General features: G+C 71.8%; 52 protein-coding genes, 4 tRNA genes and 3 pseudogenes (2 of these 59 only partly in view). 39 read left to right on the top strand and 20 right to left on the bottom strand.

What is annotated here, in order from left to right:
* Positions 1–792, top strand: the 3' portion of a protein-coding gene (locus BM051_RS25120; protein WP_092535725.1) for a polyprenyl synthetase family protein. Its footprint begins 207 nt before the window's first position; the window shows 792 of its 999 coding nt (coding positions 208–999); its start codon lies off the left edge, out of view; its stop codon occupies positions 790–792.
* 54 nt (positions 793–846) lie between these two features.
* A complete protein-coding gene (locus BM051_RS25115) occupies positions 847–1,965 on the top strand; it encodes a sunset domain-containing protein (protein ID WP_092535463.1) in 1,119 nt (372 codons plus the stop codon).
* On the opposite strand, the gene BM051_RS25110 is transcribed toward BM051_RS25115, so the two are convergent.
* The 4 genes from BM051_RS25110 to BM051_RS25095 all read right to left on the bottom strand — a co-directional run bounded on the left by BM051_RS25110 (position 1,958) and on the right by BM051_RS25095 (position 6,882).
* Positions 1,958–2,788: a nitroreductase/quinone reductase family protein gene (locus tag BM051_RS25110; protein ID WP_092535460.1), complete on the bottom strand. Its 831-nt coding sequence runs from the start codon at positions 2,786–2,788 to the stop codon at positions 1,958–1,960. The two genes, BM051_RS25115 and BM051_RS25110, sit on opposite strands and share 8 nt — an antisense overlap.
* 368 nt (positions 2,789–3,156) lie before the next feature.
* The gene (locus tag BM051_RS25105) at positions 3,157–4,221 is read right to left on the bottom strand and encodes a 2-oxoacid:ferredoxin oxidoreductase subunit beta (RefSeq protein WP_092535456.1); all 1,065 of its coding nucleotides are present in this window, start codon (positions 4,219–4,221) and stop codon (positions 3,157–3,159) included.
* Complete coding sequence (locus BM051_RS25100) at positions 4,218–6,155, bottom strand: 2-oxoacid:acceptor oxidoreductase subunit alpha (protein WP_092535453.1); 1,938 nt, start codon at positions 6,153–6,155, stop codon at positions 4,218–4,220. The genes BM051_RS25105 and BM051_RS25100 overlap by 4 nt, the downstream gene beginning before the upstream one ends.
* Before the next feature lie 277 nt (positions 6,156–6,432).
* Positions 6,433–6,882: an Lrp/AsnC family transcriptional regulator gene (locus BM051_RS25095; protein WP_092535450.1), complete on the bottom strand. Its 450-nt coding sequence runs from the start codon at positions 6,880–6,882 to the stop codon at positions 6,433–6,435.
* Positions 6,883–6,956: 74 nt separating this feature from the next.
* On the opposite strand from BM051_RS25095, the gene ddaH reads away from it, so the two are divergent.
* From ddaH to BM051_RS25070, 5 genes are all read left to right on the top strand, one after another.
* Positions 6,957–7,805, top strand: coding sequence for a dimethylargininase (ddaH, locus tag BM051_RS25090; RefSeq protein ID WP_341770837.1), 849 nt, complete (start codon positions 6,957–6,959; stop codon positions 7,803–7,805).
* A 124-nt stretch (positions 7,806–7,929) separates the two neighbouring features.
* Positions 7,930–8,922, top strand: a complete 993-nt coding sequence (locus BM051_RS25085; RefSeq protein ID WP_092535444.1) for a metal ABC transporter solute-binding protein, Zn/Mn family — start codon at positions 7,930–7,932, stop codon at positions 8,920–8,922.
* A gap of 13 nt (positions 8,923–8,935) precedes the next feature.
* Entirely contained in the window at positions 8,936–9,691 is a 756-nt protein-coding gene (locus BM051_RS25080) for a metal ABC transporter ATP-binding protein (RefSeq protein WP_243859815.1), read from the top strand.
* Entirely contained in the window at positions 9,691–10,575 is an 885-nt protein-coding gene (locus BM051_RS25075) for a metal ABC transporter permease (protein ID WP_424923313.1), read from the top strand. The genes BM051_RS25080 and BM051_RS25075 overlap by 1 nt, the downstream gene beginning before the upstream one ends.
* A gap of 259 nt (positions 10,576–10,834) precedes the next feature.
* Entirely contained in the window at positions 10,835–11,683 is an 849-nt protein-coding gene (locus BM051_RS25070; RefSeq protein ID WP_092535434.1) for a metal ABC transporter permease, read from the top strand.
* Between the two features lie 65 nt (positions 11,684–11,748).
* Here the strand turns inward: BM051_RS25070 and BM051_RS25065 are convergent, their stop codons facing one another.
* The 4 genes from BM051_RS25065 to BM051_RS25050 all read right to left on the bottom strand — a co-directional run bounded on the left by BM051_RS25065 (position 11,749) and on the right by BM051_RS25050 (position 16,079).
* Positions 11,749–12,792 carry an XRE family transcriptional regulator gene (locus tag BM051_RS25065; protein ID WP_092535430.1) on the bottom strand — a complete coding sequence of 348 codons (1,044 nt, stop codon included), beginning with the start codon at positions 12,790–12,792 and terminating at the stop codon, positions 11,749–11,751.
* Positions 12,789–13,394, bottom strand: a complete 606-nt coding sequence (locus BM051_RS25060; protein WP_092535427.1) for a hypothetical protein — start codon at positions 13,392–13,394, stop codon at positions 12,789–12,791. Before BM051_RS25060 ends, BM051_RS25065 begins: the two co-directional genes overlap by 4 nt.
* A 92-nt stretch (positions 13,395–13,486) precedes the next feature.
* Positions 13,487–14,908 (bottom strand): amidohydrolase family protein, encoded by a 1,422-nt coding sequence (locus BM051_RS25055; RefSeq protein WP_092535423.1) that lies wholly within the window; start codon positions 14,906–14,908, stop codon positions 13,487–13,489.
* A gap of 28 nt (positions 14,909–14,936) precedes the next feature.
* Positions 14,937–16,079, bottom strand: a complete 1,143-nt coding sequence (locus tag BM051_RS25050) for a BtrH N-terminal domain-containing protein (RefSeq protein ID WP_092535420.1) — start codon at positions 16,077–16,079, stop codon at positions 14,937–14,939.
* Between the two features lie 726 nt (positions 16,080–16,805).
* Between BM051_RS25050 and htpX the strand changes: the two genes are divergently transcribed.
* Positions 16,806–17,669: a zinc metalloprotease HtpX gene (htpX, locus tag BM051_RS25045; protein ID WP_092535417.1), complete on the top strand. Its 864-nt coding sequence runs from the start codon at positions 16,806–16,808 to the stop codon at positions 17,667–17,669.
* Positions 17,670–17,697: 28 nt separating this feature from the next.
* On the opposite strand, the gene rfbA is transcribed toward htpX, so the two are convergent.
* Both rfbA and BM051_RS25035 read right to left on the bottom strand, forming a co-directional pair.
* Positions 17,698–18,579, bottom strand: coding sequence for a glucose-1-phosphate thymidylyltransferase RfbA (gene rfbA / locus BM051_RS25040; protein WP_092535414.1), 882 nt, complete (start codon positions 18,577–18,579; stop codon positions 17,698–17,700).
* 390 nt (positions 18,580–18,969) lie between these two features.
* Positions 18,970–19,461, bottom strand: coding sequence for a YajQ family cyclic di-GMP-binding protein (locus tag BM051_RS25035; RefSeq protein ID WP_166677846.1), 492 nt, complete (start codon positions 19,459–19,461; stop codon positions 18,970–18,972).
* Positions 19,462–19,582: 121 nt separating this feature from the next.
* On the opposite strand from BM051_RS25035, the gene BM051_RS25030 reads away from it, so the two are divergent.
* A tRNA-Tyr gene (locus tag BM051_RS25030) sits at positions 19,583–19,664 on the top strand.
* A gap of 68 nt (positions 19,665–19,732) precedes the next feature.
* Here BM051_RS25030 and BM051_RS25025 read toward each other — a convergent pair.
* The gene (locus BM051_RS25025; RefSeq protein WP_208326024.1) at positions 19,733–20,302 is read right to left on the bottom strand and encodes a hypothetical protein; all 570 of its coding nucleotides are present in this window, start codon (positions 20,300–20,302) and stop codon (positions 19,733–19,735) included.
* Between the two features lie 25 nt (positions 20,303–20,327).
* Positions 20,328–20,486 (bottom strand): hypothetical protein, encoded by a 159-nt coding sequence (locus tag BM051_RS29455; RefSeq protein ID WP_208326025.1) that lies wholly within the window; start codon positions 20,484–20,486, stop codon positions 20,328–20,330.
* Here BM051_RS29455 and BM051_RS30810 point away from each other — a divergent pair.
* Positions 20,416–20,616: pseudogene (locus BM051_RS30810) on the top strand (WYL domain-containing protein); the annotation flags it as partial. The gene BM051_RS29455 and the pseudogene BM051_RS30810 sit on opposite strands and share 71 nt — an antisense overlap.
* A 37-nt stretch (positions 20,617–20,653) precedes the next feature.
* Positions 20,654–20,827 (top strand): annotated as a pseudogene (locus BM051_RS30805) (WCX domain-containing protein); the annotation flags it as partial.
* Between the two features lie 99 nt (positions 20,828–20,926).
* Here the strand turns inward: BM051_RS30805 and BM051_RS25020 are convergent.
* The gene (locus tag BM051_RS25020; protein ID WP_092535408.1) at positions 20,927–21,328 is read right to left on the bottom strand and encodes a hypothetical protein; all 402 of its coding nucleotides are present in this window, start codon (positions 21,326–21,328) and stop codon (positions 20,927–20,929) included.
* Between the two features lie 143 nt (positions 21,329–21,471).
* Here BM051_RS25020 and BM051_RS25015 point away from each other — a divergent pair, with 143 nt between their 5' ends.
* Complete coding sequence (locus BM051_RS25015) at positions 21,472–21,729, top strand: DUF6480 family protein (protein ID WP_092535405.1); 258 nt, start codon at positions 21,472–21,474, stop codon at positions 21,727–21,729.
* Positions 21,730–21,820: 91 nt separating this feature from the next.
* Positions 21,821–22,939, top strand: a complete 1,119-nt coding sequence (locus tag BM051_RS25010) for an MBL fold metallo-hydrolase (RefSeq protein ID WP_092535403.1) — start codon at positions 21,821–21,823, stop codon at positions 22,937–22,939.
* A 17-nt stretch (positions 22,940–22,956) separates the two neighbouring features.
* Here BM051_RS25010 and BM051_RS25005 read toward each other — a convergent pair.
* Together BM051_RS25005 and BM051_RS25000 are read right to left on the bottom strand one after the other, a co-directional pair.
* Positions 22,957–23,600 (bottom strand): annotated as a pseudogene (locus BM051_RS25005) (response regulator).
* 22 nt (positions 23,601–23,622) lie between these two features.
* Positions 23,623–24,816, bottom strand: coding sequence for a sensor histidine kinase (locus tag BM051_RS25000; protein ID WP_243859818.1), 1,194 nt, complete (start codon positions 24,814–24,816; stop codon positions 23,623–23,625).
* 135 nt (positions 24,817–24,951) lie between these two features.
* On the opposite strand from BM051_RS25000, the gene BM051_RS24995 reads away from it, so the two are divergent.
* Complete coding sequence (locus BM051_RS24995; protein ID WP_092535400.1) at positions 24,952–25,653, top strand: DedA family protein; 702 nt, start codon at positions 24,952–24,954, stop codon at positions 25,651–25,653.
* Here the strand turns inward: BM051_RS24995 and BM051_RS24990 are convergent.
* Positions 25,623–26,795: a PhoX family protein gene (locus BM051_RS24990; RefSeq protein ID WP_092535397.1), complete on the bottom strand. Its 1,173-nt coding sequence runs from the start codon at positions 26,793–26,795 to the stop codon at positions 25,623–25,625. The genes BM051_RS24995 and BM051_RS24990 overlap by 31 nt on opposite strands.
* Before the next feature lie 532 nt (positions 26,796–27,327).
* Here BM051_RS24990 and BM051_RS24985 point away from each other — a divergent pair.
* A complete protein-coding gene (locus BM051_RS24985; protein WP_092535394.1) occupies positions 27,328–28,038 on the top strand; it encodes a class I SAM-dependent methyltransferase in 711 nt (236 codons plus the stop codon).
* A 168-nt stretch (positions 28,039–28,206) separates the two neighbouring features.
* On the opposite strand, the gene lon is transcribed toward BM051_RS24985, so the two are convergent.
* Positions 28,207–30,666 carry an endopeptidase La gene (gene lon, locus BM051_RS24980; protein ID WP_092535391.1) on the bottom strand — a complete coding sequence of 820 codons (2,460 nt, stop codon included), beginning with the start codon at positions 30,664–30,666 and terminating at the stop codon, positions 28,207–28,209.
* Positions 30,667–30,963: 297 nt separating this feature from the next.
* Here lon and BM051_RS24975 point away from each other — a divergent pair, with 297 nt between their 5' ends.
* The 7 genes from BM051_RS24975 to BM051_RS24945 all read left to right on the top strand — a co-directional run bounded on the left by BM051_RS24975 (position 30,964) and on the right by BM051_RS24945 (position 36,806).
* Entirely contained in the window at positions 30,964–33,606 is a 2,643-nt protein-coding gene (locus tag BM051_RS24975) for a putative bifunctional diguanylate cyclase/phosphodiesterase (RefSeq protein ID WP_424923312.1), read from the top strand.
* 87 nt (positions 33,607–33,693) lie between these two features.
* Positions 33,694–33,766, top strand: a tRNA-Thr gene (locus BM051_RS24970).
* Positions 33,767–33,924: 158 nt separating this feature from the next.
* A tRNA-Met gene (locus BM051_RS24965) sits at positions 33,925–33,998 on the top strand.
* A 175-nt stretch (positions 33,999–34,173) separates the two neighbouring features.
* On the top strand, positions 34,174–34,338 hold the full coding sequence (gene rpmG / locus BM051_RS24960; RefSeq protein WP_092535388.1) for a 50S ribosomal protein L33: 165 nt from the start codon (positions 34,174–34,176) through the stop codon (positions 34,336–34,338).
* 387 nt (positions 34,339–34,725) lie between these two features.
* Positions 34,726–35,856 carry a S1 family peptidase gene (locus BM051_RS24955; protein WP_092535384.1) on the top strand — a complete coding sequence of 377 codons (1,131 nt, stop codon included), beginning with the start codon at positions 34,726–34,728 and terminating at the stop codon, positions 35,854–35,856.
* A 93-nt stretch (positions 35,857–35,949) separates the two neighbouring features.
* Entirely contained in the window at positions 35,950–36,399 is a 450-nt protein-coding gene (locus tag BM051_RS24950; protein ID WP_092535381.1) for an FAS1-like dehydratase domain-containing protein, read from the top strand.
* Positions 36,399–36,806, top strand: a complete 408-nt coding sequence (locus BM051_RS24945; protein WP_092535378.1) for a MaoC family dehydratase — start codon at positions 36,399–36,401, stop codon at positions 36,804–36,806. The genes BM051_RS24950 and BM051_RS24945 overlap by 1 nt, the downstream gene beginning before the upstream one ends.
* 68 nt (positions 36,807–36,874) lie before the next feature.
* Here BM051_RS24945 and BM051_RS24940 read toward each other — a convergent pair whose 3' ends face one another.
* Together BM051_RS24940 and BM051_RS24935 are read right to left on the bottom strand one after the other, a co-directional pair.
* Positions 36,875–37,771 carry an SGNH/GDSL hydrolase family protein gene (locus tag BM051_RS24940; RefSeq protein WP_092535375.1) on the bottom strand — a complete coding sequence of 299 codons (897 nt, stop codon included), beginning with the start codon at positions 37,769–37,771 and terminating at the stop codon, positions 36,875–36,877.
* 33 nt (positions 37,772–37,804) lie between these two features.
* Complete coding sequence (locus BM051_RS24935) at positions 37,805–39,055, bottom strand: pyridoxal phosphate-dependent aminotransferase (protein ID WP_092535372.1); 1,251 nt, start codon at positions 39,053–39,055, stop codon at positions 37,805–37,807.
* Between the two features lie 227 nt (positions 39,056–39,282).
* Here BM051_RS24935 and BM051_RS24930 point away from each other — a divergent pair.
* From BM051_RS24930 to BM051_RS24905, 6 genes are all read left to right on the top strand, one after another.
* Positions 39,283–39,355, top strand: a tRNA-Trp gene (locus tag BM051_RS24930).
* A gap of 58 nt (positions 39,356–39,413) precedes the next feature.
* Positions 39,414–39,866: a preprotein translocase subunit SecE gene (secE, locus tag BM051_RS24925; protein ID WP_092535369.1), complete on the top strand. Its 453-nt coding sequence runs from the start codon at positions 39,414–39,416 to the stop codon at positions 39,864–39,866.
* Positions 39,867–39,941: 75 nt separating this feature from the next.
* A complete protein-coding gene (gene nusG / locus BM051_RS24920) occupies positions 39,942–40,805 on the top strand; it encodes a transcription termination/antitermination protein NusG (RefSeq protein WP_092535366.1) in 864 nt (287 codons plus the stop codon).
* 75 nt (positions 40,806–40,880) lie between these two features.
* Positions 40,881–41,312 carry a 50S ribosomal protein L11 gene (gene rplK, locus BM051_RS24915; RefSeq protein ID WP_092535363.1) on the top strand — a complete coding sequence of 144 codons (432 nt, stop codon included), beginning with the start codon at positions 40,881–40,883 and terminating at the stop codon, positions 41,310–41,312.
* A 90-nt stretch (positions 41,313–41,402) separates the two neighbouring features.
* Entirely contained in the window at positions 41,403–42,119 is a 717-nt protein-coding gene (rplA, locus tag BM051_RS24910) for a 50S ribosomal protein L1 (RefSeq protein ID WP_092535360.1), read from the top strand.
* A 428-nt stretch (positions 42,120–42,547) separates the two neighbouring features.
* A complete protein-coding gene (locus BM051_RS24905; protein WP_134046368.1) occupies positions 42,548–44,164 on the top strand; it encodes a hypothetical protein in 1,617 nt (538 codons plus the stop codon).
* Between the two features lie 86 nt (positions 44,165–44,250).
* Here BM051_RS24905 and BM051_RS24900 read toward each other — a convergent pair whose 3' ends face one another.
* The gene (locus tag BM051_RS24900) at positions 44,251–44,982 is read right to left on the bottom strand and encodes a hypothetical protein (RefSeq protein WP_092535354.1); all 732 of its coding nucleotides are present in this window, start codon (positions 44,980–44,982) and stop codon (positions 44,251–44,253) included.
* Between the two features lie 769 nt (positions 44,983–45,751).
* Between BM051_RS24900 and rplJ the strand changes: the two genes are divergently transcribed.
* From rplJ to BM051_RS24845, 11 genes are all read left to right on the top strand, one after another.
* Positions 45,752–46,297, top strand: coding sequence for a 50S ribosomal protein L10 (gene rplJ / locus BM051_RS24895; protein WP_092535351.1), 546 nt, complete (start codon positions 45,752–45,754; stop codon positions 46,295–46,297).
* Between the two features lie 48 nt (positions 46,298–46,345).
* Positions 46,346–46,738, top strand: a complete 393-nt coding sequence (gene rplL / locus BM051_RS24890) for a 50S ribosomal protein L7/L12 (RefSeq protein ID WP_092535348.1) — start codon at positions 46,346–46,348, stop codon at positions 46,736–46,738.
* A 272-nt stretch (positions 46,739–47,010) separates the two neighbouring features.
* On the top strand, positions 47,011–48,219 hold the full coding sequence (locus BM051_RS24885) for an ABC transporter ATP-binding protein (RefSeq protein ID WP_092535345.1): 1,209 nt from the start codon (positions 47,011–47,013) through the stop codon (positions 48,217–48,219).
* A gap of 160 nt (positions 48,220–48,379) precedes the next feature.
* Positions 48,380–49,174: an MlaE family ABC transporter permease gene (locus BM051_RS24880; RefSeq protein WP_092535342.1), complete on the top strand. Its 795-nt coding sequence runs from the start codon at positions 48,380–48,382 to the stop codon at positions 49,172–49,174.
* Positions 49,175–49,245: 71 nt separating this feature from the next.
* The gene (locus BM051_RS24875) at positions 49,246–50,034 is read left to right on the top strand and encodes an MlaE family ABC transporter permease (RefSeq protein WP_092535716.1); all 789 of its coding nucleotides are present in this window, start codon (positions 49,246–49,248) and stop codon (positions 50,032–50,034) included.
* Positions 50,031–51,371 (top strand): MCE family protein, encoded by a 1,341-nt coding sequence (locus BM051_RS24870; protein ID WP_092535339.1) that lies wholly within the window; start codon positions 50,031–50,033, stop codon positions 51,369–51,371. The genes BM051_RS24875 and BM051_RS24870 overlap by 4 nt, the downstream gene beginning before the upstream one ends.
* Positions 51,368–52,399: an MCE family protein gene (locus BM051_RS24865; RefSeq protein WP_092535336.1), complete on the top strand. Its 1,032-nt coding sequence runs from the start codon at positions 51,368–51,370 to the stop codon at positions 52,397–52,399. Before BM051_RS24870 ends, BM051_RS24865 begins: the two co-directional genes overlap by 4 nt.
* Positions 52,396–53,382, top strand: coding sequence for an MCE family protein (locus BM051_RS24860; protein ID WP_092535334.1), 987 nt, complete (start codon positions 52,396–52,398; stop codon positions 53,380–53,382). The genes BM051_RS24865 and BM051_RS24860 overlap by 4 nt, the downstream gene beginning before the upstream one ends.
* Entirely contained in the window at positions 53,379–54,566 is a 1,188-nt protein-coding gene (locus tag BM051_RS24855; protein WP_092535331.1) for an MCE family protein, read from the top strand. Before BM051_RS24860 ends, BM051_RS24855 begins: the two co-directional genes overlap by 4 nt.
* A complete protein-coding gene (locus tag BM051_RS24850) occupies positions 54,563–55,804 on the top strand; it encodes an MCE family protein (protein WP_092535328.1) in 1,242 nt (413 codons plus the stop codon). The genes BM051_RS24855 and BM051_RS24850 overlap by 4 nt, the downstream gene beginning before the upstream one ends.
* Positions 55,804–56,139 carry the beginning of an MCE family protein gene (locus BM051_RS24845; protein ID WP_092535326.1) on the top strand. Its footprint extends 945 nt past the window's final position, so the window shows 336 of its 1,281 coding nt (coding positions 1–336); the start codon lies at positions 55,804–55,806; its stop codon lies off the right edge, out of view. The genes BM051_RS24850 and BM051_RS24845 overlap by 1 nt, the downstream gene beginning before the upstream one ends.

Genomic DNA, 56,139 nt, shown 5'->3' with positions numbered 1-56,139 from the left:
GGCACCGGGGGTCGGGACGCGGTGGTGACCGCCGCCGCGGCGGTCGAGCTGGTGCACCTGGCCACGCTCTACCACGACGACGTCATGGACGAGGCCACCATGCGGCGCGGCGCCCCGAGCGTCAACGCCCGGTGGGACAACACGGTGGCCATCCTCACCGGCGACTTCCTCTTCGCGCACGCCTCCCGGCTGGTGGCCGACCTCGGCACCGACGCGGCCCGGATCATCGCCGAGACGTTCGGCGAGCTGGTCACCGGGCAGATGCGGGAGACGGTCGGCCCCGGCGAGGGCGAGGACCCGGTGGCGCACTACCTCAGCGTGATCGCGCAGAAGACCGGCTCGCTGATCGCCACCGCCGGCCGGTTCGGCGGCATGTTCTCCGGCGCCCCCGCCGAGCACGTCACGGCGCTGACCCGCTTCGGTGAGATCATCGGCACCGCGTTCCAGATCTCCGACGACGTGATCGACATCGCCTCGCCCTCCACCGAGCTGGGCAAGTCGCAGGGCACCGACCTGCGGGAGGGGGTGCGGACCCTGCCGATGCTCTACGCGCTGGCGGACGACAACCGCGACTCCCGGCTGGTCGAGCTGCTGGCCGAGCCGCTGACCGACGACACACTGGTGGCGGAGGCGCTCGAGCTGTTGCGTCACTCGTCCGGGTTGGAGCGGGCGCGCACAACGCTCGCCGACTACGCTCAGCGAGCGAGAACGGAGCTGGCGACACTGCCCGACTCGCCGGCGCGGGCGGCATGTGAGTCGGTGGCCGACTATCTCGTGGCGCGCACGCGCTGAGCCGGCGCGGCGCTCCCCGCAATGGGGCGGGGCGGAAGGGAGACAGGCGCGAAGATGTCGCTGTTCGGTCAGGTTTGGCTGTGGAGTCTGGCGGCGTTCGTCCTGGGCGCGCTCCTCACCTGGGCGCTGCTGTTGAGACCGGCGCAGGCCCGCATCCTCGAGCTCGAGCGCCGGCTGGCCGCCGTGGAAGGGCGGACCCGGCCCCCGGAACCCGCGCCGACCCGGATCTCGCCCGCACCGGGGGAGCCCGACGAGTCGACTCGCCAGGCATCCGCCGCCCGGCCGGTGGACCAGGAACCGGCGGACGTGGAGCGCACCGAGATCGTGTCCCCCCAGCCGGGATGGCTGGAGCGCGACAGCCTCGCCGAGCACGGTCACGTCGACCGGGAGGAACGGGAGGCGTTGGCCGAGTACGACTGGGACGCCGACGCCCCGGTCGCGGATCTCGGCGGGGAGTACCGGCCACGGCACGCCACCGAGCCCGCCCTCGGCACCACCGGGTCGGACCGTGACACGGCCGGGTCGGAGCCGGTCGAGGAGCCGGTCGAGGAGCCCGAGCCCTTCTACCGGCCGGGCCTGCTCGACGGGGAGCCGCGGGAACCGGCCGCGGAGCGCTACCCGGCCGAGCATCCGGCCGGGTTGGGCCCCGACTTCCCCGCGGAGCCGGCCGGGTCGTCCGAGTCGTCCGAGGCGGTTGAGCCGGCCGAGCCGGAGCGGGCGGGGCCGGACAGCACCTCGGTGCTGCCCAAGCGGCAGCGCCGCGAGTCGCCACCCGGCGGGTTCGACGCGCCGCAGCCGATCCAGCCGTCGATGCGCACGGTGTCCCGTCGGGAGCCGGCCGGCGACTCCGGGGGCTCGCGCAGCGGGTCGCTGTTCGAGCCGGTGGTGCCGGCGAGTCAGGGTGGCGCGCCGGAGTACGTCGCGCCACCCCCGCCGCCGGCCCGCGCCCCCGAGTCCACCGGGCCGTCGGTGCCGTCCGGCCCGTTCGGGCCGGGGTCGGCGATGCCGCTGCCCGGTGGTGGCCGCCCGGCGCCGGACTTCACGGTGAAGGCCAGCGTCACCGCCCTGCGTTACTGCGCGGAGGGCTCACCCCAGTTCGACCGGATGGTGGCCGAGGTGTGGTTCCGCACCCCGGCCGACGCCGAGCGGGTCGGGTTCCGCCCGCTCAGCTGACCACCATCGCATCCATCACCGGAATCAGGTTCGCCTCCTCGTAGTCGAGGTGGGCCTCGACCTCGGCGGTGAGGCGTTCCACGCCGGCGAGCACCGTCGCCCGGTCGGCGGTGGTCGACGAGATGAGCTCCCGCAGCTGGTCGAGCAGGGTCTTGACCTTCTCGTGCTCCCGGCGCAGCCGAGCGAGGGGCTCGGCGAGCTCGGGGTAGCTCTCGTCGAGGGCGGGGAACAGGTGCCCGTCCTCCATCGTGTGGTGGTAGTGCAGGCCTTCGCAGAGGGTGAGGCAGTTGATCCGGAGCTGGGCGCCCAGCCCCGGGCCGGAGGTCGCGACCTCGGTGCGGATGAGCGCGAGTTCGCGGCGGAAGGCGTCGTGGATCAGCTTGAGTCCCTCGCCCGGCGAGCTGCCGTTCGGTGCCCCGCCGACCGGGTTGAGCGCGACCACCGGGATGACCCGCTCGGTTCTGGCCTGGTACTCGCCCCAGCCGGGGTCGGCCTCCACCGCGCGGGCGAAGATCCGGTCGCGTTCCTCGCCCTCGAGGACGACGGCGTCGGCCTCGACGGTGAACGGACCGGTCTCCACGGTGACCCGCGGGTTGGCGCGGATGTTGTGGTACCAGGCGGGGTGCTGCGGCGCGCCGGCCGCGGAGGCGATGACCAGCAGGCGCTCGCCCTCGTCGAGCAGGTAGCCGAGGGGGACGGTGTGCGGCTTGCCGGATCTGGCGCCGGTGGTGGTCAGCAGGAGCAGGCGGGCGTTGGCGAAGGGACCGCCGACCTGGCCCCGGTTGGCGCGGAACTCGTCGATGATCTGTTGGTTGAAGTCCATGCTGTGGTGCGTTCTCCAAGAAGTGCTGAGGCCGCGACGACGCGCGGGAAGGGTGTGAGGTGCCGACGAAATGCGGCAAGGCGCGCACGCGGAAGCGCCGCGTGCGAACAGCGTGGAAACCGTGGTGAATGGCCTACGGCGGAGATGGGCGGGCGGACCCCTGGGCCGCCCCGCGCTCACGCCGTGGCCGGGTACCTAACTCGCTCGTGGCTCGAAGCCGACCCGGCAGTCACGAGCCAACACTAGCACCACCACGGCGACGAACGTACCCGATTCGATCACCTGCCCCGAACGCCATGAAGGCCACCTTCATGGCGTTCAGGGCAATGAAGGTGGCCTTCATGGCATGGCCCGAGCGGTGTTCGGGCTCAGGTGACGGTCCAGGTGTCCTTGCCGCGGAGCAGGGCCTGCAGGTCCGGGGTCCGCGCGGCCCTGGCCTGGTCGACCTGGGCGCGGGCCAGGTCGTCGTAGGTGGGCCGGTCGACCTGGCGGAAGATGCCGAGCGGCGTGTGGTTCAGGTGCTGGTCGCCGAGCCGGGACAGCGCGAACGCGTAGCTGGTGTCGGCGATCGACGGGTCGTGGACGACCACGTCGTCCTCGCCGATCTCGCTGACCTTGGCGACCTCCAGCCCACCCCACGGGCCGCGGGTCACGCCGTACTCCTGCTCCGGCCCGAACCGGATCGGCTCGCCGGCCCGCAGCGGGATGAGCCGCTGCGCCGCCTCGTCGCTGTCCTTGAGCACGTCGAACGCGCCGTCGTTGAAGATCGGGCAGTTCTGGTAGATCTCCACGAACGCCGACCCGCGGTGTTGGGCCGCCGCGGTGAGCACCTCGGTGAGCCCCTTCTTGTCGCTGTCCAGCGCCCGCCCGACGAACGTGGCCTCGGCACCCAGCGCCAGCGACACCGGGTTGAACGGCGTGTCCAGCGACCCCATCGGGGTGGACTTGGTGACCATCCCCTGGTCGCTGGTCGGGGAGTACTGCCCCTTGGTCAGCCCGTAGATCCGGTTGTTGAACAGCAGGATCTTCAGGTTCACGTTGCGGCGCAGCGTGTGGATCAGGTGGTTGCCGCCGATGGACAGCGCGTCGCCGTCACCGGTGACGACCCACACCGACAGGTCCGGCCGGGTGGTCGCCAGCCCGGTCGCGATCGCCGGCGCGCGGCCGTGGATCGAGTGCATCCCGTAGGTGTTCATGTAGTACGGGAACCGGCTGGAGCAGCCGATCCCGGACACGAACACGATGTTCTCCCGCTTCAGCCCCAGCTGTGGGAGGAACGCCTGCACCGTGTTGAGCACGACGTAGTCGCCGCACCCCGGACACCAGCGGACCTCCTGGTCGGACTTGTAGTCCTTGGCCTTCTGCGGCTCGTCGGTGGTGGGCACACCCGCCAGTCCCCCGAGGGTGGGCAGCCCGAGATCGGTCGCCGTCACCGGCTGGCCTCCTTGGTCCGGTTGGTGATGATGTCGGTGAAGACGTGTTGTAGCTCCTCGGCCTTGAACGGCAGTCCAGCGACCTTGGTGTGCGAGTGGATGTCCACCAGGTACCGGGCCCGCAGCAGCATCGCCAGCTGCCCCAGGTTCATCTCCGGCACCACCACCGTGTCGTACCGGGCCAGCACGTCACCGAGGTTGGCCGGCAGCGGGTTGAGGTGCCGCAGGTGCGCCTGGGCGATCGCCATGCCCTGCTTGCGCACCCGCCGGCAGGCAGCGCCGATCGGGCCGTAGGTCGACCCCCAGCCCAGCGCGAGCACCCGCGCCTGCCCGCCGCTGGAGGTACCCGCAGCGCCAGCCGGGGGAGGATCGTCGACCTCGATGTCGGGCACGGTGATCCCGTCCACCTTCGCCTGGCGCAGCCGCACCATCCGGTCGTGGTTGTCCGGGTCGTAGGAGATGTTGCCCTTGCCGTCGGCCTTCTCCAGCCCGCCGATGCGGTGCTGCAGCCCCGGCGTTCCGGGCACCGCCCAGGCGCGGGCCAGCGTCTCCGGGTCGCGCACGTACGGCCAGAACTCGCCGGACCCGTCGGTGGCGTTCGGCTCCGCGGCGAACTCCACCCGCAGGTCGGGCAGGTCCTCGACGTCCGGGATCAGCCACGGCTCCGAGCCGTTGGCGATGGCGCCGTCGGACAGCAGCAGTACCGGCGTGCGATAGGTGATCGCGATCCGGGTGGCCTCCAGCGCGATGTCGAAGCAGTCGGCGGGGGTGGCCGGCGCGACCACCGGCACCGGCGACTCGCCGTTGCGGCCGAACATCGCCTGCAGCAGGTCGGCCTGTTCGGTCTTGGTCGGCAGGCCGGTGGACGGCCCGCCGCGCTGCACGTCGATGACCACCAGCGGCAGCTCGGTCATCACCCCGAGCCCGATGGTCTCGCTCTTCAGCGCCACCCCCGGCCCGGACGTGGAGGTCACGCCCAGCGCGCCGCCGTAGGACGCGCCCAGCGCGGCGCCGATCCCGGCGATCTCGTCCTCGGCCTGGAAGGTGAGCACGCCGAAGTTCTTGTGCTTGGACAGCTCGTGCAGGATGTCCGAGGCCGGGGTGATCGGGTAGGTGCCGAGCAGGATCGGCAGCCCGGCCCGCTGGCCGGCCGCCACCAGCCCGTAGGCCAGCGCGGCGTTGCCGGTGATCTGCCGGTAGGTGCCCGGCGCGAGCTTCGCCGGCGCCACCTCGAAGGTCGTGGCGAACGACTCGGTGGTCTCGCCGTAGTTCCAGCCGGCGCGGAAGGCCAGGATGTTCGCCTCGGCGATCTCCGGCCGCTTGGCGAACTTCTCCCGGAGGAACCGCTCGGTGCCCTCGGTGGGCCGGTGGTACATCCACGACAGCAGGCCGAGCGCGAACATGTTCTTGCAGCGCTCGGCGTCCTTCTTCCCCAGCCCGGTGTCGGCGAGCGCGCCCTGGGTCAGGGTCGACATGGCGACCCGGTGCACCTCGAACGCCGAGAGCGCGTCGTCGTCGAGCGGGTCGCCGGTGTAGCCCACCTTCGTCAGGTTGCGCTTGGTGAACTCGTCGGTGTTGACGATGACCGTGCCGCCGCGCGGCACGTCGGCGATGTTCGCCTTCAGCGCCGCGGGATTCATCGCCACCAGCACGTCCGGCCGGTCGCCCGGGGTCAGGATGTCGTAGTCGGCGAAGTGCACCTGGAACGACGACACGCCTGGGATGGTGCCCTGCGGGGCCCGGATCTCCGCCGGGAAGTTCGGCAGCGTGGCGAGGTCGTTGCCGAAGGCCGCGGCCTCGGAGGTGAACCGGTCGCCGGTCAACTGCATGCCGTCGCCCGAGTCGCCGGCGAACCGGATGACCACCCGGTCCAGCCGGTTCACCTCGGTGCGGCGACTCGCCGACAGCACCCCGTTGCCGTTGTTGTCACTCATGGGCAGGGGATACCTCTCTCCCGACTGACGGGCCAGTGGCGGGTGGTCGTGGGTTGGGACACTTCTCACACTGGCGCCTGTACTTCGAGATTACTTGTTGTTTCGTGCCCAAGTCGGGTCGTGTGACCCGACTTACCTGTGACTCATGGTAACAGTTAGCCGGACCGGGCGGCCGGGCACCCCGGCCGCCTGCCAACATAGAACATGTTCTCGTTTTCGGCCGTGTCGCGCACCACATCGGCACACCGGCCGGCGCCCCAGTCACCCCTCCATGGTGTCAGGTTCTGTCCGGGTTCGGCGGGCGTTCCAACAGTGTGGACAGCACGACCGTGGAGACCGTCCGGTCGACGATCTCCAGTCCGCGCACCCGCTCCAGCGCGGTCTCCAGGTGGTGGATGTCGGCGGCGCGCAGGTGCACGATCGCGTCCGCCGCGCCGGACACCGTGTAGGCCGCGACGACCTCGGGCAACGGCTCCAGTCTCGCCCGGATCCTGGCCGGCGCGACGTTGCCCCGGCAGTGCACCTCGACGAAGGCCTCGGTGCCCCAGCCCAGCGCCTCCGGGTCCACCACCGCGGTGAAGCCGCGCAGCACGCCCGTCTCGAGCAGCCGGTCCACCCGGCGCTTGACCGCCGGGGCGGACAGGCCCACCACCTTGCCGATCTCGGCGTAGCTGGAGCGCGCGTTGGCCACCAGGCACGAAATGATCCTCTGGTCGAGCGTGTTCATGCGCAATGTTTAGCACAGCAACGCGCAAGAAACAGCGATTGCTTGCGATGATCTCCGCTCTTACATTGCATTCCATGACGGCTGTTGCGACCTCCGCTGTTCGGCTGCCCACCGTTCGCCACTACCTGATGTGCCCGCCGCGGTACTTCGCGGTCGACTACGCCATCAACCCGTGGATGGACCCGAGTCGGCCGGTGGACCGCGACCGCGCCATGGCGCAGTGGGCCGAGCTGCGCGACACCTACCGCCGGTTCGGGCACACGGTCGACGAGATCGAGCCCCAGCCCGACCTTCCGGACATGGTGTTCGCCGCGAACTCCGGCACGGTCGTCGACGGCAGGGTGCTCGGCGCCCGGTTCCGCGCCCCGCAGCGCGCGGCCGAGGCCGAGCACTTCCGGCGCTGGTTCGTCGAGCACGGCTACCGCGACGTCACCATGCCCACCATGGTCAACGAGGCCGAGGGGGACTTCGCCTGGACGGGGCGACTGCTGCTGGCCGGCACCGGCTTCCGCACCGACCCCGCCGCGCACGCCGAGGCGCAGGAGGTGCTCGGGGTCCCGGTGGTGTCGCTCCAGCTCACCGACCCCCGGTACTACCACCTGGACACCGCGCTGTTCGTGCTCGCCGAGGAGACCGAGTCCGCGGCCGCGCAGGTCGCCTACTACCCGGACGCGTTCTCCCCGGGCTCGCGGCGCGTGCTCCGCAGGCTGTTCCCGGACGCCGTGCTCGGCGACGCCGCCGACGCGGAGTGCCTTGGCCTGAACGGCGTGTCCGACGGGCGCAACGTGGTGCTGCCGAAGGAGGCGACCGGCCTGGCCGAGCGGCTCGCCGACCGTGGCTTCGAACCGGTGCTGGTGGACGTCTCCGAGCTGCGCAAGGCCGGTGGCGGCCCCAAGTGCTGCACGATGGAGCTGCGCAAGTAGCCTCGCCACCCCCGCCGCCCGACCGCGGCGAAGCCTGCGTGACGCGGTGCGGCGCGGAGCTTGTGTTCGGCACGGCGAACATTGATCGTTGCGCCGCCGAATTTCGCGTGCTTACCTGGATGGCATGGGCTCGGCGGGGATGCGGCGGCGGCGCGCACGGCAGCGCACCCGGCGGCGGCTGACCGCGCTGGGCGTGGGGTTCGCGCTCGCGCTGGCCGGCACGGTCGGCTACGCGGTGCGCGCCGACACCGCCGGCGCCGCGGCCTCGGGCGGCGTGCTGCACGTGGTCACCACCACGACCTTCCTCGACGACACGGTGCGCAGGGTCGGCGGGGAGTGGGTCGACACCGTCCGGCTGATGGGGCCGGGGGTCGACCCGCACCTCTACCAGGCCAGGGCCGGCGACCTCGAGCAGATGCGCCGGGCCGACCTGGTCGTCGGCGTCGGCCTCTACCTCGAGGGCGCGATGCAGCACGTGCTCACCGACGTCGCGCGGAGCAAGCCGGTGCTGCTCGTCGGGGAGCGGCTCCCGGCCGACCGGCTGCTCGAGCCCGCCGCCGGGGCGCCCGCGGCCGAGGAGCACGACCCGCACATCTGGTTCGACCCGGCGCTGTGGGCCGAAGTGGTCGACGTCATCGCCGAGGAGCTGGCCCGGCTCGACCCTTCACACGCCGCCGGCTACCGCGAGCGGGCCGACCGGTATCGCGGCGAGGTGCTGGGCCTGCTCGACGAGGTGGCGCGGATCCTGGCGCTGGTCCCGGAGCACCGGCGGACCCTGGTGACCTCACACGACGCGTTCCGCTACTTCGGGAGGGCGTTCGGCGTGCGGGTGGTGGCGATCCAGGGCATCTCCACCGAGGAGGAGGCCACCACCGCCGACATCAGCAGGGTGGCCGACGAACTCCTCGCCAGCGGGGTACCCGCGGTGTTCGTGGAGTCGAGCGTGCCGCGGCAGACCCTGGAGGCGGTGCTGGCGGCGGTCCGGCAGCGCGGCGGCGACGTGCGGATCGGCGGCGAGTTGTTCTCCGACTCCGCCGGCGACGACGGCACGCCCGCGGGCAGCTATCTGGGGATGGTCCGGGCGAACGCGCACCGGTTGGCCGAAGGGTTGGCGTGACGTGGTGGAGACGGTGACGAGCACGACGGCCGAGCCGATCCCGGCCGTGTCCCTGCGCGGGGTGAGCGCCGGCTACGGCGGCCGGGTCGTGCTGCGCGACCTCGACCTGGACGTGCCGGCCGGGGTGCTGGCCGCGATCGTCGGGCCGAACGGGGCGGGCAAGTCCACCGCGGTGAAGGCCGCGCTGGGGCTGGTGCCCGCGGTACGCGGCCAGGTGCGGCTGCTCGGCCAGCCGTTGAAACGGGTGCGCCGCCGGGTGGCCTACGTTCCGCAGCAGGACGCGGTGACCGCCGACTTCCCGATCACCGCCGTGCAGGTGGTGGAGATGGGGCGCTACCCGCACCGCGGGTGGTTCCGCCGGCTCACCGAGGCCGACGACGCCGCGGTGGCCGCGGCGATGGACCGGGTGGGCGTCGCCGACCTCGCCGACGAGCCCCTCGACGAGCTCTCCGGCGGGCAGCGGCAGCGGGTGTTCCTGGCCAGGGCGCTGGCGCAGGAGGCCGATCTGCTGGTGCTGGACGAGCCGTTCACCGCGGTGGACGCCCGCACCGAGGCGGTGCTGCTGGACCTGCTCACCGAGCTGTGCGGGCAGGGCCGCTCGGTGGTCGCCGTGCACCACGACCTGCGGACCGTGCGGGACCGGTTCGACCACGCGGTGCTGCTCGCCGGCGGGCTGGTCGCCGACGGCCCGTGTGCCGAGGTGCTCACCCCGGAGCACCTGGAGCGCGCCTACGGGATCGCCCCGCTGTCCGGCAGGGTGCGGGCGTGATGGGCGCCCTGCTCGACGCCCTGCCCCTGTCCTACCCGGACGCCGTGGTGGTGGTCGGGACCGCGGTGCTCGGGTTCGTCGCCGGGGCGCTGGGGCCGTTCGCGGTGCTGCGACAGCGGAGCATGTTCGGCGACGCGATGAGCCACGGCACGCTGCCCGGTGTGGTGCTCGCGTTCCTGCTGACCGGGGCGAAGGTGCCGGAGGTGCTGCTGCTCGGGGGCGCGGTGTCGGCGGGGGCCGCGGCGCTGGCGATGATCGGGTTGGAGCGGGCGGGGCGGATCCGGCCGGACGCGGCAATCGGCGTGGTGCTGTCGGTGTCGCTGACCAGCGGGATCGTGTTGCTGACCTACGCCGCCGGCACGGGGGACAGCCGGCAGAGCGGGCTCAACGCGTACCTGCTCGGCCAGGCCGCGGGGATGGTCGAGCGGGACATCGTCGGAACGCTGGTGCTGGGTGGGATCACGCTGGCCGGTGTGGTGGTCTGGTTCCGGGTGCTACGCGCGGCGAGCTTCGATCCCGGCTTCAGCGCGGTCGCCGGGATCCCGGCGCGGGCGGTGGACCTGGCGAGCACGGCGATGCTGGTGGTGGCCGTGGTGCTGGGCATCCGAACCGTGGGGGCGATCCTCATGGTGGCGCTGCTGGTGGCGCCGACCGTCGCGGCGCGGCAGGTGACCAGGCGGTTGGAGACGCTGGTGCCGCTGGCGGGGGTAGTCGGAGCCGTGTCCGGCGCGGTCGGGGGAGTGCTGTCCGGGCGGGCGGAGCTGCCGGCCGGGCCGGTGATCGTGTTGCTGGCCACGGCGGTGGCGGTGGTGTCGGTGCTGGCGGCGCCGCGGCGCGGCGTGCTGGCCAGGGTGCGGCGCCGGCGGGCGGGGGCGCGGGCGTGACGCGGGCGGGGTGGTGGGTGTGAGCGGAGCTTGCGGAGCGAACCGTTGACCACAGCAGCCTTGGCGAACGCTGCCGACGAGTGCCAGCGAGGAGGGGGTGTGAGCGGAGCTTGCGGAGCGAACCGTTGAACACAGCAGCCTTGGCGAACGCCGTCGACGAGTGCCAGCGGGGAGGGGCCGTGAGCGGAGCTTGCGAAGCGAACCATTCAACACAGCAGCCTTGGCGAACGCCGCCGACGAGCGCCAGCGAGGAGGGGCCGTGAGCGCCGACGACGTGTGGATCGTGCTGATCGGCGGGTTGCTGGCGACGGCGTGCGGGGTGCTGGGCAGCTTCCTGGTGCTGCGCCGGCAGGCGTTGCTGCCGGACGCGGTGAGCCACGCGGTGCTGCCCGGGATCGTGTTGATCTTCCTGCTGTCGGGGCAGCGGTCGACGCCGCTGACTATCCTGGGCGCGACGGCGTTCGGCGTGCTGTGCGTGCTGGGGTTCGAGTGGTTGCGGCGGACCGGGGTGGTGGCCTCCGACGCGGCGCTGGCGTTGATCTTCCCGGCGCTGTTCTCGCTGGGGGTGCTGGGAATCGGGGAGTTCGCGTCCGGCGTGCACCTCGACCTCGACGCGGCGATCTACGGGGAGATCACGTTCGCGCCGCTGCGCACCGTGTTCGACACGCCGGTGCCGAAGTCGCTGGTGACCACGGGGGCGGCGGCGGTGCTGGCGGTGCTGTTCGTGGTGCTGTTCTGGCGGCCGCTGCAGGCGAGCAGCTTCGACCCGGAGTTCGCCGAGCTGTCCGGCCTGCGGGGGCGCGCGGTCGGGAGGGCATTGCTGGTGGTGGTGGCCGGGCTGGCGGTGGTCGCGTTCGACAGCGTGGGCGCGATCCTGGTGGTGACGTTCTTCGTCGTGCCGGCGGTGACGGCGCAGCTGCTCACCCGGCGGTTGAGCAGCATGCTCGTGGTGGCGGTGGCCGTGGGGTGGGTGAGCGCGTTCGCCGGGCAGCGGGCCGCGGTGGCGCTGGACACCTCGGTCGCCGGGGCGATCGGCCTGGCGGCGGTGGCGTGCTTCGCGCTGGCCCTGCTGTCCACCCGCCGCCGACGCCCGCTCCGCGGGAGCTGACCACAGCAGAGGCGCCGATGTGCGTGAAGCTCGTCGGCCCGGTGAACGTGCGGACCACCGGGCCGCTACACGGCCCGCAGGTGCCGAGTTGGGGCAAGGAACGGGTTGTCGGGCGAGTCCTCGGTGAACCCCGCACGACTCGCGATCTCGCGGTCGCTCAACCCTTTCGAGCGTAAAGTGCTGCCGATAGAAGTGACGAGTTGCGGTGTTTCGGGTGCAAGAAGATCACTGTCCGGCTCCATCGTTTTCCAACCGCGGGCGTTCATCGACCTGTAGAAAGTTGCCCTCTCGGTACTGGTCACCATGTCCAGGCTGTAGGCGCGTTCGTACAGTGCTTGCATGGACACACCCCACACACGCTTGAGGTCACGCAGACGCCCAATAGTTGCTGGGCACAGATCTGGCTTGATCACGTGGCCAGGCATCAGAAGTTCCGCCGCGAATTCATTGGCTTCGCGCTCGGGATCATCTGTTGCCAGGCCATTATGGAGCACGAGGTGCCCGAGTTCGTGGGCGAGGGTGAGGCGTTTGCGGTCCGTCGGCACCGCGTTGTTGATCAACATGATTGGATGGTCATCGATCCATTGCGACATCCCATCAATGCGAGACGTGCCGAAGTTCTCCTCCAGGACCACACAGCCGGCGGCTTCCAGCCAGCGAGTCAGGTTGCGTACGGGGCCAACCGGCATGCGCCACTGGGCTCGGACCATCAACGCGGCCTGGACCGGGGAAGTGTCAACGGGGTCAAATGTGGGCACGGTTTGTTCTGCCCGCATCGACACCTCCTCGAACAGTGTGGATATGTGCAGCCGGTACTTGTTCAGCCGGGCTTCCAGTCGGCGCCACAAGGATGCCTTCGTGGTTCGCTGGCGTCGCATATGAGCATCGACGGCCAAGGCGCCGCGGACTCTGTGGTCGCGAGTGAGAAATGCGGGCGTGACACCCAGCGTCCGGGCGAGGCGCTCGATCACCTCGGTATCGGGCATCCGAAGGTTGTTCTCATACCGCGACAGCGCCGCTTGCGTGACGTTGATCTTCTCCAGCAGATCGTCCTGAGTGAAGCCCTGCGCTCGGCGTAGAGTTTCCAGGACTTCCCCGAAGTTGTTCACAGATCGTCCTCTTCGACGTTCTCTGCCGTTTCGTACAGGTCGATCTGGGGCAGCGACGGGTCAACAGGCTCCCAGGTGAACGTGGTCGTGCCCGCCGTGCTCTCAATATCCACCACCACGGCCCACACCGTCTCCTTGTCCAGACCGTCGCGTAAGGAGATCACTGTGCTACCAATGAGCCGCTCCTCGGGGTCCCACCGGTAGCCGAACCCCAGACGGATCTCTTCGAGTCCCTCCAACGTGTCGGACTGGGTCCAGAACGCGACCGCTGCCTTGGTCGGGTACGACCGGACCTTGTCCGTCAGATCATGGCGCTTCACCCTGGCTCGGTATCGGAGTCCGACCGTCACCTCGCGTTTGTTGCCCAGATCCGTCAAGCTCACCTGGTCAACATCGGTGAGCTCGCGGCGTAGATGGGCCCACAGCCGGTCATGGATCCAGTTCGCGAGGCCTCGTTCGGAGTGGTCGGCTACCCAAGCTGCGTGTGTCAGCCGATACTCCGCCAAGTCGTCACGTGCGGCCTTCGTGGCGTCTACCAGGGCGCCGACAACCTTGTCGCCGAGGTCTCGAAGAACATCCTCCGCCGGAGGGTACGAAAACATACCAGAAAATATACCACCTTCTGATCATCCTGGGCGGGAGTTCTCCCATCCGTGTACTGCCTGACAGGAGGTTGCGGCCCGGCCGACGGAACTCAGCGGCCGAGCAGCTTCCGGACCCGGTCGGCGGACTCCTGGGCCTCGCGCAGGATGCGGTCGACGTCGGCCACCACGCGGCCGTCCCGCTTCAGCGCGCTCCCGGCCACGAACACCCACTCCACGTTGCCCGGCTGCCCGTTGAACACCAGCTGGCTCACCCAGTCCACCCGCGGCGCGAAGTTCGCCCGTCGGGTGTCGATCACCTGCAGGTCCGCCTGCTTGCCCGGGGTGAGGGAGCCGATCTCGTCCTCGAGGCCGAGCACCTCCGCGCCACCCAGCGTCGCCATCCGCAGCGCGTCCGCCGGCGTCGGGTAGCGGGTCGGGTCGTTGCTGGTGGCCCGCTGCAGTCCCACCGCCGCGCGCATGTCGTTGAACATGTCGTTGGTGTCGTTCGTGCCGCCGTCCAGCCCGAGCCCCACCTTGATCCCGCGCGCGTGCATGTCCGGCACCCGCGCCACCCCGGAGGCCAGCCGCATGTTCGACAGCGGGTTGTGCGCCACCCGCACGTCGTGCGCGGCCAGCTCGTCCAGCTCGGCGTCGGTCATCTGGATGGTGTGGTTGGTCAGCAACCCCGGCCGCAGCGCGCCGGCCTCCCGCAGCGCCTCCATCTGCCCGGTCGCCGGATCCGCCGGCGACTCGTGCAGGTGCACGTTGAGCGTCACCCCCAGCTCCCGGGCCAGCTGCTCGGCCGCGATCGTGTTCGCCAGGTTGTGCCGCGCCGGGTGCACCGCGACCTGCAGGTTCGCCAGCGGGTTCCGCTCGATCACCTCGCGCCGCACCCGCCGGATCTCCTCCAGCGTCTCCGGCTGCCGGTTGGCGGCGTAGGCGAACACGTACCGCTGCCCCGACTCCTCCAGCGCCCGCAGGTTGCCTCGCGCGAAGTCGGCGTTGAACGCGTGCGACCAGTCGGTCACCGTGGTCACCCCGGTTCCGACGCTGTCCACAGTGGACAGGCGGGCGCCGGCGTAGGCCTCCGTCCCGCTCACCGGCGAGCCGTAGAGCGGCAGCACGCACCCGGCCAGCCAGCCGTTGAGCTCCTGATCGGTCGCGCAGCCACGGATCAACGACTGCCACAGGTGGGTGTGCAGGTCGACGAACCCGGGCAGCACGATCCGGTCACGGCCGTCGATCACCCGCGCGCCCCGCCCCGCCGACTCGGCCGCGTTCTCGCCCACCGCGCGGATCCGGTCCCGCTCCAGCACCACGTCGGCGCCGGTCAGCGCGCCGAGCGGGCCCTGGCCGATGGCGGGATCCATGGTCAGCACCAGCGCGGCGTCCCGGATCACCACCACGCCGCGCCCGTCGGCGCCCGCCGCGCCGTCCGTCCCGTCCTGCGCGAACACCACCGACGCACCCAGCACGAGCGCGAGGGTGAGCGCGAAGACATCCAGAACCCGCCGCCGCTTCGGCACCCGCATGATCGACCCCCCAGCACGAAGACGGGAGTCAGTCTGCCACCACCGCGGCCAACTCGGCTACGGCCGAACGTTCCACGGCCGCGAGATCCCGCAGCCGCTGCCCGAGGTCCAGCAGCAGGGCCCTCGCCTGCCGGTCGGTGAACGGGCTTTCGGCATCGTGGTGGTCACGCAGCCGGCGCAGCTGGATGGCCGCCTCGGCGGCGTCGGCCCTGCCCGCGTCGCCGGCACGCACCCCGTCCCGCACCCGCAGCGCGAGCCCGCGCATCCAGTCGAACTCGGGCACGTCCGTGGGCAGCGCGGCCTCGGCGAGCGCGGCCCAGCGCGCGGCGACGTCCCGCCAGCGCGGCACCTGCTCCTCGAGCGCGGGCAGGGCGAGCAGCGGCGCGGCCTCGGCGAGGCCGTCGGCGAACCGGTCTCGCAGGTGGCCGCCGCCCACCCCGGCCGGCCCGACCGCGGTCCAGACCTCCAGCAGCGCGCCGACCAGCCCGCGCCGGTCGGCGAACACCGTCGGCCACCCCTTGCCCGCGCGCTCGTCGAGGAGCAGGTCGGCCCACCGCGCCCAGGACTCGTCGGCGGCCAGCCCCGCGACGCACTCGGCGAGCCCGGCCCGCACCGCACCGGCCAGCCGATCGGCGGAGACCGCGGCCGCCAGCACCGTGGTGGTCCGACCAGGACCACGTCGCGCGGCGTCGAGCACCGGGCGCTCGACGGTCAGCGGAGTCAGGTTGCGGTCGTCCAGGCACACCCGGTCACCGCCGGCCGTCGTGACCACGAGGCAGTGCGTGACGTCGCCGTCCGCCGCGTCGGCCAGGTGCCAGTGCCCGAGCCGGCAGCGGTCGGCGAGCACCAGCGCCGGCCGGCCACCGGCCAACTCGCCGGACAGCCGGCGGGCGGCACCGCGCGCGGTGACGGCACGATGCGTCCGCAGCGCCAACCGCTCTGCGGATGTCGTCAGCCACCGGTGCGGTCGGCGCCAGCTGGCGCGAAACCCCAGTATCACGCGCCGGCTGCCGTCGGGGGTGAACTCGTCGAGCCGGTAGCCCGCGGCGATGCCGCCGGCCGCGAGCAGCACCAGCGGCTCGGTGGCCGCCTCGGCGCCGGCATGGGCGAGGAGGTTGGCGACGGCGGCGGTGTCCGGCTGCCGCCCGCCACGCGGCCGGTAGCCGGACATCACGGCTCCCTCCCCCGATTCCTCGCGCCTGCTGGACTCAGCCTGTCAGAAACCCGCCACGACCACGAGGGCGTCGTGCGGCGGATGGGGGGACGAACACCTGCGGGCGTGCTGGTGCGCACGGCGACGGTCGGCGCGGCGCCGCGCAGCAGGACGGCCACCACCTTCGTCGGCGCCGCGTCGCCCAGGACGGACGTGTGATGGATGCCGGAGTCGATGACGTGCCGCCCGTCGCGGCCGGGGCCGGCCATCGCCCAGTGCGACCCTGCGCCCTCGTCGGGCACCACCGCGGCGACCCGTTGACGTCGAGAACGGACACCGCCCGGCGAGGAGTTGCTGACGTGGACCCGACCATGGCGTCGTTCATCTCCTCGACGTCCACTGTGGTCCCCAGGGAGACCGTGAGCCGTGGCCGGACACGCCGGTGTCCACGAAGGACAGCGTGCCGTCTCCGGCGGGCCCACGTGGGCGCGGCGAGAGGTGGTGGCGGTGGTCACCGCCAGCGTCCGGTTCGGGGAGTCCGTCGTTCTCCTCGCGGGTGATCTACGCCGCAGTTCGGCTCGACCCCGACGTGACGCGGGGCACTCCGCCCTGGGTGCGCTCGGCGGCGGGACACGTCCGTGACCTGGGGTTGTGCCGGCCGGAGGTTCCACCCAGGATCGGGTGGAACTCGACTCTCGCGGCCCGCGTTGACCGGGTGGACCAAGCGCGAAGGAGGTGTGCGGAGTGCACAGGCACCACAACGGGCTGAAGACCGCACTGCTGCTCGGCCTCCTCAGTGCCATCATCGTGGGGATCAGCGCGATCTTCGGCCGCACCGCGATCTTCGTCGGCCTCGTGGTCGCGTTGGCGATGAACGCCTACGCGTACTTCAACTCGGACAAGCTGGCGTTGAAGGCGATGCGGGCCCGCCCGGTGTCCGAGGCGGAGCAGCCGGCGATGTACCGGATCGTGCGGGAGCTGGCCACCTCCGCCCGGCAGCCGATGCCGCGCCTCTACGTGAGCCCCACGACGGCGCCGAACGCGTTCGCCACCGGCCGCAACCCGCGCACCGCGGCGGTGTGCTGCACCAGCGGAATCCTCGAGCTGCTGGACGAGCGGGAGCTGCGGGCCGTGCTCGGCCACGAGCTGTCGCACGTCTACAACCGGGACATCCTGATCTCCAGCGTGGCCGGCGCGCTGGCCAGCGTGGTGAGCGTCGTCGCCAACCTGGCGCTGTTCACCGGCATGTTCGGCGGCGGCAACCGCGAGGGCGCGAACCCGCTGGTGGCGCTGCTGCTGGTGCTGCTCGGCCCGATCGCGGCCGGTGTCGTGCGGATGGCGGTCAGCCGGTCGCGGGAGTACGAGGCGGACGCCTCCGGCGCCGAGCTCACCGGCGACCCGCTGGCGCTGGCTTCGGCGCTGCGCAAGCTCGAGCGGGGCACCCGCGCCGCGCCGCTGGCCCCGGAGCCACGGGTGGTGTCGCAGTCCCACCTGATGATCGCCAACCCGTTCCGACCGGGGGAGCGGCTGTCCCAGCTGTTCGCGACGCACCCGCCGATCGCCGACAGGGTGCGCCGGCTGGAGGAGATGGCCGGCCGGGGCCTGTGACCCGTGTTCGCCCTGGTCGGGGCGCGGCTCAGCCGGTGGCGCCGGCGTTGCGGGCGAGGGTCACCACGTACTCGCCGTAGCCCGACTTGGCCAGTTTGCGGCCGAGCGCGAGGCACTGGTCGGGGTCGATGTAGCCCATCCGCAGCGCCACCTCCTCCAGGCAGGCGATCCGCACGCCGGTGCGGTGCTCGATCACCTGGACGTACTGGGCGGCCTCCAGCAGCGAGTCGTGGGTTCCGGTGTCCAGCCAGGCGAAGCCGCGGCCGAGGTCGAGCAGCTTCGCCCGGCCCTGCCGCAGGTAGGCGAGGTTGACGTCGGTGATCTCCAGCTCGCCGCGCGGGGAGGGGCGCAGTCCGCGGGCGATCTCCACCACCTGGTTGTCGTAGAAGTACAGGCCGGTGATGGCCCGGTTGGACTTCGGCCGGGCCGGCTTCTCCTCGATGGACACCAACCTGCCCTCACCGTCCACTTCGCCCACCCCGTAGCGCTGCGGGTCCTTGACGGGGTAGCCGAACAGCGTGCAGCCGTCCAGAGTGGACACTTCGCGCTGGAGCCGCCTGGCGAAGTCCTGGCCGTGGAAGATGTTGTCGCCGAGGATCAGCGCGACGTCGTCGGTGCCGACGAAGTCCGCGCCGATCAGGAACGCCTCGGCCAGCCCGTTGGGGCTCGGCTGCTCGGCGTAGCTCAGCCGCAGCCCGTACTGCGTGCCGTTACCGAGCAGGCGGCGGAAGTTGGGCAGGTCGGTTGGGGTGGAGATGACCAGCACGTCGCGGATGCCGGCGAGCATCAGCACCGACAGCGGGTAGTAGATCATCGGCTTGTCGTAGACCGGGAGCAGCTGCTTCGACACCGCCTGGGTGATCGGATGCAGCCGAGTCCCGCTGCCGCCGGCCAGCACGATGCCCCGCATGCGTTGCTCCTGTCCCTCGCCCGTGTGGTCCTCCGGCCGACCACACTATCGGGGGGCCTGCCGACCCCGCTCGGGGATCAGTCCAGCGGGCCGCTGCCGGCGTACGCGCGGCACTCCCCGTCGGGGTCGGAGTCGGCGGCGATCCGCGACACGGTGCGGCCGTCGTCCACCGGCACGAGAGGGGAGCTGTGGGTCGGGCACCGGTTGTCGTAAGGACTGGGGCGGGCCGCTCGTACCGGGGCGGCCGGTCCCAGGGACCTCGCGGATGCGCCCCTCGCCGACGAGTACTCGCGAGAGAGCCGGGCCCGAGCTCCCGCCGCCACCCGACTCCTGGATGGCTGTGCGACCCAGGGGTCGGGCGGCGGGCGCAACGAAGGCCGCCCCGTCCGGTTACCGGTAGTTGGTGAACTGCAGGGCGATGCCGAAGTCCTTGTCCTTCAGCAGCGCGATGACGTCCTGCAGGTGGTCCTTCTTCTTGCCGGACACCCGGAGCTGGTCGCCCTGGATCTGCGCCTGGACGCCCTTGGGGCCCTCGTCGCGGATGTACTTGGCGATCTGCTTGGCCTTGTCCGCGGCGATGCCCTGGAGGATCTTGCCGTTAATCTTGTAGACCTTGCCGGACAGCGTGGGCTCGCCGGCGTCGAACGCCTTCAGCGAGATGCCGCGCTTGACCAGCTTCTCCTTGAAGACCTCGGCGGCGGCCTTGGCGCGCTCCTCGGTCTCCGCCTCGATGGTGACCGCCTCCTCGCCGGCCCACGCGATGGCGGCGCCGGTGCCGCGGAAGTCGAACCGGGTGGACAACTCCTTGCTCGCCTGGTTCAGCGCGTTGTCCACCTCCTGGCGGTCGACCTTGCTCACCACGTCGAAAGAGGGATCCGCCACGTGCTCACACACCTCGTCGTTCGGCCGGTCGGAACGCCCCCACCCTAGTCGGGTCGATACCCGCTGTCGGCGCCGCCATGGCATTGGGTACGCTGTCTGTCGGCCGGGCGCGCCCGGTCTCGGCGGGTTGCCCGAGCGGCCAAAGGGATCTGACTGTAAATCAGACGGCTCAGCCTTCGGGGGTTCGAATCCCTCACCCGCCACACCACCACGAACGCCCCGGTGACCTGCGCGAACAGGTCACCGGGGCGTTCGCCGTCTCCGGACCGGCTTACCTGACCTTGGCGAAGAAGGTGCGGATGTCGGCGGCCAGCGCGTCGGGCACCTCCATCGCCACGAAGTGGTCGCCCGGGTTGCCCTCCGGCCAGTACACGACGTCGTTGTCCCGCTCGGCGAGGCGGCGGAACAGGTCCGGCCCACCGCCGTAGACCCCGGTCGGCACCAGCGACTGCCCCTCCGGCCAGGAGAACTCAGTGCTCTCGTACATGAACCACGACGACGAGCCCGACGTCCCGGTGAACCAGTACACGCTGGTGTTGGTGAGCAGCAGGTCCCGGTCGATCGCGTGCTCCGGCAGCTCCACCGACGGGGTGAACTCCTGGAACTTCTGCGCCATCCACGCCAGCAGCGCCATCGGCGAGTCGTTCCAGCCGTAGGCGAACGTCCGCGGCGCCGCCCGCAGCAGTGCGTGGTGGTCCACCCCGTTGCCGGCCCACCGCATCAGCTCCTCGAACTCCGCCCGCTCGGCGTCGGTCATCGCCGCCACGTCCGCCGCGGACGGGAAGCCCAACCCGCCCTCCACGTGCACGCCGACCACCCGCTCCGGGTCGGCCTTCGCCACGGCCGGTGCGACGTACGCACCCAGATCACCGCCCTGGGAAGCCGAACCCGGGCACCGACGGCGCCACCACGTGGAACGCCTGCCGCGGGTCGCCGCCGTGGGCCCCGGGGTCGGTGAGCGGGCCGACCAGGTTCAGGTACTCGACCACCGAGTTGGGCCAGCCGTGGGTGAGCAGCAGCGGCAAACGCGTCCGGCTCCGGCGACCGCACGCGGTTCCGCTACCGGTCGGGGACGGCGTGGACAGCGCGCGGCTGGTGGAGCCGCACCGGCTGGTCGCCGACCGCCGGCGCTGGTACCTGGTCGGGTACGACGACGACCGCGGTCGCCACGCTGCATGCCCCGGCCGAGGTCGTGGCCGGCCGGATCGGCGACACCCCGGCCGACATCGAGCCGCTCGACGCCCACACCTGCCGGCTGCGCGGGCACACGGACACGCTGGAGTGGTTGGCGTTCCGGCTGACCCTGCTCGGGTGCGGGTTCGAGGTGCACGAGCCGCCGGAGCTCGCCGACTACCTGACGGCACTGGGCCACCGGGTGCTGTGCGCGGCGGAAACCCCTAGTCGGGCACGGGTGGTCGGGGCTCGCGGTTCGCGCCACTCCGGCCGGCGAGCTGGCTGCGCGAGCTCACCGGGCTCCCGGGCACATGCGACCGAGCTGGGCGGCAAGGGCCTCCGGCTCCGCCACGGTCACGGTCAGCGCGGGGTGCCGGAGCAGGCCGAACGGATCGCCGCCGCGCACCGGTTCGCCGAACTCGACGCAGACGCCGGCGTCGGCGTTCGTGCCGAAGGTCAGGCCGCGGTCGGCCAGCGACAGCCGGACGCCGACGGCCCGGAGCGCCGAGTACGGGCCGGTGACCCGCGCGTCGCGCACGTTGGCCCGTGGCGTCCGCACCAGCCAGCGCCCGAAGCGCGCCACCAACTCGGCGCCCTCGACCGCCACGTAGCAGTTGTCCGGCCGGACACCGGCCAGCCGCAGCACCGAGGCGAACCTCGGATCGAACGCGAAGCGGAAGACACTGCCGGGCACGGCCTCGGGGTTCCCCGGGCACGCGAGCCCGAACCGCCGGCGGGGTCCTCGCTTCCCGCGCCTGCGGGAGGGTGCGTGCCGAGGCCGGAGGTGAGCCGGCACACGTCCGGATTGGCCCGCCGGCCTTCGGGTACTCCGGGGCCATGGCGACCGAATCACGGGATCCCGAGCCGGACGACGTGCCGCCGGACCCGGAGCCCGAGCGGACCCCCGGGCTGGAACCCGGGGGAGGGGTGCCGCCGGGGGAGACGCCACCGGAGTCGGCGCAGGTGTCCGGGACCGCGCACCGCGAGCCGGACCAGCCGAGGTCCATGCCGGTGGTCGCGATCGTGGTGATCGCCGTGCTCGTGCTGATGGTCGCCGGATTCTTCGTCGCCTACCTCGCCAACCTCCTCTCCTGACACCCACCCCAGCCCGGGTCGCGCAGACGGTGGCTTCGGCCGACTCGTGGAATCCTGAAGGCGTGGCGATCAGCGGGAAGGGAGGTCGGTGATGCGCAAGGGGTTGCTGGCTGCGGCGGCGTTCGTGGGCGGCGCGGCGTGGATCGCGCGGGAAGTCCGACTGGCAATGGGCGGGCGGCCGCACGGCGAGCACGCGGAACGGCTGCTCCGGTCGCCCCAGTTCCGCGACGGCATGTTCCACAACACCGTCCCGCGGCAGGTCATGCCGCGCGGGACCTACCGCAAGGCCCTTCGCGAGCTGGCCTTCGACCGCACCCCCCGCCGGCCGGCCGAGCCGGTCCCCCTGGTGCGCGCCGCCACCGCGCCCAAGCCCTGCGAACCCGGCAAGGTGTACGTCACCTGGTACGGACACTCGTCGAGCCTGATCGAGCTCGACGGGGCCAGGGTGCTGCTGGACCCGGTGTGGAGTCGGCGGTGCTCGCCGGTCACGTTCCTCGGTCCCCGGCGGCTGCACGAGCCGCCCCAGGCGTTGACCGACCTGCCGGAGGTCGACGCCGTCCTCATCTCCCACGACCACTACGACCACCTCGACCTCGGCACGGTCCGGGAGCTGGTGCGCACCCAGCGCGCGCCGTTCGTGGTGCCGCTCGGCGTCGGCGCCCACCTGCGGCGGTGGCGGGTGCCGGAGGACCGGATCGTCGAGCTGGACTGGACCGAGTCGGTCGACGTCGCGGGCTTGCGGATCACCGCGGAGGCCGCGCAGCACTTCTCCGGCCGCGGCTTCGCCGGCGACCGCACGCTCTGGGCGTCGTGGGTCGTCGCCGGCCCCACCCGCCGGGTGTTCTACACCGGCGACTCGGGATACTTCGACGGCTACGTCGCCATCGGCGAGCGGCACGGACCCTTCGACGCCGCGCTCGTCCAGATCGGCGCGTACGCCCCGCACTGGCCGGACATCCACATGACGCCGGAAGAGGCCGTCACCGCCCACGTCGACGTGCGCGGCGGCCTGCTCATCCCGGTGCACTGGGCGACCTTCACGCTGGCCATGCACCCGTGGCAGGAGCCCGCCGACCGGGTGTGGCGGGAGGCGAAGGCGCAGGACGTGCCGCTCGCCGTGCCCCGCCCGGGAGAGCGGATCGACGTCGACGCCCCACCCCCCGTGGACGGGTGGTGGCAGACCCTCGCGGGGGAGCCCGCCGACGTGTAGGCACCGGCGATTCCGGATCAGGAGTCGAGGTAGCGCAGGACCGCCAGCACCCTGCGGCTGAACCCGGCGGCCTCCACCAGGTCGAGCTTGTCGAAGATCGCCCTGACGTGCTTCTCCACCGCGCTCTGGGAGAGGTGCAGCTGCCCGGCGATGCCGGCGTTGGTGTGCCCCTGCGCCATCAGCCCGAGCACCTCCCGCTCCCGCTCGGTCAGCCGGCCCAACGGGTCCGACCGCCCGTCCGGGCCAGCAGCCGGCGCACCACCTCGGGGTCGAACGCCACCCCGCCGCCGGCCACCCGCTCCAGCGCGCCGAGGAACTCCCCCACCTGGGTCACCCGGTCCTTGAGCAGGTACCCGACCCGGCCGCCGTCACCATTGACGAGCTCGGTGGCGTACCGCTTCTCCAGGTACTGCGACAGCACCAGGACCCCCACCTCCGGCCACCGCCTCCTGATCTCGAGCGCGGCGCGCAACCCCTCGTCGGTGTGGGTGGGCGGCATGCGGACGTCGGTGACCACCACGTCCGGCCGGAACGCGCTGGCCGCGTGCACGATGGCCGCGCCGTCGCCGACCGCGGCGACCACCTCGTGCCCCTCCTCGGCCAGCAGCCGGACCAGACCCTCGCGCAGCAGCGTCGAGTCCTCGGCGAGCACTACGCGCACGCGTGTCCCCCGAGCCGCACGGCTAGCGCCCGAGCGGAAGCCATGCCGCCAGCTCGGTGGGGCCACCGGCCGGGCTGGACACCCGGAGGCTGCCGTCGACCGCCCTGACCCGGCGGGCCAATCCGGACAGCCCACTGCCGGTGACGTCGGCGCCCCCTCCGCCGTCGTCCACCACCCGCACGTGCAGTCCCGTCCCGGCCGTGGCGACGGCGACCCGGATCCTCGACGGCGCCGCGTGCTTGGTCGCGTTGGCCACCCCCTCCGAGACCACGAAGTACGCGGTCGTCTCCATGGTCTCGTCCACGTCCCCGGCCTGGTAGTCCAGCTCCACCGGCACGCTCGACTGCTCCGCCAGCGACTCGAGCGCCCCGCGCAGGCCGGCCGAGTCGAGCACCGCCGGGTACACCCGCCAGGCGACGTCGCGCAGGTCCCGCAGCGCCTGCTGCGCCTCCTCGTGCGCCTGCCGCAGCAGGTTCGATCCGCTGCCTTCCTCCCGCGCCCGCCGCGCCCTGCCGATCAACATGCCCAGCGCGACCAGCCGCTGCTGCACGCCGTCGTGCAGGTCCCGTTCGATCCGCCGGCGCTCCTCGTCGACCGCCTTCACCATGTCCGCCCTGCTGACGATCACGTCGGAGAGCCGGCGCAGCACCTGCCGGGAGGCCGGCCGCAGGAAGAGCTCGGTCAACCGCCAGTCGAGCGCCACCACGCCGCGCAGGCCCTGCACCGCGAGGTACAGGAGCACGGCGCCGCCGCCGACGAGCACCAGCGGGTCGTACCAGTCCGCGCCGTCCGGATCGGCGCCGCCGCCGATCGGCCGGCCGGTGGCCACCTGCCAGGTCATCACCGCGCCGGCCGCCGCGCCGGCCAGGATCAGCAAACCGATGGCCATGCCGAGCGCGCCGACGACCGACCGCGCGAGGAGGTAGCCCAGCGCCCGGTGACCGGAGAAGTGCCGGAACCCCGCCGTGCCGAAGTGTCGGCGGATCCGCTCGCGTTCCCTGGTGGCCAGCGCGGTGGCGCCGCGGAGCACCCACTCCCGCGGCCGCGGCACGAGGAGCGCCGGCGCGCCCAGCACGGCGTACCCGAGCCCGACGACCGCGGTCAGGCAGCCGAGCGGCAGACCCGCGGCCCGCCACAGGGTCGCGCGGAACGGGCGGTGGGGCTCGGGGACGCTGACTCCCGCCGTTCGGTCGGCGACGTCGATGGCCATGTCCATGGCGTCCAGGCTAGCCAGCGGGCGACGACCGGATACTGCGGTTTTCCGCAGTTCACCGGGTGGTGTTCCGCAGGGTGCCCGCCGCGTTCGCTCCCTAGCGTCGACGGCACCGGATCCCGATTCAGGAAGGCCGTCATGACCGTCACACACATCGACAGCGCCGAGCCGATCGGCGGACTCGCCGGCTGGGCGGTCCAGCTCATGGAGTCGCTCGGCGGCCCCGGCGCCGCCGTGGTCGTCGGGCTGGACAACCTGTTCCCGCCCATCCCCAGCGAGCTGGTCCTGCCACTGGCCGGCTTCACCGCCAGCCAGGGCACGTTCAGCCTGGCCGGCGCGCTGTTCTGGACCACACTGGGCTCCGTGCTCGGTGCGCTCGTGACCTATTACCTGGGCGCGTGGCTCGGGCCCACCCGCGTCCGAGCACTGTTCGGCGGGGTTCCGCTCCTGCGGCCGGCCGACTTCGACCGCGCGGAGGCGTGGTTCCACCGGCACGGCGCGAAGGCGGTGTTCCTCGGCCGCATGGTCCCGCTGTTCCGCAGCGTGATCTCCCTGCCAGCGGGGGTCTCCCGGATGCGGATGCGGGTCTTCCTGCCGCTCACTCTGCTCGGGAGCCTGCTGTGGAACGCGATCTTCGTCGTGGCCGGGTACCTGCTCGGGGAGAGCTGGCACGTCGTCCAGGACTACGCCGGCGTGGCGCAGAAGGTCGTGATCGGCCTGGTCGTGCTGGCCGTCGCCGGGTTCGTGGTGTCCCGGCTGCGCGGCCGGGGCGGCGACGGCCGGCACGGTCACGATCCGGCGCCGCGGCGTCAGGTGCGGAACGGCCCCCGCACCTCGTAGGTGATGCCACCGCTCGACCAGCCGGAGGTTCCCCGTTGCGACGAGAAGTACAGCCGGTCACCGGCCGGGGTGAAGGCGGGGCCGCAGATCTCCGACCGGTCGTGGCCGACGATCCGCAGGAAGGGCGCCACGATGTCGTCCGGTGTGATCACGCAGATCTCCATGTTGCCCCCGTCCTCGGCGACGTACAGGTCGCCGTAGGAGGAGCCGGTGACGTTGTCCACCCCGGTCAGCGGCGGCTGACCCGGATCGACCAGCGAGTCGTCGTAGGCCAACTCGTAGGTGTCGCGGGTGAGGTCGAGCTGCCACACCCGGTTGTCCCCCTTGGTGGTGAACCACGCGGTGTCGTTGGCGTAGTGCAGCCCCTCGCCGCCGTTGAACCGCTTGGCCCCGGACACCTGCCGCCGGGTGGGGGTGGGCGAGCCGTCGGGGTCGGGCACGGTGGCCCACCGGAACGTTCCGGAGGTCGCCGAGCCGGCCACCAGCACCTGCAGGGTGCCGGCCGAGAGGTCGCCCCAGGTGGTCGGGACGAACCGGTAGAAGCAGCCGTCGGACACGTCCTCGGTGAGGTAGACGACCTTGCGTACCGGGTCGGCCGCCGCGGCCTCGTGCTTGAACCGGCCCATCGCCGGGCGGCGCACCGCCTTCGACGCGGGACCGTTCGGGTCGCACTCGTACACGTACCCGCCGTCGATCTCCTCGCAGGACAGCCAGGTGCGCCACGGCATCGCCCCGCCGGCGCAGTTCTGCCGGGTGCCGTCGAGGACGCGGTAGGCGTCGGTGATCGCGCCGGAGGCGTCGAACCGCACCGCGCCGGCGCCGCCGCCGGGAGTGATCTCGGAGTTGGACACGTAGATCCAGCCAGCCGTCGGGCCCTCGCCGTCGGCGAACACCGCGCCACCGTCCGGCGCGGCGTGCCAGGTGTAGCCGGTGCCGGCGACCCGCCGGCCGGATCGGGCGATCACCCGGCTGGTGAACCCGGCGGGTAGCTGGATGCCGTTGGCGTCCGCGGGCTGGAGCGGTCCGTACGGGCTGGGTCCGTTCTGCGCGGGCGCCGCCAGCGCGGACCGGCTCAGGGTGTTGCCGAACGCGGTGACGCCGGCGCCGATCACCGCCGCGCGCAGGAAGTTCCGCCGTTTCACGTCTGCCTCCGGTGGGGGTTCGGGAGAGCTCGTGGTGGTGAGACGGAGAGTAGGGCGCCGAGCGCGAGTTGTCGCCGTCCGGAACGGGGCAATGCGGTGAACAGATCGTGGCCCGCACCCACGAGCTTCCCGCCGGGGCGCGATGGCCGGGGTGGCGCTCGGCGTGCCGCGATCGGGTGACTTCCGGGCGTGCGAAACGTCCGGTTGCCCGACCGGCAAGGCCCGTTGTGCTGCGTTTGCCGAAGTGGACAGTGGTGCGCGGGTGATCCCGGCGGGGCGGCGAAGCCCCGCGGAGCGCGTTACGGTGAGCGGGAGGACGTCCCGGGTGCTTTTCTCTGGATGCCACGATCTGCCCTCACCCGGGGCGCCCTCCCCGCACCGGTGTTCGTACGGCTGAGCTGTCCGGGTTCCGGGCTTGGTTGTCGGGACCGGCTTCGGGTGTTCGGGGGTGTCGTTCGGGGCGGCTGAGGACTGGCGGGGCCGTTCCGATAACCCATCGCTCATCCCGTAGGCGCGATCTAGGGTTGCCCGAATGGATCTGACCACCGTTGCTGTGCCCCATACGCTCGCCCACCTGAAGCCACTGCTGCCGGCGCCCCCGGCTCGTGTCCTTGAGGTGGGCTGCGGCCGCGGTGCCCTGGCCGCTGCCCTCGCGGACCTGGGCTACAAGGTCACCGGCGTGGACCGCGACGCTGAGATGGCCGCCGCGGCCAGGGAACGTGGCGTGCCGGTCATCCAGGCCGATGTCCATGACGTCTACGGCGAGTACGACGTCGTGCTGTTCACGCGCTCCCTGCACCACGCCGAGAGTCTGGATGACATCCTGGCCCATGCGGCCACATTGCTCACCCCGGATGGGCAGGTCATCATCGAGGAGTTCGCTTGGGAGCAGGTGGACCACACCGGTGCGCATTTCCTCTACGACAACCGCGCGATGCTGGTTGCCACTGGCCTGCTCGACGCCGAACTCCCCTCCGGCGACCTGCTTGATGCCTGGGTTGGTGGTCACGACTTCCTCCACCAAGGCTCCGCCATGATCGCCGCACTGAGCCGCGTCGGCTCCGACCTGACCACGGTGGTCACGAGCATCCTGTGGCGCCTGGTCGACGGACGCGGCGGTGTCTGGATCGAGCCGGCCGCTCGCGCCGCCGATGCCGTCAACGCCATCCGCGAAGCTGAGGAACGCCGTATCGCCGCTGGCATGCTTTCCCCAGTTGGTCTGCTCGCATCCGTCCGCCGCTGAGGCCCCGTGCGTCCGACGCTGTAACCATCAACGCCCACGCTGATCAGTTGTCCCAAGAATTCGCAAAGTAGGTCCGGACAACTTGCCCGCCCGCTGTCCGGACCTACCTCGCGGACCGCAGGTCAGCGGCCAGCTCATCCGCAAAATTCGACCGGAACGGACAACCGGCTACGCCGCCTTGGCGACCGCGGCCGCCGCCGGCTCCAGCGCGAGCTCCAGCACCTCGCGCACGCTGTCCACGGGGCGCACGTCGAGCTGGTCGAGCACCTCGGCCGGGACGTCGTCGAGGTCCGGCTCGTTGCGCCGCGGGATGACCACCGTGGTGAGCCCGGCCCGGTGCGCGGCCAGCAACTTCTGCTTCACCCCGCCGATCGGCAGCACCCGGCCGGTCAGCGACACCTCACCGGTCATCGCCACCTCGGCCCGCACCAGCCGGCCGGACAGCAACGACGCCAGCGCGGTGGTCATCGTGATGCCCGCCGAGGGGCCGTCCTTCGGCACCGCGCCCGCCGGCACGTGGACGTGCACGCCGCGGTTGGCCAGGTCGCCGACCGGCAGCTCCAGCTCCGCGCCCCGCGAGCGCAGGTAGGACAGCGCGATCCGCGCCGACTCCTTCATCACGTCGCCGAGCTGCCCGGTGAGCGTGAGCCCGGTGCCGCCGGTCTCCGCGTCGGCCAGCGACGCCTCGACGTACAGGACGTCGCCCCCCGCCCCGGTCACCGCCAGCCCGGTGGCCACGCCGGGAATCGCGGTGCGCCGCGCGGTCGCCGGCAGCGCCGACTCGGGGAGGTGCCGTGGCCGCCCCAGGTAGCCGTCGAGGTCGCCGGCGTCCACGGTCACCGGCAACGCCAGCTCGTCCAGCGCCACCCGGGTGATGATCTTGCGAAGCACCTTCGCGATCGTCCGGTTCGCGTCGCGCACCCCGGCCTCCCGGGTGTACTCCGTCGCGATCCGGTGCAGCGCGGCGTCGGTGATCCGCACGTCGCCGGCGGCGAGCCCGGCCCGCTCCAGCTCCCGCGGCAACAGGTGCTCCCTGCCGATGACAACCTTCTCGTGCTCGGTGTAGCCGTCGAGGGTCACCAGCTCCATCCGGTCCAGCAGCGGCCCGGGGATCGTCTCGACGGCGTTGGCCGTCGCCAGGAACACCACGTCGGACAGGTCCAGCTCGACCTCCAGGTAGTGGTCGCGGAAGGTGTGGTTCTGCTCGGGGTCGAGCACCTCCAGCAGCGCCGCCGTGGGGTCACCCCGGTAGTCCGCGCCCACCTTGTCGATCTCGTCCAGCAGCACCACCGGGTTCATCGACCCGGCCTCCTTGATCGCCCGCACGATGCGACCCGGCAGTGCCCCGACGTAGGTGCGCCGGTGCCCGCGGATCTCCGCCTCGTCGCGGACCCCGCCCAGCGCCACGCGCACGAACGACCGGCCCATGGCCTTGGCGACCGAGGCGCCCAGCGAGGTCTTGCCCACCCCGGGTGGACCGACCAGGGCGAGCACCGTGCCGCCGCGCCGCACGCCTGGCCGGCCGCCGCCATCCGGTCCCGGCGCCGGGGCGGGGGCGGCCTCGCCGGCACCGCCCTTCCGGCCGGCCTCGGCCGTGCGCGCTCGCACGGCCAGGTGCTCGACGATCCGCTCCTTCACGTCCGCCAGCCCCGCGTGGTCGGCGTCGAGCACCCGCTGCGCCGCCGCGATGTCGGGGACGTCCGCGGTCCTGGTGTGCCACGGCAACTCCAGCACCGTGTCCAGCCACGTCCGGATCCAGCCACTCTCCGGCGACTGCTCCGTGGCCCGCTCCAGCTTGTCCACTTCGGACAGCGCAGCGGCGCGCACGTGCTCGGGAAGGTCGGCCGCCTCGACCCTGGCCCGGTAGTCGTCCCGCTCGCCGGTGCCGTCGAGCTCGCCGAGCTCCTTCCGGATCGCCTCGAGCTGGCGGCGCAGCAGGAACTCCTTCTGCTGCCGCTCCATGCCCTCGGCGACGTCCTTCAGGATGGTGTCGTTGACCTCCTGCTCGGCGAGGTACTCCCGGCTCGCCGCCAGCGCGGCCTCCAGCCGTGCGGTCACGTCGAGGGTGCGCAGCAACTCCAGCTTCCGCTCGGTGCCCAGGTACGGCGCGTACCCGGCGAGGTCGGCGATGGCCGAGGGCTCGTCGAGCCGCTGCACGGCGTCGAGCACGGACCCCGCGCCCCCGCGCCGCAGGACCTCGACGAGCACCGACCGGAACTCGGCGGCCAGCGCCCGCGCCCGCTCTCCGGCCGGTGGCTCGTCGAGCTCGGTGGCCTCCACCCAGCGGCCCTCGCCGGGACCGTCCGCGGCGCCGCCGACCGAGGCCCTTCGCGTGCCCCGCACCAGCGCGGCCGCGGCGCCGTCGGGGGCCCGGCCGACCCGCTCGACCGTCGCGACGGTGCCGACCTCGGCGAACTCGCCGCCGACCCGGGGGACCAGCAGCACCTCGGCCTTGCCGGGCGGGGTCGACCGGATGCCCGGCAGCGCGGCGGTGTCCGGGGTGCGGGCCCGCGCGGACTCGATGGCGGCCCGCGCCTCGGCGTCGGTCAGGTCGACGGGCACGACCATGCCGGGCAGCACGACGTCGTCGTCGACCGGGAGAACGGGGAGGAGCAGTGTTCGGCTCATCTGACGCTCCTGTCTGTTGAGTGCACCAGCCTCAACTTTCCGGAGCGTGGAGTTGTTTCCCGGGGCCGTTCGCCCTGAGCGAGCGCTGCCGGGGGCGTCGACGGCGGAGGAGCTGGCTGACCGGTCGGTCACCCCCGGCGATCGGATCAACCGACGTGTCACCCGGTGGTCGGCTTTCCGTACTCTTGTTGCCCCCGTATTCACCAAGAGGTGATCCCATAGTGGTCAGAATGAGGCCGAGATACGCCCACCGGGGTACAGTGAGGCCCTCGTTCGCGGCAGACGAGAGGAGGTTGCATGCCGGAGCCCTACGGCGGCCCCACCGGTTCCACGGGTTCCGCCATGGCTGCAGCCCCACCCGCGACGGATCCGTACGGTGGCCAGGTCTCCCGGGAAGCCCGTGCCGACGAGCGTCGGTTCCGGGTCTACACCATGGTCGTGCTCGCGGCCGGCATCGCCGCCGCGGTCGCCGTGTCAGCGTGGCTGCCGTTCGAGCGTGACTTCGACCTGTGGTGGATCGGCCCGCTGCTGGCGATCGCGTTCCTGCTCGCCGAGCAACTCGGCATCAACGTCGACGTGCGCAGCGGGATCTCCTGGACCATCTCGTTCACCGAGATCCCGCTCGTCATCGGCTTCTTCGTCGCGCCGTTCGAGGTGGTGCTCGCCGCGCACGTCGTCGCCGGGATCAGCACCCTGCTGGCCAGGCGGGTGTCCGGGCGAGTGCTGTACAACGCCGGCGCCTTCCTGCTCGAGATCACCAGCGCGTTCGCCGTCGCCGGCCTGGTCAAGCAGGCCATCGGCGGCGAGGGCATGCCGTGGGTGGCCGCGCTCGCCGGCACGCTGACCGCGCCGCTGGCCAGCACGTTGCTCGCGCTGGCCGCCGTCCGCGTGCTGCGCCGCCGGATGCGGGTGAGCACCGCGCTGCGGCTCACCGGCCGCATCCTCGTCGTCGGGTTCGTCAACGCCTCGGTCGGCCTGTCCGGTTACCTCGTGATCGCGCACGTGCCCGGCGCCTGGCCGCTCGTGCTCGCTGTCTTCCTCGGCCTGTCCGCGCTGTACTGGGCCTACTCCGACCTACTCCGGGAGCAGCGGGACATGGAGGCGCTCTCCGACGTCAGCCTGATGGTGGCCAGGTCGGGCCAGCAGGCCGCCGCCCGCCCGGCCAGCCGCACCGACGAGTTCGGTCCCGAGGTCGACGTCGACGAGTGGGCCACGATCGCCGAGCGGATCAAGGATCAACTCGCCGCGGGGCGGGTCGTGCTCCGGCTGCGCCTGGAACCCGACGACGCCATGCGCACCGTCGTCGTCGGCGAGTCGCTGCCGCCGGTCGAGCCACCCGCCGACGACCCGCTGCTGCGGCTGCCCGGCGCGCACGTCCGGCACTTCCGGATCACCGAGGCGAACCCGGAGGTCCGCGCCGCGCTGCTCGACCGCGGTGCCCAGGAGGCGCTGGTCGTGCCGCTGCGCAGCGCCAACCAGCTGCTCGGCGTCGTCGAGGCGCACGACCGGCTGTCCCGCTGGCGTGGCTTCGGCAAGTACGACATCCAGCTCCTCGGCACCATGGCCAGCCACCTGGCGACGTCGCTGGACAACCGCCGGCTGCTGGCCACGCTGCGGCACGACGCCTACCACGACCCGCTGACCGGCCTGCTCAACCGGCCCGGCTTCCGCCAGGTCGCCCGCGACCCGCTGCGGGAGCGGCCCGGCTCGGCGGTGCTCCGCGTCGACCTCGACGTGTTCTCCACGGTCAGCGACGCACTCGGCTACGCCTGGGCTGACCGGATGGTCATGGCCGCCGGCCGTCGGCTGCGCGACACGCTCGGCCCGGGTGTGCCGCTCGCCCGGCTGGAGGGCGCCTCGTTCGCCGTGCTGCTCGTCGACCAATCGCCGCAGCAGGCGCATTCGGTCGCCGAGCGGCTGCGCGCCGAGTTGTCCGCGCCCTACCCGGTGGACCGGCTGATGGTCGAGGCGAACGCCGTGGTCGGCTACGCGTGCACCGGCCAGGAACACGGCGACCCGGTGGATGTCGACGGGATGCTGCAGCGGGCCGACGTCGCGGTGCGGGCGACCCGGGGCGGTGAGGAGGTCCGGGCCTACGTGCCCAGCATGGGCCAGATCTTCATGCGTCGGTTCCAGCTGGTCACCCAGTTCCGGCAGTCGCTGGAGGAGGGTCAGGTCACCGTCCACTACCAGCCCAAGGTGACCCTGCCGAACCGGCAGGTGCAGGGCGTCGAGGCGCTGGTGCGCTGGCAGCATCCCGAGTTCGGCAAGCTCGACCCGGACGAGTTCGTGCCCGCCGTGGAGGCCGCCGGCCTCATCGGCGCGCTGACCTCGTTCGTGCTCGAGCAGGCGCTCCGCAGGGTGCGGAAGTGGCTCGACGAGGGGCTGCGCATCTCGGCCGCGGTCAACCTGTCCGTGCGCAACCTCGCCGACTCCGAGTTCCCGGCGAAGGTGCTCGACGCGCTGCGCCGCTTCGACGTGCCGCCCGAGCTGCTCACCTTCGAGCTGACCGAGTCCGGCGTGATGTCCGACCCGCAGCGTGCCCTGCCGATCCTGCGCGAGCTGCACTCGCTGGGGATCGTGCTGGCCGTGGACGACTTCGGTACCGGCTACTCGTCGCTGGCCTACCTGCGGCAGCTCCCGGTGGACCAGGTCAAGATCGACAAGAGCTTCGTGCTCGGCATGGGCACCGACCTCGGCGACCTCGCGGTGGTGCGGTCGATCGTCGAGCTGGGCCACTCGCCCGGGCTGACGGTGGTGGCCGAGGGGGTCGAGGAGGACATCGCCCGCGACCAGCTCGAGGCGATGGGCTGCGACGTGGCGCAGGGCTACCTGATCTCCCGGCCGCTGTCCGAGGAGCGGCTGGAGGCGTGGCTGCAGGCGCGCACCGTCCGCTCGCCCGGCCGGCACGCCGAGTCCGTCCTGGTGCTCCTGACCTGAGGCTGTGTGAAGGGGGAGCAAAGGGGACCCCCTGCAAACTCCCTTCCTCCGCCGGTGTAGCCTTGTCGAGGCTCAAGGTTGAGCCAGGCCCCAATAGCTCAGTCGGCAGAGCGTCTCCATGGTAAGGAGAAGGTCTACGGTTCGATTCCGTATTGGGGCTCGCGAGCGGGTGCGTCATGCCGGCAGAAGGCCCCGGCCTGGCTCGCTCGCTGGTGTTTCTGGGGGCGCGGCCCCCAGACCCCACCCGGGGGTACGCCCCCGGACCCCGTGGCGGGTCGGGTGAGGCGCTGGTCTCGCTGTTCCGCTACGGGAACATGGGGCGGGGTAGCTCAGGTGGTTAGAGCACACGGCTCATAATCGTGGTGTCGCGGGTTCAAGTCCCGCCCCCGCTACACTTCGTGGGTGGGCCGTGTTCGCGAAGAGCGCGAACCCTGCTCGTTCCGCAATCGCTCTGGGGGTCGAACCCCCAGGCCCCCGCCAGGGGGCAAGCCCCCTGGACCCCCCGCCGGGGTCGACTTGGTGGTCAGGTCACCTCGGGGAAACCGGTTTGTAGAGAAAGGCTTTGCCGTGGCTGCCACCGACGTGCGACCGAAGATCACGCTGGCGTGCGAGGAGTGCAAGCACCGCAACTACATCACCAAGAAGAACCGGCGCAACAACCCGGACCGCTTGGAGATGAAGAAGTTCTGCCCGAACTGCGGTACGCACCGGGTGCACAAAGAGACGCGCTGACGCGTCCCCTGGACCACGACGAGGCCGTCCCCGGAAACGGGGGCGGCCTCGTCGTCGTGCCGGCTCTCACACAGCCCGCACACCGCCGGGCGGAGTCCTGCCGGCCCCGGACCGGCCCGCCGGCGGGCCGGTCCGGGAACGTTCCCGCGCGACGGCGCGCCCTCGACGCGGCGCCCGTGGTGCTCCGGATGTCGTGCGCACCCTGGTGCGTTCGGCGCGGGTAAACAACCGACGAAAGAAGCTACCGACTCTCTGTGACTGGCCTCACCCTATCGTGTAGCCGGGGATCCCCGGTGCCGGTCACGAAATCGTGTCCGGTCAACCCACTGTGATCCAGCACGGCCTATCGGTTCGTGCGGGTCATCCCTGCGAAAGTGAGTTGCCGGTATGCGCAAGATCCGCAAGACCAGTGTCGGCAGTCCGCGCCGACATGCCGCTCGCTCCGTCGTCGCCCTGGTGGCGGGCGCGACCGCCCTGGGCTTCCTCGCCCCGACCACCGCCACCGCGGACGACGTCGCGGGCTACGCCACCGAGGTGCAGCAGGCCGCCGTCGCGGCGCTCTCGGCCAGCGAGGGCATCACCGAGGTCGCCGCCAAGCAGGTGCTGCGCAACCAGGAGACCAGCGTCTCGACGCTCGACGCCGTCACCGCCCAGCTCGGTGATCGGCACGCCGGTGGCTACCTCGACGCCGAGGGCAGGCCGGTCGTCAACGTGCTGAGCAAGGCCGCCGCCCTCGAGGCCGGTCGCTCCGGCGTGACCGCCAAGGTGGTCCGTCACTCCAACGCCGACCTCGCGGCCGCGCAGGCCGCGCTGGAGGCCGTCCCGGCCGTCACGCACACCTCCATCGGCACCGACGTGCGGGCCAACCAGATCGTGCTGACCGTGGCCGAGGCGGCCGACAGCCCGCACCTGGCCACCCTGCTCGCCACCGCCCGCAAGCTCGGCGACATCGTCCGGGTCGAGCACGTGTCCGGCGAGATGACCAAGGCCGTGTACAACGGCGAGGCGATCACCGGCGGCGGCACCCGCTGCTCGGCCGGCTTCAACGCCAACCGCGGCGGGACGAACTACGTCGTGGACGCCGGCCACTGCACCCGCGCGGTGTCGCAGTGGAACATCGGCCCCTCGGTCGGCGCCAGCTTCCCTGTCAACGACTACGGCCTGATCCGGAACACGACCGGCCACGCCCCCGGCGCGGTCACCCTGTGGAACGGCTCGTACCAGCGGATCAGCTCCGCAGCCAACGCCACCGTCGGCCAGCGGATCTGCAAGAGCGGCAGCACCACCCGGCTGACCTGTGGCTCGGTGCAGCGCACCAACGTCACGGTGAACTACCGCGAGGGCGCGGTTCACCAGATGGTGCAGACCTCCGCCGCGGTGAACCCCGGTGACTCCGGCGGCTGCCTGTTCGCCGGCAGCGTCGGCCTCGGCATCACCTCCGGCATGGGCGGTGGGAGCTCGTACTTCCAGCCCGTCGTCGAGGCGCTCAACGCCTACGGTGTCTCGCTGAACCGCTGAACCGACCCCCGTGGTCCCGAGGCCACCGCTCGCGGCAACCCTGCACCGCGAGCGGTGGCCTCCGCCGCGCCCGCCGCCCGGTAACCTGCCTGCGTGCCACTGGACCCGTCTTTCGCCGGCCGGACCTACCCGCCGACGAGCACCTACGAAGTCAGCAGGGCGAAGATCGCCGAGTTCGCCGCCGCCATCGGCGACGACAACGCGCTCTACCGGGACCCCGCCGCGGCCCGCGCGGCCGGTTACCCGGACGTGATCGCGCCGCCCACCTTCCTCACCATCATCAACGTCCCCGCGATCAACGCGGTCGTCGCCGATCCCGAACTGGGCCTCGACTACTCGCGGATGGTGCACGGCGACCAGAGCTTCCAGCACACCCGCCCGGTGCACGCCGGGGACGAGCTGGCGATCGCCACCCACATCGAGTCCGTCTCGGCCCGCGCCGGCAACGACTTCCTGACCGTGCGCGCCGACATCACCGACGCCGCGGGGAAGACGGTCTGCACCACCCGCGCGCAGCTGGTGGTTCGGGGAGAGGGAGCCTGATGGCGGTGCACGTGGGCCAGGAGCTGCCACCGTTGTCGGTGCGGGTGACCCGCGACCGGCTGGTCCGCTACGCCGGCGCGTCGCTGGACTTCAACCCCATCCACTGGAACGAGCGGTTCGCCAAGGAGGTCGGGCTTCCGGACGTCATCGCGCACGGGATGCTGACCATGGCGCTCGCCGGCCGGCTGGTCACCGACTGGCTCGGCGACCCCGGCCGGCTGCTCGAGTACGGCGTGCGGTTCACCCGCCCGGTCGTGGTGCCGGACGACGACGAGGGCGCGCTGGTCGAGATCACCGGCAGGGTCGGCGAGGTGCGTGACGACGGCACCGCCAGGGTGGACATCACCGCGAAGTTCGCCGGCCGGACCGTGCTGGGCAAGGCCGTCGCGGTCGTCCGGGCCAGCTAGCTCCGGGCCAGTCGGCTTTCGGGCCGGCTGGCGTTCGGACCGGCCAGCGGGCCGTGCGACACGACCGCTCAGGGCTCGTCGTCGAGCACCCGCAGCACGGCGTCGGCCATCCCGAGCTGGCCCTGCGCGTTCGGGTGCAGCGGCGCCGACTGGGCGGTGCGGGTCAGCCCCTCCACCCACCGGAGCCCGGGTGGCGCACACATGTCGTGGCCCACGCTCGGCCGCGCGGTGTCCACGAACTCCGCCCTATGTGATCGGGCCTGCTGGGCGAGCATGTCGTTGAGCCGGCGCAACGACTCGCGAAGGTACGCCACGTCCCGGACGCCGACCGGCAGCTCCGGCCAGCAGCCCGGCCCCTGGGCGGGCAGCACCGTCGGGTAGCCGACCACCAGCACCCGCGCCCGCGGCGCCCGCCGCTGGATCCGGTCGAGCGCGCCACCCACCCCGCGCGAGGCCGCGTCGATCGCCTCGGCGAGCCGGTCCTGGCTGCCCCGCACGTACCGGTCCCGGCACGGGGAGCGGTTCGGCTCGCTGGTGACGCATTCGTGGGCGAGCTGGACGAAGCCCACGTCGTTGCCGCCGATGCCGAGGGTGACCAGCGTGGTGTCCGCGGTCACCGCGGCCAGCTGCGGCGGGTTCACCCCCGCCGAGGTCTCCTGGTCGGTGGTCAGGTGCACCGTCGTGGCGCCACCGCAGCTGACGTCGACGAACTCGGCCGGTGCGAGCTCGGCCGCCACCAGGTGCGGGTAGTTGTTCGCCGACCGGGCACATCCCCGCGGCTCACCGGTCGGGGTGCCGGTGCCCGGCCCCGCGGTGTAGGAGTCGCCGAGCGCGACGTACCGCCCGACGCCACCGCCGGTCGGGGCGTGGTCCCGCGCGGGCGGGCCGGCACCCTCGTGCTCGCGCAGCGTGGTGCCGATCCCGACCACGGCGATGATGAGCGCCACCGCGGCGAGCCCCGCCACGACGGCTGTTCTTCTGCTGGCCAGGTCGACCGCCTACTCGGCCTCGGACAGCAACTCGCCGACCCGGGTCACCCCGGTCACGAGGTCCTCCTCGGCGAGGGCATAGGAGAACCGGAAGTAGCCGGGGGTGCCGAACGCCTCGCCCGGCACCACCGCGACCTCGGCCTCGCGCAGGATCACCTCGGCCAGCTCCACCGTGCTGGTGGGCCGCTCGCCGCGGATCTCCTTGCCCAGCAGGCGCTTCACCGAGGGGTACGCGTAGAACGCGCCCTGCGGGGTCGGGCAGTCGACGCCATGGATCTCCGACAGCATCGACACGATCCGCCGGCGGCGGGCGTCGAACGCGGCCCGCATCTCGGCGACCGCGTCCAGCGGGCCGGACACCGCGGCCAGCGCCGCCCGCTGGGCGACGTTGGCCACGTTCCCGCACAGGTGCGACTGGAAGCTCGCGGCGGCCTTCACCACGTCCTGCGGGCCGATGATCCAGCCGACCCGCCAGCCGGTCATCGACCAGGTCTTGGCGACACCGTTGAGCACCAGCGTCTGGTCGGCCAGCTCCGGCACGACCACCGGCATCGACTCGGCGTGCGCGCCGTCGTAGACGAGGTGCTCGTAGATCTCGTCGGTGACCACCCAGATGCCGTGCTCGTGGGCCCAGCGGCCGATGGCCTCGACCTGGTCGCGCGGATACACGGCGCCGGTCGGGTTCGACGGCGAGTTGAACAGCAGCACCTTCGTGCGGTCGGTGCGGGCGGCCTCCAGTTGCTCCACGGTGACCAGGTAGCCGGTCGACTCGTCCGCGGTGACCTGCACCGGAACCCCGCCGGCGAGGGTGATCGACTCGGGGTAGGTGGTCCAGTAGGGCGCGGGCAGCAGCACCTCGTCACCCGGGTCGAGCAGGGTGGCGAACGCGGAGTAGACGGCCTGCTTGCCGCCGTTGGTCACCAGCACCTGCGCGGCGTCGACGTCGTAGGCGGAGTCCCGCAACGTCTTGGCGGCGATCGCCTCGCGGAGCTCGGGCAGCCCGGCGGCGGCGGTGTAGCCGTGGTTGGCGCGGTCCCGGACGGCGGCCGCGGCGGCCTCGACGACGTAGTCGGGGGTGGGGAAGTCCGGTTGGCCGGCGCCGAACCCGATCACCGGGCGCCCCTCGGCCTTGAGCGCCTTGGCCTTCGCGTCCACGGCCAGGGTGGCCGAGGGCTTGATCGCGGCGATCCGGGCGGACACGCGGGAGACCGGGCTGCTGACGGCCGTGCCTCCGGGGGCGGAGCTTCCAGGGGTAGCCATACCTGCCATGCTGTCATGCACGTTGTCAAGGATCACAAGGGGTCCCGGGCGGGAGAACCGACGGACGTCGGCTCCTCCGGTGGGCCGCCGGGGCTCGGTTGCGGGTCCCCAGGTGGCTTGCCGTAGACTGCGGAACTTGGAACGTGTGGCGACCCGGCCCCACCTCGGGTAGTGCTCCGTGTGGGGAGGGCGGAATGCGTCCGCCGACGGCCCGGACGGGTGGTCGAAGGGGTGTAGCTCAACTGGCAGAGCAGCGGTCTCCAAAACCGCAGGTTGCAGGTTCAAGTCCTGTCACCCCTGCTACAGCGCGACCGGCGCCGCCGGTCCGCCGAGAGGCACCGGAGCGGAGGAGTAGCTCGTGAGCGAGGACGGCGAGAAGGACCAGGAGAAGGGGCCCAAGCGCCCTTCCCGTCCGGTCACCGCCGCGGCTCGGCGTGAGCGTCGTGCCTCCGCGCGTCCCGCGGGGGGCACCGGTGGCGAGGACACCGACGAGGGCAGGAAGCGCCCGGCTCCGAAGGGCAAGGCGGGGCCCGGCGCGGGCGAGCGGAAGGCGGACACCGCGGCCACCGGCAAGGGCCGGCCGACGCCGAAGCGCGGCGGCACGGGCACCAAGCAGGCCTCGTTGTTCGAGCGGCTGGTGCGCTTCCTCCGCGAGGTCTGGGCCGAGCTGCGCAAGGTCATCTGGCCGACCCGCAAGCAGATGGTCACCTACACCACCGTCGTGCTGGTGTTCGTGGCCTTCATGGTGGCGCTGGTGTTCGCGCTCGACCTCGCGTTCGGCGAGGTCGTGGCGCTGATCTTCGGCGACTGAGCCGCCGGCGTCACCACGGGCGCGCGGCAGCCCAGGCGCCGCGTACCCGACACGTGATCGACGAGAGGACGGAAAGTGACCTCCGACAACGGCTCAGGAGCCGGTCAGGACCTGACCGGCCGTTCCGACGAGCAGGCGCTCGCGGCTGCGGCCGACGGCTCCGAGCACACCGAGCCCGTGGAGGCAGCCGACGACCGCGCCGAGGAGGCCCCGGCCGACGAGAGCGGGGCCGGTGAGGGCGGCGCGGACGAGGGCGGCGCGGACGAGGGCGGCGCCGACGAGAGCGTGGCCGACGAGCCGACCGAGCCGGCCGTCGACGAGGACGACCCGGTCGCCAAGCTGCGCGCCGAGCTGGCCGGCAAGCCCGGCGAGTGGTACGTCGTGCACTCCTACGCCGGTTACGAGAACAAGGTCAAGAACAACCTCGAGACCCGGACCCAGACGCTGGACGTCGAGGACTACATCTTCCAGATCGAGGTGCCCACCGAGGAGGTCACCGAGATCAAGAACGGCCAGCGCAAGCAGGTCCAGCGCAAGGTGCTGCCCGGCTACATCCTGGTCCGGATGGAGCTCAACGACGCGTCGTGGAGCGCCGTGCGCAACACGCCCGGTGTCACCGGCTTCGTCGGGGCCACCTCCCGGCCCTCGCCGCTGAGCCTGGACGAGGTGGTCAAGTTCCTCGCCCCGCAGGTGGAGAAGGCCGCGCCGGCCAAGGCCAAGGGCGAGGCCGCCCCCGCGGAGTCGCGGCTGGGCGGACCCGCGGTCGAGGTGGACTTCGAGGTCGGCGAGTCGGTCACCGTCATGGACGGCCCCTTCGCCACGCTGCCGGCCACCATCAGCGAGGTCAACCCGGACGCGCAGAAGCTGAAGGTCCTGGTGTCGATCTTCGGCCGGGAGACGCCGGTCGAGCTGTCGTTCAACCAGGTCTCCAAGATCTGACGGGCGCGCGAGCGCCCGGAGGAGTCCCCGCGCCACGGCAGGTGCGCGGGGAAGCGACACTGAACAGGAACAGGAATGCCACCCAAGAAGAAGAAGCTCGCGGCGATCATCAAGCTGCAGATCCAGGCGGGCGCCGCGAACCCGGCGCCACCGGTGGGCCCCGCGCTGGGCCAGCACGGCGTCAACATCATGGAGTTCTGCAAGGCCTACAACGCCGCGACGGAGTCGCAGCGCGGCAACGTGGTGCCGGTCGAGATCTCCGTGTACGAGGACCGGTCCTTCGACTTCAAGCTGAAGACGCCGCCGGCGGCGAAGCTGCTGATGAAGGCCGCCGGGATCGAGAAGGGCAGCCCGGAGCCGCACAAGAACAAGGTCGCCAGGGTGACCTGGGACCAGGTGCGGGAGATTGCCGAGACGAAGAAGAGCGACCTCAACGCCCAGGACCTCGACCAGGCCGCCAAGATCATCGCGGGCACCGCCCGGTCGATGGGCATCACGGTCGAGTGACCCGGCGGGCACACCCCGCCCCATCGTGGGAGGGCCAGGCGCTGGCCCGGCACCACAGCTGATCCGCCATTCGAGAACTGAGGACAGAGTATGACCAAGCGCAGCAAGGCCTACCGCCAGGCCGCCGAGCTGATCGACCGCGCCAGGCTGTACACGCCGCTGGAGGCCGCGAAGCTCGCCAGGGAGACGAACAAGGTCAAGCTGGACGCCACCGTCGAGGTCGCCATGCGCCTCGGGGTGGACCCCCGCAAGGCCGACCAGATGGTCCGCGGCACCGTGAACCTGCCGCACGGCACCGGGAAGACCGCCCGCGTCATCGTGTTCGCCGTCGGGGAGAAGGCCGCCGAGGCCGAGGCCGCCGGCGCGGACGCGGTCGGTTCCGAGGAGTTGATCGAGCGCATCCAGGGTGGCTGGCTCGACTTCGACGCCGCGATCGCGACTCCGGACCAGATGGCGAAGGTCGGGCGGATCGCCCGCATCCTCGGCCCGCGTGGCCTGATGCCGAACCCCAAGACCGGCACCGTCACGCCGGACGTGGCCAAGGCGGTTCGGGACATCAAGGGCGGTAAGATCAACTTCCGGGTGGACAAGCAGGCCAACCTGCACCTGGTGATCGGCAAGACGTCGTTCGAGCCCGAGAAGCTGGTGGAGAACTACGCCGCCGCGCTGGACGAGATCCTGCGCGCCAAGCCGTCCGCCGCGAAGGGCCGCTACCTGAAGAAGGTGACCTTCACCACGACGATGGGCCCGGGCATCCCGGTCGACCCCGCGCGCACCCGCGACCTGCTGGCCGAGACCGCGAGCTAGGCCGAGCACCGCGACGAGAAGGGCGGTCCCGCCACGGCGGGGCCGCCCTTCGGTGTCCCCGGTGGTTCCCGGTGGCCGCTCGCGACTCCGGGAAGCCGCCGCGGCGACGACGGGACCAAACCGACCTTCACCACGTTCGACGGTGTCGACCTGCGCTACCCGATCTGGCCCGGCGCCGACGGGCGCCTCACGGTGGTGCTGCAGCACGGGCTCTTGGCCGGCACCGACGCCAGCTGGCGCGGCCCGGGCGTGCCCCGCGCTCGGCCACAGCGGCGGCTCTCGACTGGACGCACCTTACGTTTCCCGCGCGGAGACGCCGTTCGTGCAGGTCACGACGCTCGCGGGCGAACCGGCCGCTGAGCAGAGCGGTCGTCGACGGCGCCCGGTCGGCGGTTCACCCCGGTCCCGCGGCACCGGAACATGGGGTGATGCGGAGCCGACTGTGGCGGTCTGCCCGACGGGCACGGCTCGGGCGGGGGTGGCGCGCGCGGCGCGCGACGGCGCGCCTGACCCGGGCGCTGCGCTCGAGCGCGCACCGCGACGGCACGCGCACTGACGCCGCCGAGCTGCTGCTGGAGACCATGGTGTGGGCCCGTGACGAGCGGGCCCGCGCCATCGCGGTGGCGGCGGTCGACGAGGCGTGGGCGGGCGCGGGCGCTCCGCGAGACCGGATCTGGCGCGCGGTCTGGCGGCTACTGGGCCGCGCGCACTTCGGCTGGACGGTGCACCAGAACGACGACATGGTGTGGCCGCTGCTGCGGTTCCTGCTGGAGCCCGATCCCCATTCCCGGCACGTGCCGCGGGTGCGGCTGCTCGCCTGCCTGTCTCCCGAGCCAGCCTGCGAGGAGCGCCCCCGCGCCCTGGATGGTGAGCCCGAGGTCGCCCCGCTCGTGCGGCTTGCGGTCTCGGCCGAGGACGCCACCGTCCGCGAGTCCCTCTTCGACCTGCTCTGTGCCACCGACCATCCCCGACTGCTCACCGCGCTCGCCCACGCCCTGCGCGGGAGCGCTGGAGGGACGGCGGCGCTCACCGCTGACGGCTACGTCCCCGTGGCGACGACGTACGGCCTGTGGGACGACGGCGGCCAACCCCTGCCGCTGCTGCGGATCCTGCTGACCAACCCGTACCTGATCGTCCCGCCACACGTCCCGGCGCACGTTCCGGACATCGCGCTGGTGCTCATCCTGCGGGACAGGTTCGACCTGCTGCGCGAGTGCGACCAGGAGGCCCTGGCCCGCACACTGCTCGAGATGCTGGCCACCGATCACGAACCGCTCGTGGAGACCATGCCCGCGCACCTGCTGGACGGCTGCCGCCGGGCGCTGCGGGAGCTGTCCCCGGGCGCGGGCCGGGACCTGGTGTGCCAGCGGACGATCGTCGCCGACGTCGAGGCGGTCGCCGCCGCGCGGGACGCGGAATTCCTCCCCCGCGAGCCCGCGCTGGCGCCGCTGCTGCTGTACCTGACCCGGCAGTGGAAACGGTACGACGAGGCCGATCCCGACGGCGGGGCACTGGCCGCTGGCCTGTCCTCGCTGCCCCGCGACCAGGTCGGGACGGTGGTCACGCGACTGCTCGATGTCCGCCGCGTGCCCACCACGGTACGGGGGAAGGCGCGCTCGGCGCTGCGGCGCCTGCCGGCACCCCCCGAGTTCGCCTTCTTCGACGACCCGGGAAGGATCGCCAGAGACACCGTCTGTGACCACGCTATGCGAGGTAACGCGGAGGCCAGAGCCGCCGCGATCGACGCGGGGTACCTGCCGTTCGAGGAGGATCTGCACCCCGCCTTCCTGTTCCTGACCGAGCAGTGGGACGCCTACGACCGCCTCGACCCCGACGGTGCCCTCCTCCGCGACCAGCTGACCACCGAGCCGTGGCTCGGCGACCTCTCGCCACGTGCGTTTCGAAAGGTGGCCAAACGCGCTGGCCGGCCCGACCCCTGTCCGCCGCCACCGTCGCGCACCGCGTCCCGCCACGACGACGAGCGGGGCACCAGCCATCACAGCAGCCACGGGATCGGCGACTTCGGCGGGTTCGGGTCGTTCTGAGCCCGCCCTCCGATCGTGCCGCTCGCCCGTTCGCGCGGAGGTGTCACCCACCAACACAGGCCGCTGAACTGCGCGAAAGAGTACTACTAGCGTCCCGGACTCGTCGGGGACGGGCCGGATGCGTTGGGGCACTCTGTCGGGCCGGGCCGGTGCTCGGTCACCAGCCATTGGTTCTTGTGGCCCAGCTTGGTGAGGACGAACACGCCCAGCGCCGGACCTCCCTCGACGGCGTGCTCGCACGAGTCGATGGTGATGGTGTCGCCGGGCGCCATGGCGGCCACGCTGGGCGCCAACGCCGAGGGCGTGTTGAACCCCACCGAGCTGGCGTACTCGGTGGCCTTGCCCGCCTCCACCCGCTCGTGCAAGGCCATCGCCACCTGGTGGCAGTCGTCGAGGCCCATCATGTTGCGGGCGAACTGCTGCCGGGCCCGCGGGTCGAAGCGGTCGCAGACCATGTCCGGCTTCCCCTGTGCGATGTCGGTGTAGATGTAGCGGACCTGCACGTAGGGATCGTTCGCCATCAGGTTGTTCGTCTCCATCCGGCCGCCGCCGCCCTCGGTTCCGGTGGGCCCACCGCCGTCGGAGCCGAAGAAGTGGTCGTAGGCCCAGGCCAACGCCAGCACGGTGAGCAGCACGAAGATCAGCCAGCCGAGCACCTTCTTGCCCAGCCAGGTCAGCCAACGCGGGGCCCGCCTCGGCGGTGGCCCCGGGGGCAACGGCGGCGGTTGCCCCGGCGGGGGGAGGGACGGCGGCTGGTTGGGCGGGGTGACCTGGTTCGGCGCCGCCGGGTACGCCGGCTGGCGGGTCCCGCTCGGCACCAGCTCACCGCCTTGAGCACCGCCTTGAGCACCGCCCTGATGAGCACCGCCCTGATGAGCACCGCCCTGATGAGCACCGCCCTGAGGGCCGCCGCCCTGCTGGGCCTGCTGGAACCGGAGGAACTCCTGGAACTGCTGGAACTGTTGGAACTGGCGCAGCTGCTCGGGGTCCAGGTCCGAAGCCGGGGACGGCGCGGGCCCACCCGGCCGGTCCACCGCGCCGGACGTGCCGCTCGAACCGGCAATGTCGCTCGAACCGGCAATGTCGCTCGAACCGGCAGCGTCGCCCGAACCGGCAGTGCCACCCGGGCCCGGCGTGGTGCCGGGCCCCGGCTCGTCCCCGGCACCACGAGCCGGCTCGCCGCCGGCACCGGGATCAGGGGACGGCCGATCGCTCGGGTGCCGCTCGGGGTCCGGCTGCTGCTCCGCGCTGCGTTCCGCCACGTCACCCATGATGCCGGGGTGGGCACGGATCGTGGCAAGCCACCCGGTGAGCGGGGGCGGTCGCCCGGTCCGGGTCGGTCCGGGGTAGTCTTGTCGACGTTCTACCGAAGACCGCTGGTCTTCCCCGTGCCCTCGGGCCCGGGGAGCGAAGGTCCCGCACGAGACGCGGGCGGCCCGCGCAGGAGGAACGAGGCTTCTCGCCCGCGCGCGTCCGCGCGCCTGGAACGCCCCGCGCCTGCCTGCGCCGGGGCGTTTTGTCGTGTCGGGGGACCTCTCGGGCCGCCGCGGTCGACCTGCACACGACTGCACCAGAGAGGAGGCGACCATGGCGAAGCCCGACAAGGTGGCGGCCGTCGCCGAGATCGCGGACCGGTTCCGCAGCAGCTCGGCCACCGTCGTCACCGAGTACACCGGCCTCTCCGTGACCCAGCTCGGTGAGCTGCGCCGCGCTCTCGGCACCAGTGCGAAGTACCGGGTCGCGAAGAACACCCTCGTCAAGCGCGCCGCCGAGGACGCCGGCGTCGAGGGCCTCGAGGAGCTCTTCGTCGGTCCCACCGCGATCGCCTTCGTCGAGGGCGAGCCGGTGGACGCGGCGAAGGCGCTCCGGGACTTCGCGAAGGACCACGCCGCCCTGAAGATCAAGGGCGGCTACATGGACGGCCGCCCGCTCTCGGTCGACGAGATCAACCAGATCGCCGATCTCGACAGCCGGGAGGTGCTGCTGGCCAAGGCCGCGGGCGCGTTCAAGGCGAAGCTGTCCCAGGCCGCGGCGCTGTTCCAGGCGCCGGCGTCCCAGGTGGCCCGCCTCGCCGCCGCGCTCGAGGACAAGCGCAAGTCCGAGCCCGGGGCCGAAGCACCAGCCGAGAGCTGACCCACCCCATCCACCCACCCAGCCCGTAACACAGAGAGGAACGCCACCATGGCGAAGCTGAGCACTGACGAGCTGCTCGACGCGTTCAAGGAGCTGACGCTGCTCGAGCTCTCCGAGTTCGTGAAGAAGTTCGAGGAGACCTTCGACGTCACCGCCGCGGCCCCGGCCCAGGTCGTGGCCGCCGCCCCGGACAGCGGCGGTGCGGCCGCCGAGGCCGCCGAGGAGCAGGACGAGTTCGACGTCATCCTCGAGGGCGCCGGCGACAAGAAGATCCAGGTCATCAAGGTCGTCCGCGAGGTCGTCTCCGGCCTCGGCCTGAAGGAGGCCAAGGAGCTGGTCGAGGGCGCCCCGAAGCCGCTGCTGGAGAAGGTCGACAAGGAGGCCGCCGACGCCGCCAAGGACAAGCTCGAGGCGGCCGGCGCGAAGGTCACCGTCAAGTAGCTCCGCCAGCGTTTCCGCTGCTGGCGAGGGCAGGGGAAGGGGGCGGCACCCGGAGTGGGTGCCGCCCCCTTCCGCGTTCGTGGGCTAGGGTGCCCGGATCACGTCGGGTCTCGTGCCCGCGACGGTGGTGACTTCGGAAAACCGGTGAGTAACCTGTCCGGGCCCGGCTCGTTGCACCTGGTTGACGCGGTGGCGAGGCGCGTGCGCTGGCGCACGGTCACCGAGAGTGCGGCTGACGGCGATCCGACGACGACGTTGCTCCGGGAGGTGCGATGGGTGCCGAGGTGGTCATCGAGGGTTTGACCAAGTCCTTCGGTCGGCAGACCATCTGGCGGGACGTGACCCTGAACCTGCCGCCGGGCGAGGTGTCGGTCATGCTCGGGCCCTCGGGCACCGGCAAGTCGGTGTTCCTGAAGTCGATGATCGGCCTGCTCAAGCCCGACCGGGGCAAGTGCGTGGTCAACGGCGTGGACATAGTCACCTGCTCCGAGCACAAGCTCTACGAGGTGCGCAAGCTGTTCGGCGTGCTGTTCCAGGACGGCGCGCTGTTCGGCTCGATGAACCTCTACGACAACGTGGCGTTCCCGCTGCGCGAGCACACCAAGAAGTCCGAGGCCGAGATTCGCCGGATCGTGTTCGAGAAGCTCGAGATGACCGGCCTGACCGGGGCGGAGAAGAAGCTGCCCGGCGAGATCTCCGGCGGCATGCGCAAGCGCGCCGGCCTGGCCAGGGCGCTGGTGCTCGACCCGGAGATCATCCTCTGCGACGAGCCGGACTCCGGCCTCGACCCGGTGCGCACCGCGTACCTGTCCCAGCTGCTGATCGACCTCAACGCGCAGATCGACGCGACCATCCTGATCGTCACGCACAACATCAACGTCGCCCGCACGGTCCCGGACAACATCGGCATGCTCTTCCGCAAGGAGCTGGTGATGTTCGGCCCGAGGGAGGTGCTGCTGACCAGTGACGAGCCGGTGGTGGAGCAGTTCCTCAACGGCCGCCGCCTCGGCCCGATCGGGATGAGCGAGGAGAAGGACCAGGCGCAGATGGCGTTGGAGCAGGCGCACGCCGACGCCGGCCACCACGACGGCTCCTCCGAGGACGTCCGCGGCGTGGTGCCCCAGCTGCAGCCCACGCCGGGGCTGCCGGAGCGCCAGGCGGTGCGCCGCCGCAAGGACAGGGTGATGCGGATTCTGCACACCCTGCCGCCCGCCGCGCAGGAGGGCATCATCGAGTCCCTCACCCCCGAGGAACAGCAGCGCTACGGCGTCCACCCGCACATGCTCGTGGGCGCGGGCGGCCCGCAGGGCCGGCCCCCGGCCGGCCCGGTGCCCGGCCGGCACGCCGGCGAGCTGCCCACCCAGCAGGTGGCCGACCTGCCGAACTCCGGCTGGCGGGAGCCCCAGCCGCGGCCGGCCGGCGACGCGACCAGACCGGGCGGGGCGCACCGCACGCCGCCGAACGAGGCCGGTCCGCGGTGAGCGGGTCCGCGGCGCCGGGCCGCCGCGGACCGGGACCAGGCACGAGCACAGTAGGACGAGCACTCATGGGTGCGACGAAGGAACCACTCCGGATGACACGTGACATCGCCGCGCGCGCGGTCGCGCCGGCACCGTCGTCCCGCACTCGGCGGGAGCGGCCATGAGCGCGCCGGCCACCACGGTCCGGATCCCCGGCATGGGCATGCTGCGGGAGACCGGCAAGCTCTTCGCGCTCGGCCTCGACGTGGCCCGCGGCATCTTCCAGCGGCCGTTCCAGATGCGCGAGTTCATCCAGCAGGCCTGGTTCATCGCCAGCGTGACGATCCTGCCCACCGCGCTGGTCGCGATCCCGTTCGGCGCGCTGGTCGCGCTGCAGCTCGGCTCGCTGATCGTCCAGCTCGGCGCGCAGTCGTTCATCGGCGCCGCCAGCGTGCTGGCGATCATCCAGCAGGCCGCGCCGATCGTGACCGCGCTGCTCATCGCCGGCGCCGGCGGCAGCGCGATGTGTGCCGACATCGGCGCCCGCACCATCCGCGAGGAGATCGCCGCGATGGAGGTGCTCGGGGTCTCCCCGGTGCAGCGGCTGATCGTGCCGAGGGTGCTCGCCGCGATGCTCGTCGCGGTGCTGCTCAACGGCGTGGTCAGCGTCATCGGCGTGCTCGGCGGCTACTTCTTCAACGTGGTGCTCCAGGGCGGCACCCCGGGTGCCTACCTCGCCAGCTTCTCCGCGCTCGCCCAGCTGCCCGACCTGTGGATCAGCGAGATCAAGGCGTTGATCTTCGGGTTCATCGCCGGGATCGTGGCCGCCTACCGCGGGCTGAACCCGCCGCCGGGGCCGAAGGGCGTCGGGGATGCGGTGAACCAGTCCGTGGTCATCACGTTCCTGCTGCTGTTCTTCGTCAACTTCATCCTGACCCTGCTGTACCTGCAGGTCGTGCCGCCGAAGGGGAGCTGATCGTGGCCGGGTTCTCCTCGTTGTCCACCCTCGGGCAGGGTGCGCGCAGGGCCGTCGACAAGCCGCTGGGCATGCTCGACCAGCTCGGCGACCAGCTCTCCTTCTACGTCCGCGCGCTGGCCTGGGTGCCCCGCGCGGTGCGCCGGTACCTGAAGGAGACCATGCGCCTGCTCGCCGAGGTCAGCTTCGGCTCCGGCGCGCTGGCCGTGATCGGCGGCACCGTCGGCGTCATGGTCGGGCTGACCGTGTTCACCGGCATCGTGGTCGGCCTGCAGGGCTACGCCGCGCTGGACCAGATCGGCACCGCCGCGTTCGCCGGGTTCGCCTCGGCCTACATCAACACCCGGGAGATCGCGCCGCTGGTCGCCGGGCTCGCGCTGTCGGCGACCGTGGGCGCCGGGTTCACCGCGCAGCTCGGCGCGATGCGGATCTCCGAGGAGGTCGACGCGCTCGAGGTGATGGGCGTGCCGAGCCTGCCCTACCTGGTGACCACCCGGATCATCGCCGGGTTCATCGCGGTCATCCCGCTGTACATCATCGGCCTGCTGATGTCCTACCTGGGCTCACGCATCGTGACGGTGTACTTCTACGACCAGTCGGCGGGTACCTACGACCACTACTTCAACCTGTTCCTGCCACCGCAGGACGTGTTCATCTCGTTCGCGAAGGTGCTGATCTTCGCGGTGTTCATCATCCTGTCGCACTGCTACTACGGCTACCGGGCCACCGGGGGCCCGGCCGGCGTCGGCGTCGCCGTCGGTAGGGCGGTGCGCACCACGATCGTCACCGTGGCGATCGTGAACTTCTTCATCGGCTTCGCCATCTGGGGTACGACCACGACGGTGAGGATCGCCGGATGAGCACGTTGGGACGTCGCCTGCTCGGCCTCGCGTTCATCGCCGTGTTACTCGGCGGTGTCGCACTGAGCGTGGCCATGTACAACAAGGCGTTCAGCGAGTTCGTGACGGTGAAGCTGTACGCCGACAAGGTGGGCAACCAGCTCGCCGAGCAGTCCGACGTGAAGGTGCGCGGGCTCATCGTGGGCACCGTGCACGAGGTCGCGCCCACCCCGACCGGCTCGGAGCTCACCCTGCGGCTGGACCCGGCCTCGGCGAAGCTGATCCCGGAGAACGTCTCCGCCCGGTTCCTGCCGAAGACGCTGTTCGGCGAGCGGTACGTGGCGTTGCGGATCCCGGAGGACCCCGCGGAGCGCTCGTTGTCCGACGGTGACGTGATCCCGCAGGACCGCAGCTCGGCGGCGGTCGAGCTGTCCCAGGCGTTCGAGCACCTGCTGCCGGTGCTGCAGGCGGTGCAGCCGCAGAAGCTGTCCAGCACGCTCACCGCGATCTCGACGTCGTTGCAGGGCCGTGGCGAGCCGCTCGGCGAGACGCTGTCCGAGCTGGGCGGCTACCTCGGCGAACTCAACCCGCACGTACCGGCGTTGCAGGAGAACCTGCGCCAGCTCGCCACGTTCTCCGACACGCTGTCCGAGGTCGCCCCCGACCTGGTGCAGACCCTGGACAACCTGCGCACCACCTCGCGCACGATCGTCGACCAGCGGCAGAGCCTGCAAATTCTCTACTCCGACCTCACCTTCGCCGCGGACGACCTGCGCGGGTTCCTCGAAGCCAACTCGGAGAACATCATCGCGCTCGGGAAGTCGCTGCGGCCGACCGGCGAGGTGCTCGCCAAGTACGCGCCGGAGCTGCCGTGCGTGCTCGGCCAGATGGCCGAGCTGGTGCCCAAGCTCGACATCGTGTTCGGCAAGGGCACCGACAATCCCGGGCTGCACGCCACGCTCGAGATCACCAACCACCGCGGGCCGTACCAGCCGGGGCGGGACGAGCCGGAGTTCAACGACAAGCGCGGCCCGCGCTGCTACGCCATGGACGCCTACCCGGTGCCGTTCCCGCAACACCCGCCGGAGGGACCGATCAAGGACGGCAGCGAGCACCCACCGCCCGCCCGGTCGGTGAACGACGGGCTCAACCCCCCGCAGAACGCCGAGAAGGTGATGGGCGGGGGTGGTGCTCCCGTCAACCCGATGGCCGGCAACCCCGCCAACACCCCCGCCGAGCACGCGCTGCTGTCCGAGCTGCTCGGCATGCAGCTCGGGATGGCGCCGTCCGACGTGCCCGGCTGGAGCGGCCTGCTGGTCGGCCCGCTGTACCGCGGGGCGGAGGTGAACGTGCGATGAGGGGACTGCTCGGCCCGCTGGTCAAGCTGACGATCTTCATCGTCGTCACGACCCTGTTCACCGCCGTGCTCGGGATCAGCATCGCCAACCTGAACCTGAGCGACACGAAGACGTACAAGGCCCGGTTCACCGACGCGACCCTGCTGCTGCCCAACGACGACGTGCGCATCGCCGGCGTCCGGGTCGGTCAGGTCGAGGAGATCCGGATCGTCGACCGGCGCTTCGCCGAGGTGGAGTTCGCCGTCGACGCCAACCGGAGGCTGCCCGCCGGGGTCACCGCCACGATCAAGTTCCGTAACCTGGTCGGCCAGCGCTACGTCGCGCTCGAGCAGGGTGATGGCGACCCCAACCGGCTGCTCGAGCCGGGCGACACCATCCCGCTGGAGCGGACCAAGCCGGCGCTGGACCTCACCGAGCTGTTCAACGGCTTCAAGCCGCTGTTCACCGCGCTGACCCCGGACGACGTCAACACGCTCTCGTACCAGATCATCCAGGTGCTCCAGGGCGAGGGCGGCACCGTGGAGAGCCTGCTCGCGCACACCGCCTCGCTCACGACGAAGATCGCCGAGAAGGACCGGGTGATCGGCGAGGTGATCGACAACCTCAACGGTGTGCTGGACACGGTCAACGCGCGTACCCCGCAGCTGAACGACCTGATCATCCGGATGCAGCAGCTGGTGTCCGGGCTGGCCCAGGACCGCGAGCCGATCGGCGACGCGATCGAGTCACTCGGCGGGCTGGCCTCCACCACCGCCGGCCTGCTGACCGAGGCCAGGGAGCCGCTGCGCGAGGACATCGACGCGCTCGGCCAGGTGGCCCAGAACCTCAACGACCACGAGCAGGTCGTCGAGCACTTCATCCAGTTCCTGCCGGAGAAGGTGACCCGGATGTCCCGGACCGCCGACTACGGCTCGTGGTTCAACTTCTACCTCTGCTCGGCCAGCGGCAGCATCCAGATCCCCGGCCTGATGAGCAAGCCGTTCGACCTGCCGATCGCGCCGGTCACCAGGGAGAGGTGTGGCGCATGAAGTCGTTCCAGAGCCGCAACCCCATCCCGATCGCGCTGGTCGGGATCGCGGTGATCGTGCTCGGCATGATCGCCGCGCTGAACTCGGAGGACCTGCCACTGATCGGCGGCGGCACGACCTACACCGCGCACTTCAGCGAGGCCGCGGGCCTGCAGCCCGACGACGAGGTCCGGGTCGCCGGCGTCAAGGTCGGCGAGGTGCGCGGGGTCGAGCTGGAGGGCGACAAGGTGGCGGTGTCGTTCCAGGTCAAGGGCGCCTGGCTGGGCGACCGGACCAGCGCCGCGATCAAGCTGAAGACCCTGCTCGGGCAGAAGTACCTCGCGCTGGACCCGATGGGGCAGCGGGAGCTCGATCCCGGCCAGCCGATCCCGCGGGAGCGCACCGCCGCGCCCTACGACGTGTTGGAGGCCTTCCGCGGGCTCTCCCAGACCGTCGACGCGATCGACACCGACCAGCTCGCGCAGAGCTTCGACGTGCTGTCGCAGACCTTCTCCGGGACCCCGGACGACATCCGCGGCGCGCTGACCGGCCTGTCCCGGCTGTCCGACACCATCGCCTCGCGCGACGCGCAGCTGGCCGAGCTGCTGGCGAACACCCGGCAGGTCAGCCAGACCCTCGTCGACCGGGACGCCGAGATCGAGAAGCTGCTGGCCGACGGCAACCAGCTGCTCGCCGAGGTGTCCCGGCGCAAGGCGGCCATCAGCGCGCTGCTGGACGGTACCCAGCGGCTGTCCACCGAGCTGCGCGGCCTCGTCGACGACAACCAGGCCCAGCTCGACCCCGTGCTCGCGCAGCTCGACCAGCTCACCGACATGCTGCACCGCAACCAGGAGGCGCTCGGCGAGGGCATCCGCCGGTACGCGCCGTTCATCCGGCTGTTCACCAACACCATCGGCAACGGGCGCTGGTTCGACAACTACATCTGTGGGCTGCTGCTGCCGTCGGTGGGGCCGATCAACGAAGAGGGGTGCTACGCGCGATGACCGACACCCGCTTCGGACAGCAGCTCGCCCGCGGCATCGCGATCGCCTGCGTGCTCGGCCTCGTGGTGGCCGGCGCCCTGTGGTGGACGCTGAAGGACGCCAACACCAAGTCCGCCACCGCCTACTTCCCGACCGCCATCGGGCTCTACGCCGGCAACAGCGTCAAGGTGCTCGGCGTCGAGGTCGGCGAGGTCACCTCGGTCGAGCCGCAGGGCGACCGGGTGAAGGTGGAGCTGGAGTACGACCGGGCGGTGACCGTGCCGGCCGCGGCGCAGGCGGTGATCGTCGCGCCGTCGCTGGTCTCCGACCGGTACGTGCAGCTCACCCCGGCCTACACCGGCGGGCCGGTGCTGCCCGACGGCGCGCTGTTCCCGCTCGATCGCACCGCGGTGCCGCTGGAGGTCGACGACCTCTACGCCAGCCTCAGCCGGGTCAGCAAGGCGCTCGGCCCCGAGGGGGCGAACAAGGACGGCTCGCTGTCGACGCTGCTGACCACGCTGGCGGAGAACTTCGAGGGCAACGGGCAGGCGCTCAACGACACCATCACCAAGCTCGGCCAGGCCGCGGGCACGCTCTCCGGCAACTCGGAGGACCTGTTCGCCACCGTCGAGAACCTCGGCGAGTTCTCCACCACGCTGCTGCGCAGCGACGCCCAGGTCCGGCAGTTCGAGCGGCAGCTCGCCGACGTCAGCGGCTTCCTCGCCGGCGAGCGGGAGAACCTGTCCGCCACCGTGCGGCAGCTGGCCACGACGCTGGACGCGGTGCAGAAGTTCGTCGAGGACAACCGCGGCCGGGTCAGGTCCAACGTGGACAAGCTGGCCAGCGTCACCAGGGTGCTGGTGGAGCAGCGGGCCGCGCTGGCCGAGACCATGGACGTGGCGCCGGTGGCCCTCGGCAACCTGGTCAACACGTACAACGCCGCCTCGGGGACGCTGGACGCCAGGGCGGTGCTCAACGAGCTGACCCAGCCGCCGATCGCGATGATCTGCAACCTGCTCAGGCAGACCCCCGAGGCGCTGGACCTCCTCGGCGACACGTGTGCGGCCATCGCCCCGGTGCTGGACGGGCTGGTGCCGCTGCCGTCGGTGGCCCAGGTGCTCTACGCGGCGCAGCACCAGCAGCTCCCCCCGCTGCCGCTGCCGCTGGCCACCCAGCTCTACGGGACGCCGGGAGGTGGTCAATGATGGGCCTTCGACGCGCGGTCGCGGGCGTGGTGTGCGCCGCCGGCCTGCTCGGCGTGGCCGGGTGCGGCGACTTCACCGGGATCTACGACATCCCGCTGCCCGGTGGCGCCGACCTCGGCGACCACCCCTACCAGGTCACCGTCCACTTCCGCGACGTGCTCGACCTCGTGCCGCAGGCCGGGGTGAAGGTCAACGAGGTGCCGGTCGGCAGGGTGGAGCACATCGGGCTGGCCCAGGACGGCTGGACCGCCGAGGTGCGGTTGCTGGTCAACGGCGGCGTGGAGCTGCCGGCCAACGCGCTGGCCAACCTGCGCCAGTCCAGCCTGCTCGGCGAGAAGTACGTCGAGCTCGCCCCGCCGCCGCAGGGCAGGGGCGTTGGCGAGCTGGCCGACGGCGCGCTGATCCCGCTGGAGCGGACCAACCGCAACGTCGAGGTCGAGGAGGTGCTCGGCGCGCTGTCCATGCTGCTCAACGGCGGCGGGGTCGAGCAGCTCAACACGATCACCAAGGAGCTCAACAAGGCCACCCGGGGCAAGGAGGCCGACATCAAGGCGTTGCTGCGCAACTCCGAGGAGCTCATGCGCAGCCTCGACGCGCAGTCGGCCACCATCACCAGGGCGCTGGACGGGCTCAACCGGCTGTCGTCGACGCTGAACGCCCAGCGGGACCGGATCGCCGGCGCGCTGGAGGACCTCGGCCCGGGGTTCCAGGTACTCGAGGAGCAGCGCGGCCAGCTGGTGACCATGCTGCAGGCGCTGCGCGAGCTGTCCGGCGTCGCGGTCGACACCGTGCAGCGCAGCCAGGAGGACCTGGTCGCCAACCTCCGCACGCTGCTGCCCACCCTGCGCAAGCTCGCCGAGGCCGGCGCCGACCTGCCCAAGGCGCTCGAGGTGCTGCTGACGTTCCCGTTCAACGACGCCGCCGTCGAGGGCGTGAAGGGCGACTACTTCAACCTGTACGCCAAGATCGACCTCAACCTCCAGGAGATCCTCGCCAACCTGGGCCGCAGCCGGCAGAACCCACTGCAGGACGTGCTGCCGGACGAGCTGTCCGGCGGCGTGCCGGGGCGATCGCCGGACGCCCCACCGCCGCTGCCGCTGCCGGACGCCGGCGGCGGTGACCCGGCGGCGCGGGCCTCGACCGGATCCACCGGGAGCGCGCCCCCCGGTGGCCAGCCCCGGCCGCAGCAGACCGGGGTGGCCGGCATCTTGGGCGTGCTGGCGGGAGGTGCCGGCTGATGCTGATCCGCAAGACGAAGTGGCAACTGGTCGCGTTCGCGGTGATCGCGGTGGTGTCGGTGGTGTACGCGCTGATCCGGTTCACCGACGTCGAGCGGGTGTTCGGCGCCGGCGGCTACACGGTGCGGCTGCAGCTGGACGAGTCCGGCGGCATCTTCACCAACGCCGAGGTGACCTACCGCGGGTACAACATCGGCAGGGTCGGCGACCTCCGGCTCACCGCTCGCGGGCTGGAAGCCGACCTGCACATCGAGCCGGACACCCCGCCGGTGCCGGCCGACCTGCGGGCCGTCGTGGCCAACCGGTCCGCGGTGGGTGAGCAGTTCGTCGACCTG

It is taken from the genome of Amycolatopsis arida, assembly GCF_900115565.1.
GTDB classification, from domain to species: domain Bacteria; phylum Actinomycetota; class Actinomycetes; order Mycobacteriales; family Pseudonocardiaceae; genus Yuhushiella; species Yuhushiella arida.
The sequence above is the reverse complement of the archived record's forward strand: the minus strand, read 5'-3'. Positions and strand labels throughout refer to the sequence as shown.

Bases quoted from the DNA above. Each gene is read 5' to 3' on its own strand.
- BM051_RS24855 (WP_092535331.1), top strand. From the start codon at position 53,379: ATGACCGACACCCGCTTCGGACAGCAGCTCGCCCGCGGCATCGCGATC.
- BM051_RS24905 (WP_134046368.1), top strand. From the start codon at position 42,548: ATGCGGAGCCGACTGTGGCGGTCTGCCCGACGGGCACGGCTCGGGCGG.
- BM051_RS24955 (WP_092535384.1), top strand. From the start codon at position 34,726: ATGCGCAAGATCCGCAAGACCAGTGTCGGCAGTCCGCGCCGACATGCC.
- BM051_RS25100 (WP_092535453.1), bottom strand. From the start codon at position 6,155: ATGAGTGACAACAACGGCAACGGGGTGCTGTCGGCGAGTCGCCGCACC.
- BM051_RS24850 (WP_092535328.1), top strand. From the start codon at position 54,563: ATGATGGGCCTTCGACGCGCGGTCGCGGGCGTGGTGTGCGCCGCCGGC.
- BM051_RS24865 (WP_092535336.1), top strand. From the start codon at position 51,368: ATGAGGGGACTGCTCGGCCCGCTGGTCAAGCTGACGATCTTCATCGTC.
- BM051_RS25075 (WP_424923313.1), top strand. From the start codon at position 9,691: ATGGGCGCCCTGCTCGACGCCCTGCCCCTGTCCTACCCGGACGCCGTG.
- BM051_RS24935 (WP_092535372.1), bottom strand. From the start codon at position 39,055: ATGGCTACCCCTGGAAGCTCCGCCCCCGGAGGCACGGCCGTCAGCAGC.
- BM051_RS24995 (WP_092535400.1), top strand. From the start codon at position 24,952: ATGACCGTCACACACATCGACAGCGCCGAGCCGATCGGCGGACTCGCC.
- BM051_RS24945 (WP_092535378.1), top strand. From the start codon at position 36,399: ATGGCGGTGCACGTGGGCCAGGAGCTGCCACCGTTGTCGGTGCGGGTG.
- BM051_RS25085 (WP_092535444.1), top strand. From the start codon at position 7,930: ATGGGCTCGGCGGGGATGCGGCGGCGGCGCGCACGGCAGCGCACCCGG.
- rplL (WP_092535348.1), top strand. From the start codon at position 46,346: ATGGCGAAGCTGAGCACTGACGAGCTGCTCGACGCGTTCAAGGAGCTG.
- BM051_RS25015 (WP_092535405.1), top strand. From the start codon at position 21,472: ATGGCGACCGAATCACGGGATCCCGAGCCGGACGACGTGCCGCCGGAC.
- BM051_RS25110 (WP_092535460.1), bottom strand. From the start codon at position 2,788: ATGGACTTCAACCAACAGATCATCGACGAGTTCCGCGCCAACCGGGGC.
- BM051_RS24885 (WP_092535345.1), top strand. From the start codon at position 47,011: ATGGGTGCCGAGGTGGTCATCGAGGGTTTGACCAAGTCCTTCGGTCGG.
- rplK (WP_092535363.1), top strand. From the start codon at position 40,881: ATGCCACCCAAGAAGAAGAAGCTCGCGGCGATCATCAAGCTGCAGATC.
- BM051_RS25050 (WP_092535420.1), bottom strand. From the start codon at position 16,079: ATGTCCGGCTACCGGCCGCGTGGCGGGCGGCAGCCGGACACCGCCGCC.
- BM051_RS25060 (WP_092535427.1), bottom strand. From the start codon at position 13,394: ATGTTTTCGTACCCTCCGGCGGAGGATGTTCTTCGAGACCTCGGCGAC.
- lon (WP_092535391.1), bottom strand. From the start codon at position 30,666: ATGAGCCGAACACTGCTCCTCCCCGTTCTCCCGGTCGACGACGACGTC.
- rfbA (WP_092535414.1), bottom strand. From the start codon at position 18,579: ATGCGGGGCATCGTGCTGGCCGGCGGCAGCGGGACTCGGCTGCATCCG.
- BM051_RS24880 (WP_092535342.1), top strand. From the start codon at position 48,380: ATGAGCGCGCCGGCCACCACGGTCCGGATCCCCGGCATGGGCATGCTG.
- BM051_RS25115 (WP_092535463.1), top strand. From the start codon at position 847: ATGTCGCTGTTCGGTCAGGTTTGGCTGTGGAGTCTGGCGGCGTTCGTC.
- BM051_RS25000 (WP_243859818.1), bottom strand. From the start codon at position 24,816: ATGGACATGGCCATCGACGTCGCCGACCGAACGGCGGGAGTCAGCGTC.
- rplJ (WP_092535351.1), top strand. From the start codon at position 45,752: ATGGCGAAGCCCGACAAGGTGGCGGCCGTCGCCGAGATCGCGGACCGG.
- BM051_RS25055 (WP_092535423.1), bottom strand. From the start codon at position 14,908: ATGCGGGTGCCGAAGCGGCGGCGGGTTCTGGATGTCTTCGCGCTCACC.
- BM051_RS24975 (WP_424923312.1), top strand. From the start codon at position 30,964: ATGCCGGAGCCCTACGGCGGCCCCACCGGTTCCACGGGTTCCGCCATG.
- ddaH (WP_341770837.1), top strand. From the start codon at position 6,957: ATGACGGCTGTTGCGACCTCCGCTGTTCGGCTGCCCACCGTTCGCCAC.
- BM051_RS24875 (WP_092535716.1), top strand. From the start codon at position 49,246: ATGCTCGACCAGCTCGGCGACCAGCTCTCCTTCTACGTCCGCGCGCTG.
- rplA (WP_092535360.1), top strand. From the start codon at position 41,403: ATGACCAAGCGCAGCAAGGCCTACCGCCAGGCCGCCGAGCTGATCGAC.
- BM051_RS24870 (WP_092535339.1), top strand. From the start codon at position 50,031: ATGAGCACGTTGGGACGTCGCCTGCTCGGCCTCGCGTTCATCGCCGTG.
- BM051_RS25095 (WP_092535450.1), bottom strand. From the start codon at position 6,882: ATGAACACGCTCGACCAGAGGATCATTTCGTGCCTGGTGGCCAACGCG.
- BM051_RS25010 (WP_092535403.1), top strand. From the start codon at position 21,821: ATGCGCAAGGGGTTGCTGGCTGCGGCGGCGTTCGTGGGCGGCGCGGCG.
- BM051_RS24985 (WP_092535394.1), top strand. From the start codon at position 27,328: ATGGATCTGACCACCGTTGCTGTGCCCCATACGCTCGCCCACCTGAAG.
- BM051_RS24860 (WP_092535334.1), top strand. From the start codon at position 52,396: ATGAAGTCGTTCCAGAGCCGCAACCCCATCCCGATCGCGCTGGTCGGG.